This is a genomic window from Fictibacillus sp. 26RED30, from assembly GCF_015903845.1.
Classification (GTDB): domain Bacteria; phylum Bacillota; class Bacilli; order Bacillales; family Fictibacillaceae; genus Fictibacillus; species Fictibacillus phosphorivorans.
Window position 1 is genome coordinate 1 of record NZ_JACZDV010000002.1, and the last position, 57,671, is coordinate 57,671.

General features: G+C 34.7%; 46 protein-coding genes (1 of these 46 running past the window's edge). 7 read left to right on the plus strand and 39 right to left on the minus strand.

The genetic code is table 11. From position 1 onward, the window contains the following. The 13 genes from IHV11_RS21515 to IHV11_RS12880 form a co-directional block, all read right to left on the minus strand. Window positions 1-2,228 (minus strand): Ig-like domain-containing protein (locus IHV11_RS21515; protein ID WP_197195014.1); only part of this gene is annotated, 2,228 nt, incomplete at its 3' end. Window positions 2,229-2,319: 91 nt separating this feature from the next. Further along, a complete protein-coding gene (locus IHV11_RS12825) occupies window positions 2,320-3,501 on the minus strand; it encodes a flagellin (protein ID WP_197195015.1) in 1,182 nt (393 codons plus the stop codon). Between the two features lie 156 nt (window positions 3,502-3,657). After that, window positions 3,658-3,885, minus strand: a complete 228-nt coding sequence (csrA, locus tag IHV11_RS12830; RefSeq protein WP_197195016.1) for a carbon storage regulator CsrA — start codon at window positions 3,883-3,885, stop codon at window positions 3,658-3,660. A 3-nt stretch (window positions 3,886-3,888) separates the two neighbouring features. Further along, window positions 3,889-4,332: a flagellar assembly protein FliW gene (gene fliW, locus IHV11_RS12835; RefSeq protein ID WP_197195017.1), complete on the minus strand. Its 444-nt coding sequence runs from the start codon at window positions 4,330-4,332 to the stop codon at window positions 3,889-3,891. A 26-nt stretch (window positions 4,333-4,358) separates the two neighbouring features. Continuing rightward, window positions 4,359-4,913, minus strand: a complete 555-nt coding sequence (locus IHV11_RS12840; RefSeq protein WP_197195018.1) for a DUF6470 family protein — start codon at window positions 4,911-4,913, stop codon at window positions 4,359-4,361. A 64-nt stretch (window positions 4,914-4,977) separates the two neighbouring features. Beyond that, window positions 4,978-5,874 (minus strand): flagellar hook-associated protein FlgL, encoded by an 897-nt coding sequence (gene flgL, locus IHV11_RS12845; RefSeq protein WP_197195019.1) that lies wholly within the window; start codon window positions 5,872-5,874, stop codon window positions 4,978-4,980. Between the two features lie 10 nt (window positions 5,875-5,884). Continuing rightward, window positions 5,885-7,420, minus strand: a complete 1,536-nt coding sequence (gene flgK, locus IHV11_RS12850; RefSeq protein ID WP_197195020.1) for a flagellar hook-associated protein FlgK — start codon at window positions 7,418-7,420, stop codon at window positions 5,885-5,887. An 18-nt stretch (window positions 7,421-7,438) separates the two neighbouring features. Then, window positions 7,439-7,897, minus strand: a complete 459-nt coding sequence (locus IHV11_RS12855) for a flagellar protein FlgN (protein WP_197195021.1) — start codon at window positions 7,895-7,897, stop codon at window positions 7,439-7,441. Between the two features lie 10 nt (window positions 7,898-7,907). Next, window positions 7,908-8,174, minus strand: a complete 267-nt coding sequence (gene flgM, locus IHV11_RS12860) for a flagellar biosynthesis anti-sigma factor FlgM (protein ID WP_197128940.1) — start codon at window positions 8,172-8,174, stop codon at window positions 7,908-7,910. Window positions 8,175-8,260: 86 nt separating this feature from the next. Beyond that, window positions 8,261-8,656 carry a TIGR03826 family flagellar region protein gene (locus IHV11_RS12865; RefSeq protein WP_197195022.1) on the minus strand — a complete coding sequence of 132 codons (396 nt, stop codon included), beginning with the start codon at window positions 8,654-8,656 and terminating at the stop codon, window positions 8,261-8,263. Window positions 8,657-8,738: 82 nt separating this feature from the next. Continuing rightward, complete coding sequence (locus IHV11_RS12870; protein ID WP_197195023.1) at window positions 8,739-9,449, minus strand: ComF family protein; 711 nt, start codon at window positions 9,447-9,449, stop codon at window positions 8,739-8,741. Then, window positions 9,446-10,942: a DEAD/DEAH box helicase gene (locus IHV11_RS12875; RefSeq protein WP_197195024.1), complete on the minus strand. Its 1,497-nt coding sequence runs from the start codon at window positions 10,940-10,942 to the stop codon at window positions 9,446-9,448. The genes IHV11_RS12870 and IHV11_RS12875 overlap by 4 nt, the downstream gene beginning before the upstream one ends. A 49-nt stretch (window positions 10,943-10,991) precedes the next feature. After that, window positions 10,992-11,840 (minus strand): DegV family protein, encoded by an 849-nt coding sequence (locus IHV11_RS12880; RefSeq protein ID WP_197195025.1) that lies wholly within the window; start codon window positions 11,838-11,840, stop codon window positions 10,992-10,994. A gap of 475 nt (window positions 11,841-12,315) precedes the next feature. Here IHV11_RS12880 and IHV11_RS12885 point away from each other — a divergent pair, with 475 nt between their 5' ends. Further along, window positions 12,316-14,109: an ATP-binding protein gene (locus tag IHV11_RS12885; RefSeq protein ID WP_197195026.1), complete on the plus strand. Its 1,794-nt coding sequence runs from the start codon at window positions 12,316-12,318 to the stop codon at window positions 14,107-14,109. Window positions 14,110-14,426: 317 nt separating this feature from the next. Here IHV11_RS12885 and IHV11_RS12890 read toward each other — a convergent pair whose 3' ends face one another. Together IHV11_RS12890 and IHV11_RS12895 are read right to left on the minus strand one after the other, a co-directional pair. Then, entirely contained in the window at window positions 14,427-15,158 is a 732-nt protein-coding gene (locus IHV11_RS12890) for a response regulator (RefSeq protein ID WP_137792006.1), read from the minus strand. Between the two features lie 12 nt (window positions 15,159-15,170). Then, window positions 15,171-16,319 (minus strand): sensor histidine kinase, encoded by a 1,149-nt coding sequence (locus tag IHV11_RS12895; protein ID WP_197195027.1) that lies wholly within the window; start codon window positions 16,317-16,319, stop codon window positions 15,171-15,173. A 313-nt stretch (window positions 16,320-16,632) separates the two neighbouring features. On the opposite strand from IHV11_RS12895, the gene IHV11_RS12900 reads away from it, so the two are divergent. Together IHV11_RS12900 and IHV11_RS12905 are read left to right on the plus strand one after the other, a co-directional pair. Next, window positions 16,633-17,271, plus strand: a complete 639-nt coding sequence (locus tag IHV11_RS12900) for a YigZ family protein (RefSeq protein WP_197195028.1) — start codon at window positions 16,633-16,635, stop codon at window positions 17,269-17,271. 129 nt (window positions 17,272-17,400) lie between these two features. After that, window positions 17,401-18,432 carry an LCP family protein gene (locus IHV11_RS12905; protein ID WP_197195029.1) on the plus strand — a complete coding sequence of 344 codons (1,032 nt, stop codon included), beginning with the start codon at window positions 17,401-17,403 and terminating at the stop codon, window positions 18,430-18,432. Window positions 18,433-18,450: 18 nt separating this feature from the next. On the opposite strand, the gene IHV11_RS12910 is transcribed toward IHV11_RS12905, so the two are convergent. Both IHV11_RS12910 and IHV11_RS12915 read right to left on the minus strand, forming a co-directional pair. Beyond that, entirely contained in the window at window positions 18,451-19,524 is a 1,074-nt protein-coding gene (locus tag IHV11_RS12910) for a glycosyltransferase family 4 protein (protein WP_197195030.1), read from the minus strand. 130 nt (window positions 19,525-19,654) lie between these two features. Further along, a complete protein-coding gene (locus tag IHV11_RS12915) occupies window positions 19,655-20,755 on the minus strand; it encodes a glycosyltransferase family 4 protein (protein ID WP_197195031.1) in 1,101 nt (366 codons plus the stop codon). Between the two features lie 316 nt (window positions 20,756-21,071). On the opposite strand from IHV11_RS12915, the gene IHV11_RS12920 reads away from it, so the two are divergent. Next, complete coding sequence (locus IHV11_RS12920; RefSeq protein WP_197195032.1) at window positions 21,072-23,273, plus strand: SpoIID/LytB domain-containing protein; 2,202 nt, start codon at window positions 21,072-21,074, stop codon at window positions 23,271-23,273. 65 nt (window positions 23,274-23,338) lie between these two features. On the opposite strand, the gene IHV11_RS12925 is transcribed toward IHV11_RS12920, so the two are convergent. From IHV11_RS12925 to IHV11_RS12975, 11 genes are all read right to left on the minus strand, one after another. After that, window positions 23,339-24,028 carry a hypothetical protein gene (locus IHV11_RS12925; RefSeq protein ID WP_197195033.1) on the minus strand — a complete coding sequence of 230 codons (690 nt, stop codon included), beginning with the start codon at window positions 24,026-24,028 and terminating at the stop codon, window positions 23,339-23,341. Next, window positions 24,025-25,476, minus strand: a complete 1,452-nt coding sequence (locus IHV11_RS12930; protein ID WP_197195034.1) for an O-antigen ligase family protein — start codon at window positions 25,474-25,476, stop codon at window positions 24,025-24,027. Before IHV11_RS12930 ends, IHV11_RS12925 begins: the two co-directional genes overlap by 4 nt. Before the next feature lie 134 nt (window positions 25,477-25,610). Then, window positions 25,611-27,083 (minus strand): cell wall-binding repeat-containing protein, encoded by a 1,473-nt coding sequence (locus tag IHV11_RS12935; protein WP_197195035.1) that lies wholly within the window; start codon window positions 27,081-27,083, stop codon window positions 25,611-25,613. Window positions 27,084-27,257: 174 nt separating this feature from the next. Then, window positions 27,258-27,968 carry an N-acetyltransferase gene (locus tag IHV11_RS12940; protein WP_197195036.1) on the minus strand — a complete coding sequence of 237 codons (711 nt, stop codon included), beginning with the start codon at window positions 27,966-27,968 and terminating at the stop codon, window positions 27,258-27,260. A gap of 69 nt (window positions 27,969-28,037) precedes the next feature. Then, on the minus strand, window positions 28,038-29,153 hold the full coding sequence (locus tag IHV11_RS12945; protein ID WP_197195037.1) for a DegT/DnrJ/EryC1/StrS family aminotransferase: 1,116 nt from the start codon (window positions 29,151-29,153) through the stop codon (window positions 28,038-28,040). Beyond that, the gene (locus tag IHV11_RS12950; RefSeq protein WP_197195038.1) at window positions 29,134-30,384 is read right to left on the minus strand and encodes a glycosyltransferase family 4 protein; all 1,251 of its coding nucleotides are present in this window, start codon (window positions 30,382-30,384) and stop codon (window positions 29,134-29,136) included. Before IHV11_RS12950 ends, IHV11_RS12945 begins: the two co-directional genes overlap by 20 nt. A gap of 14 nt (window positions 30,385-30,398) precedes the next feature. Then, window positions 30,399-31,514, minus strand: a complete 1,116-nt coding sequence (locus tag IHV11_RS12955; protein WP_197195039.1) for a glycosyltransferase family 4 protein — start codon at window positions 31,512-31,514, stop codon at window positions 30,399-30,401. Between the two features lie 66 nt (window positions 31,515-31,580). Further along, window positions 31,581-32,918, minus strand: coding sequence for a nucleotide sugar dehydrogenase (locus tag IHV11_RS12960; protein ID WP_197195040.1), 1,338 nt, complete (start codon window positions 32,916-32,918; stop codon window positions 31,581-31,583). After that, a complete protein-coding gene (locus tag IHV11_RS12965; protein ID WP_197195041.1) occupies window positions 32,919-33,959 on the minus strand; it encodes a Gfo/Idh/MocA family protein in 1,041 nt (346 codons plus the stop codon). It lies immediately after the preceding gene. Window positions 33,960-34,165: 206 nt separating this feature from the next. After that, window positions 34,166-35,500: a flippase gene (locus IHV11_RS12970; RefSeq protein ID WP_197195042.1), complete on the minus strand. Its 1,335-nt coding sequence runs from the start codon at window positions 35,498-35,500 to the stop codon at window positions 34,166-34,168. A 16-nt stretch (window positions 35,501-35,516) separates the two neighbouring features. After that, complete coding sequence (locus IHV11_RS12975) at window positions 35,517-36,740, minus strand: glycosyltransferase (RefSeq protein WP_197195043.1); 1,224 nt, start codon at window positions 36,738-36,740, stop codon at window positions 35,517-35,519. A gap of 114 nt (window positions 36,741-36,854) precedes the next feature. Here IHV11_RS12975 and IHV11_RS12980 point away from each other — a divergent pair, with 114 nt between their 5' ends. Both IHV11_RS12980 and IHV11_RS12985 read left to right on the plus strand, forming a co-directional pair. Continuing rightward, the gene (locus IHV11_RS12980; protein WP_197195044.1) at window positions 36,855-37,271 is read left to right on the plus strand and encodes a hypothetical protein; all 417 of its coding nucleotides are present in this window, start codon (window positions 36,855-36,857) and stop codon (window positions 37,269-37,271) included. Window positions 37,272-37,421: 150 nt separating this feature from the next. Further along, window positions 37,422-39,056 (plus strand): cell wall-binding repeat-containing protein, encoded by a 1,635-nt coding sequence (locus tag IHV11_RS12985; protein WP_197195045.1) that lies wholly within the window; start codon window positions 37,422-37,424, stop codon window positions 39,054-39,056. Window positions 39,057-39,104: 48 nt separating this feature from the next. Here IHV11_RS12985 and IHV11_RS12990 read toward each other — a convergent pair whose 3' ends face one another. From IHV11_RS12990 to IHV11_RS13015, 6 genes are all read right to left on the minus strand, one after another. Continuing rightward, window positions 39,105-41,318, minus strand: a complete 2,214-nt coding sequence (locus tag IHV11_RS12990) for a N,N-dimethylformamidase beta subunit family domain-containing protein (RefSeq protein WP_197195046.1) — start codon at window positions 41,316-41,318, stop codon at window positions 39,105-39,107. A gap of 1,163 nt (window positions 41,319-42,481) precedes the next feature. After that, window positions 42,482-43,618, minus strand: a complete 1,137-nt coding sequence (locus IHV11_RS12995) for a glycosyltransferase (RefSeq protein WP_197195047.1) — start codon at window positions 43,616-43,618, stop codon at window positions 42,482-42,484. After that, window positions 43,611-44,882: an oligosaccharide flippase family protein gene (locus IHV11_RS13000; RefSeq protein WP_197195048.1), complete on the minus strand. Its 1,272-nt coding sequence runs from the start codon at window positions 44,880-44,882 to the stop codon at window positions 43,611-43,613. The genes IHV11_RS12995 and IHV11_RS13000 overlap by 8 nt, the downstream gene beginning before the upstream one ends. Further along, the gene (locus IHV11_RS13005) at window positions 44,863-46,128 is read right to left on the minus strand and encodes an O-antigen ligase family protein (protein ID WP_197195049.1); all 1,266 of its coding nucleotides are present in this window, start codon (window positions 46,126-46,128) and stop codon (window positions 44,863-44,865) included. The genes IHV11_RS13000 and IHV11_RS13005 overlap by 20 nt, the downstream gene beginning before the upstream one ends. 34 nt (window positions 46,129-46,162) lie before the next feature. Beyond that, window positions 46,163-46,825, minus strand: coding sequence for a sugar transferase (locus IHV11_RS13010; RefSeq protein WP_197195050.1), 663 nt, complete (start codon window positions 46,823-46,825; stop codon window positions 46,163-46,165). Between the two features lie 225 nt (window positions 46,826-47,050). Then, the gene (locus IHV11_RS13015) at window positions 47,051-48,148 is read right to left on the minus strand and encodes a glycosyltransferase family 4 protein (RefSeq protein ID WP_197195051.1); all 1,098 of its coding nucleotides are present in this window, start codon (window positions 48,146-48,148) and stop codon (window positions 47,051-47,053) included. A gap of 178 nt (window positions 48,149-48,326) precedes the next feature. Between IHV11_RS13015 and IHV11_RS13020 the strand changes: the two genes are divergently transcribed. Further along, a complete protein-coding gene (locus tag IHV11_RS13020; RefSeq protein ID WP_231620336.1) occupies window positions 48,327-49,283 on the plus strand; it encodes an LCP family protein in 957 nt (318 codons plus the stop codon). A gap of 156 nt (window positions 49,284-49,439) precedes the next feature. On the opposite strand, the gene IHV11_RS13025 is transcribed toward IHV11_RS13020, so the two are convergent. From IHV11_RS13025 to IHV11_RS13045, 5 genes are all read right to left on the minus strand, one after another. Further along, the gene (locus IHV11_RS13025) at window positions 49,440-51,188 is read right to left on the minus strand and encodes a cell wall-binding repeat-containing protein (RefSeq protein WP_197195052.1); all 1,749 of its coding nucleotides are present in this window, start codon (window positions 51,186-51,188) and stop codon (window positions 49,440-49,442) included. 437 nt (window positions 51,189-51,625) lie between these two features. Continuing rightward, window positions 51,626-54,289, minus strand: coding sequence for a cell wall-binding repeat-containing protein (locus tag IHV11_RS13030; RefSeq protein WP_197195053.1), 2,664 nt, complete (start codon window positions 54,287-54,289; stop codon window positions 51,626-51,628). Between the two features lie 192 nt (window positions 54,290-54,481). Then, a complete protein-coding gene (locus tag IHV11_RS13035; protein ID WP_197195054.1) occupies window positions 54,482-56,155 on the minus strand; it encodes a cell wall-binding repeat-containing protein in 1,674 nt (557 codons plus the stop codon). A 176-nt stretch (window positions 56,156-56,331) separates the two neighbouring features. After that, the gene (gene galE / locus IHV11_RS13040; protein ID WP_197195055.1) at window positions 56,332-57,348 is read right to left on the minus strand and encodes a UDP-glucose 4-epimerase GalE; all 1,017 of its coding nucleotides are present in this window, start codon (window positions 57,346-57,348) and stop codon (window positions 56,332-56,334) included. A gap of 22 nt (window positions 57,349-57,370) precedes the next feature. Continuing rightward, window positions 57,371-57,671: the end of a glycosyltransferase family 2 protein gene (locus tag IHV11_RS13045; protein ID WP_197195056.1), read on the minus strand. It continues 653 nt past the right edge of the window; only the last 301 of its 954 coding nucleotides appear in the window; the start codon falls outside the window, past its right edge; its stop codon occupies window positions 57,371-57,373.

The following is a 57,671-nucleotide window of genomic DNA, read 5'->3' on the forward strand; positions in this document are numbered from 1 at the left end:
TTACTACTGCTGTAGATTGTTCCCGTACTTCCCTCTGTAATATACTTTGTAGTTCCATCTGTTAATTTTGCTGTAACAGATAACGGATAAGTATCTCCTGGAAGCAAAGTGATTATTGACCCTGTGTTCAAAATTATCTCGTTTATTTGTGGTCCTTCGTAAACAATTATAGAAGATTTAATAGTAATATTATTGTTTGTTGCAGTAATAGTTACTGTTCCACTTTTAGCATCCTCAGGAATACTAATTAATCCATTTTCATCTACAACCGCTTTAGTGATGTCAGATGAGAAATATTTCGTTCCAGTTTCGCCATCGGTAGCATCTTTACTTGTACCATCTGACATAGTGGCTCTAACACTAAGTTGAATTGTTTCCCCTGCGTTAATTTCTGCATTCGAAGGAGTCATTAATAATGATTTTATATCCGGTGCTCCTGTAACATTTACTTTTGCCTCTCTAATAATATCCTGGTATTTAACTCGAATTATTACACTAGCTAGTTTCACATCTGGTAAAATCTGTACTACCCCATTTTTAGTTACTGTCGCAATGGATTCATTAGAACTAGTATACTCTATACCGCTAATACTTCCATTGGTTACATCCTTTGTTGTACCATCCGCCAAAAATGCTATAGAAGTGATTTGTGTGGTTTGCCCTGCAGATAAATATGTATCTATGGGACTAATTTGCAAGTAGCTTTCTTGTGATCCTCCTGAGATCTTAACTTGAACTTGTGTATGTAAACCACCATTTGATATCTGAACATAAACTGTTCCTGGATTAGCACTATCAGAGATAGTAATTAATCCGTCTTTACTTACTGTAAGTGCGGATGGGTTCGAAGAAATATAAACAGTTCCTAAATCTCCTGAGGTAATATCTGAATTTGCTCCATCTGACATATGTAAGGTAGCTTTTAATTGAAGAATATCCCCACGTTCCAAAATTAATGACTTTTCAGATGGACTAATACTAAAAGGAGTAGCTGGTGGAACTGTTATAATTCCCCTAACAGTAAAATGAAACGGACTAAAATCTTTGGTATCCTTATTATAGTAATTTTCTAAATTATCAAACACATTAATGCTATTATCTTTATTATCTCTTATAGATATAGAACGAAGCTTCCACGTTCCTAACTCATCATATTTATCAATAGGTATACTAGCTTCATATTTACCTGTATTGTAATTATTTCTAAAACTAACAAAATAGGATTTTCCACTTGGCTTAGTATAATTTGCACTTAGAGAATTCAAACCGGATAAATTATCACTAATATTTGCAGATAACTTTATTAACGCATTATTATTATCCGTTTGCTCTAATGAAATAGCTAATGTATCTAGTACAGGTCCTAATAAATCTGGAGTAGTTTTTACTACATCAAAATTCATTGAACTAAAATCCATCTTATTTGTAGCTGCTGGATATAATATGGAATCATAAATTGTTTTATAATTTCTAGCTTTATCCTTCATAGCAACAGAAGAAAGTTTCCATTCTCCTAATTCATCATACTGGTCTATACTGAAACTACCCACATATTTTCCAACAACACTATTATAGTAAAGGAAGACATTCTTAGTAGCCCTGCTTGGTTTAAGTAATGATACATTAACATATTCAACTCCTGCCCCAACATCTGTAACATCTGCTGAAATTGTTACTATGCCACCATTGGTTACTTCTTCCTCAGGCATAATATCAACATTATTTAAGGTGGGAGGAACAGTATCCTCTAAACCTTCTAAAACATTAATAGAGTAAGGACTAAAATCTCTTTTTATTTCTTCAGGATAACTACTTGTAATATTATATAGACTAATTGCATTATTTTTTATGTCCCTAAGATAAATTTGATCAAGTATCCATTCACCGGATTCATCGTATTCAGTAAAAGTAAATGTAGTTTCATATTTTTTTGTAGTTGAATTATAACTTAAACTAAGGTTTTTGCTATATAAACCACTTGGTGATTTATAGTAAGCAGCGACATAATCTACACCAGATAAATCATCTGATATTTCAGCTGATAGTTTATATGACTTTCCAACAGTTATTTCCTTCAAATGTAAACTTGATAAAGAAGGAGGGGTAATATCTGGAGTAGGATCTTTAATTACAACCTCATTAGCTGAAACAATTGCTGGCATAAGAGTTAGTATTAGAATAAGAAAATTAAGCATTAACTTACTAGTATTTCGTTTTACAACATTCACGTTTTTCTCCCCTGTTTAAAAGTAATATAAACTCCTTAAAAAAAGAGACTCATAATTTATGAGTCTCTTTTTTTAGTAAAAATTATTTAAATTAACGTAATAACTGAAGAACACCCTGTGGTTGCTGATTCGCTTGCGCAAGCATTGCTTGAGCAGCCTGAGAAAGAATGGAATTTTTAGTTTGGTTCATCATTTCTTTCGCCATATCAACATCACGGATTCTTGATTCAGCTGCAGTTAAATTTTCAGCAGAAGTTCCTAAGTTATTAATTGTATGCTCTAATCTGTTTTGAGCTGCCCCAAGTTTTGCTCGTTCAGCAGATACATTTTTAATTGCATCGTCAAGAGTTGAAATTGCGGCAGTAGCACGTTCTGATGTAGAAACATCAACATTATTTATGTGTAAGTCAGCCGTTTTCATAGAGTTAACACCCACACTTAACGTTTGGTTAGAGTTTGCACCAATTTGGAATGAAGCTTCTTTTGAAGAACCCGATAATTCTTCTTTACGTGTAACTACAGTAAACGAATCCCCAACTTTCACAGCTCCACGATCAAAATCTACTGAAATACCTGACCCTGTAATTGCTAATGTTTCTGTCCCTGCACCTGCAGCTGAAAGTGCTGTTTCAGCCCCAGTTGTTCCTGTTGCTTCGTCTGTAAGTGTATAAGAAAACGTATCATTATTTGCATCATATTTTGTTATTTTAACAACGTAAGAGTTATCAGTTAATACAACACCTGCATTAGTTGCATCACCATCAGCAAGAGTTGCACTCGTTGCTATTACTGCTGAAAAATCACCAGTTTTACTAACAACTGTAGCTGACTCTTCTTTATATGCACTTGAACTTAAGTCGCCATTCAACAATTTTTTTGTGTTGAATTCAGTGTTGTTAGCAATTCGATCAACTTCGTCTTTTAACTGTTGAACCTCTTTTTGAAGTTCTGCACGGTCATCTGAAGTGTTTGTGTCATTTGAAGATTGGACTGACAGCTCACGCATACGTTGAAGAATAGAATGTGTCTCATTTAGAGCACCTTCAGCTGTTTGGATCAAAGAAATTCCATCTTGTGAGTTACGAGAAGCTTGATCTAAACCACGAATTTGTCCACGCATCTTTTCAGAAATTGCTAGACCTGCTGCATCATCTCCAGCACGGTTAATACGAAGACCTGAAGATAGTTTTTCCATTGATTTTGATTGACCTGTAGCAGCAGTGTTCAACTGACGATACGTGTTAAGAGCCGCGATATTGTGATTAATTCTCATTTTTAATTTCCTCCTTGAATGTGTTCCGCCCACGTCCTTGTGGTTGGTTGGATGTGTTTTATTTCTTGGGAACTTACAGCCTTTTACGGCCGTTAAAAGTACTGCTTGTTCCTACATTCGTTATATCGGAGTAATTCAAAACATCTTTAATAGGTTTCACGTGTTTTTTAATTTTTTTAATGCTTGGAATGTGTCAAGTGAGGTACTTGCTGCTTGGTCGTTCTCCTGTTGGATAGAAAGAAAGACTTCCTTTCGATGAATCTCTATTTGTTTAGGGGCAGAAATTCCTAATTTTACTTGATCTCCATCTATGGATAGCACTGTCAATTCAATGTCTTCACCAATTTTAATCGCCTCTTGTAACTTTCGGGTTAATACGAGCATTCCTTAACCCTCCTGTCCGACAAAACTAGATTCTATTAATTCATGTCTTGTTCGGTATTTATTATCTGTTAGGACTACTTGCTTTGCTAAGTTTTCATTTACATTAATTACTACAGGTGCTTGAAGATTGCCTGTTGATTTTTCTAAAGGTTCTTGAATCGTTAAGATGACCTGAACCAACACATCAGATTCTTCTTTTATTTTTAATTGTTTTTGTACCGATTCTACTAATTCAAAATCATAGTTCTTAAAGAATAAAAATGGATTTGTGGTAAAAAAAGCGAGGTCTTTAGTAGATACCGATTGCAGGGTTGAAAATGGAGTCCCCTCCATAGGTAAAAGAACAAATTGTTTTTCGTCTTCAAAACCCGGTAAACCTTGTTCAAAATGTAAGATATCTTTCTCAGATATCTCTATTATTTCTTCAAATTTTGTATGAAGTATCACAGCAATCATCCTTTACTATTTGTATTCTATGTCGACCAGTTGATTGTTAAAGAAGGCATTTGTTCCATACTTACGTCTACTTTACCAGGAGTGTATTGATGCTGAGGTCTATTAATCGTAACATCAATTTCTGGTTTATGAGTCTGCCAATTAAGTTGAACTTTACTAGGTTGATAACTAATTTTCACACTGTTTGCTCTTGGAATAAAACCAATGTTAAACTCATATATCGGACTTTCACTGTTCATTTTGGCATGTTCCGCTATTGGGTTGCCGCCGTTTTCTACCCTCATCAAGTCATCGCCTTCTTGAGACATCCGAGCCAGACCAGCCAGCCAATCTTCATAACCTCTTTGTGCAAACTCTTCAATCCTGCGTGAAATGTGTTTTAAATCCATATCAGCCCATGCCTCTGTTTGATCAATGGTTAACTGACTTGGTGTTACATTCACTTCTAGTTCTGCTTTCGGCTGTTTAATTTGCAAATCAGCAGGAGCTTGTTGAATTTCTTGAACAGGCTTCTGTGTATGTAGTCCTATTCTAGCATTCGTTGATTCTAGTCTAAGTTGAGGAACATTCATTAGTGATCCCTCCAAAAAGTTTTATTGCAAGAAAAGAGCTATCACAAGGATAGCTCTCTTAGGTTTATCTTAAAAAGTCCATAAGTGTCGGTTGCATGATGCGAGATCCTACTCCTAATGCCGCACGGTGCAAACTTTCTTGCATCTTTAGATCTGTAATCACACGCTCTATATCCGCATCTTCATTATCAGAAAGTATTCGGTTAGCGATAACTTCTTGCTCGCTAACTCGAGCATCGATTAGTTCTACGCGATTGTATCTTGCTCCTAACTCAGCGCGTTCGGCAACTAAATTATTGATGTGAGAATCTAACTTATCTAGAAATCCACTAATGTCTTGTCCTGAAGTACTCTCAAGGGCTTTTTTCAGTTCATTAATATCCCCGAACAAACCGGTTTCCGGCGGGCCAGCTGTATGAGTAAATACATTTTTAGGGTTGATGTTAACTGCTACTTCAATTCCCTGAGACAATTCCAGATTAACCGCATTACCATTATCTGAAACGGAAGGTGTTTTGTTCAAATCAACTGGTTTATTCGTTGTATCATTTCCATTAAAAATGTACTTCCCCGCAACCTGTGTATTGGCGATGGAAACGAGATGTTCTTTTAATTGCTCAATCTCTTTTCCAATCATGCCTTTTTGAGACTCTTCATACGTTCCGTTACTTGCCTGAACGGTTAGCTCACGAATACGCTGCATCACGCTTGTTGCTTTATCAAGAGCAGCATCAGAATTATCCATCCAGTTATACGCTTCAGATAGATTACGCTTGTACTGCTCAACCTCTGTTAAATTTGTTCGGTATGTCATGCCTTTCATCGCAACGACTGGATCATCCGATGGACGGCTTATTTTTTTACCTGTTGTTAATTGTTCTTGTGTTTTGGCCATACTTTCGTAGCTATTGCTTATATGTCGCAGCATGTTATTAGATAACATCGATTGCGTTACGCGCATTTAGTTGCACCTACCTTCCGCCGACACCCAAGCCGTTAATGATTTTATCAAGCATCTCGTCGATTACCGTAATGTTTCGAGCAGATGCGTTATAAGCATGTTGAAACTGAATCATATTCGTCATTTCTTCATCTAGGGAGACACCACTTACAGACAAACGGCGTTGTTGAACGGAATCCGTCAATACAGCTGAGTTGTTGGTTAAACGAACCGCTTGCTGTGCATCAACTGCCATCTTACCAATTGCTCCTTCATAAAAGCTTTGTAAAGAAGACTTACTGCCTGGAAAATCTAATGGTTCATTCTTCACATCACCTAATCGTAATGCATTGCTACCGTCCCCAGCAAATTGTTCAGTAGCAGCTGCAATGTTATCCAACTCCTTCATGTCATCATGAAGTTTGAGTAATTTTGCAGCACCTTTAGGATTTATCGGGTCAGTGGCTCCTCCTAGGTCGAAGAAATTATATCCGGTGTGGGCATTTGCCTCAATCTCCGACAAACTCCATCCATTAGAATGAACTTCATTAAATTTAGTCGCAAACTGATAAACCATTTGATCCAAGTTTGTAAGCATCTCTGGATAGATGCCTTTTACAGTACCACCATCGGTATAACCGTATGATTCTATCAAACCTTGTAACTTACCGCCCGCAAACTTACTAATTTCAATCAGATTACCGCCCACTTCCACGCTGTCCGCTAATCCATTACCATCTGCTGCATCATCATATTTAATTTCAAGGTGGTTAACCTGTCCTGTTGCGGAATTTACTAATGTGAACTCAGTACCATCTTTATCTTTCATCTTAATATCATAAAGTCCAGCAGCTAGTGGATCTGGTTTGCCGCCGCTTGGCTTTGTAGTCACTTCTACATTTAGTAACGTGGATAAACGATCTACTAAACTATCTCTCTCATCGTAGAGTGTGTTTGGCAGATAGCCGTGTGGCTCAACTTCACTGATTTGCTTATTAATGCTCTGAATATCGTCAAGAAGTGCATTAATTTCTTTTGTCGTGATATTAGCTTGCGACTTTAAGTCACCTTGTATCGAAGTTAGTGAGTTTGATAGATAATTAAACGTTTCTGCTACTGCCAAACCACGCTGACGCACAACCGAACGTGCCCCAGAATCTTCAGGATTGACGGATAGATCTTGTAGTGATTGCCAAAAGCGGTCTAGGGTCTTTGCTAAACCATTGTCAGATGGCTCATTCATGATGTCTTCCATCTTCTCTAACGCTTCACTTCTCGCATCCCAATAACCGAGCTTGTTGTTCTCTCCTCGAAATTGAGTATCGAGAAATCCTTCGCGAACACGCTGTACGGATCCCGCCGCTACACCCGTTCCCATCTGTCCTGGAATCTGAGGGCGGTTCATGCTCGCTGCCGGATACGCTTCAGTTTGAACAAAGTTCACTCTTTGACGGCTATACCCTGGAGTATTCGCATTTGCTATATTGTGACCTGTCGTTTGAAGAGCTGTTTGCTGTGTAAACATTCCTCGACGGGCTGTTTCTAATCCATGAAAGGTTGAGCGCATTGTAATTCCTCCGTAGGTTTAAGCTTTCGAATCAAAAAGTGATGCTGCGTTATTGTGATAAGGATTTTTCTTCGTTTGGTTATACGTTACAGGTTCACTTTGAGGCTGCATCATACTAAGTGACATATTCACATATTGCAGTGACTGCTCAAGCAAACCCTGATTAAGTTGATTTCTTTCTTTTAAAGCATCATAAACATCAATCAGTCTGTTTTGTAGACTCAACAATCGTTCTTTTTGGGGTTCTTCTACTTGTTCTAAAACATCACCTAACATGACATTCGCAAACTTAACAAGTCTTTCTTTTTCGATTTGTTGCAGTTTCTTCACTTGAAGATCTTCTTCTTTTAACAAAACGTCTAGTGACTTCATATCTCCAGATTTAAGCACTTCTGTTTTGCGTTCTCCGAGAGTTAGAAGATCTGTATGGGATTGAAGCAAACGTTCAAGAATTGATGTCATCTGTGCCGTTTCCATGATATCCTCCTTAACCCTGCTTGTAATATTGAATAATGGAAGCTGCTGTTTTAGAAACATTGACTTGATATGTTCCGCTATCCACTTGTTGTTTAATCTCATTCACTTTATTCGTCCGGTCTTGTTCAAATTTTGAGGAAGATAAGAGTTTCTTTGCTTCATCTGAAATTTGAATCTCATCTTTTTTGTATGCAGCCTTAACATGATTATCCTTCATATGGGGCACCTGTTTTGTGTATGGGTTATTTTGAATAGAGTTAAAATGATTGATTCGCATTTTTAGTCACCTCATCTAGAGACTTTAATCTTATTTAATATATCGGCTATTTGACAAAAATCTTTAAGTGATCAAAAGAAATTAGGTTAATTGTCATCAGTATGGTAAGAAGGTAATGCTTCTTCTTGTTTTCTTCTGATTAAGTCCTCAATTGAGAGCTCTGATTTGATACGAGCTTTACACTCTTCGCATAAACGGCCATCGTTGATTGGCGCTTGGCAGCCATCACACGGATATGTGAAATTCGGATATCCTTTTACACGAATTCTTCCTTGGTGTATGAAATAGATGATTTTACTTTCAGCAACCTCGGTTGATTCACTTACTTCGACTATTGTTGCCTTTCGATTCTCGCTCTTTCTTAGAAACCGGTATACTTTATCATAATCATATTCTTCTTCTCGAAAGCACATATCACACTGTTCACGTATATACTTCACAAAAAGTTTGCCGCACTGCGGACAGTTCATTAAATTGTCCATATCGTTTCCCGCTCCTTAAACCTTCTATCTTCTGTATATATCGGATTTGAGTGAAGGAGTTTTAACAGGTCGTTCGTTTTATTTATCGTGCTAGGGTGATAGAAAAAATATTTCTGGCGCCAGCTTCAATCAGGACTTTCGCCGCATAACGTATTGTACTTCCTGTTGTGTATACATCATCGACTAGGATGACTTTCTGATCCTTCACTTTTACAGAATCTACAACCTCAAACGGATTCTCTTTTTGAGCCAAACGCTCCTCACGCGTTTTCTTACTTTGTTTCTCTTCATGTGTTCTTCTCTTCAATAGGTGTTGTACTGGCTTTTTTAATCCTCCTGCTAATAGCTCAGCTTGATTAAATCCTCTTTCATAATGTCGCTCTTCACTTAATGGAATGGGAATGAGGATTGCATCCCGGCAAATCTTTTTGAACTCCGAACTTAGCACAGGATAAAAGGCTTTAACAATTTCAGCATCACCTCGATATTTCAGCTTGGCTATCATTTCTTTCATATAATCGTTATAGACATAAAGTGACCGATTTTGCTGTAGAACGCTGGTCCACTCCTCGCTTTCCTCCCACCGAATGCAGTCAAAGCAACAATCACCTTGTCGATATTGCTCGGGAAATACTGAAAAGTCACGACCACATATTCTACATATCTCACCTTTTATCCTCACTAACCTTCCTTCACAGTCTTGGCACAATAGTGGTGACTGCTTTAAGCCAATAAATGCTTCCCACGACCAAGCCTCGGAATATGGTTCATGACAGTACAGGCAATAACTCAAAGTCCAGCCTCCTTGTTCATGTTCTTTATATGGTTGATTGCTTGTATCATGCTGAGTGATTTACCGTAATGAAACAGAACAACCTTACCTTTATAATCATCCTTACTTCTCCCTGCTCTTCCTGCTATTTGAACGAGCGCACTTTCTGTGAACACATCGTGATCGGCACCAAAAACGGCGACGTCTAAAAATGGAACGGTCACTCCACGTTCTAGTATGGTTGTAGTCACTAGTAATTGAATGTCTTCATTCCTAAAATTAGTCACTTTTTCTTTCCGTAGTGTATCTTCAGAATGAACACTTTCTACTGTTACATCGACGATCGTTCTTATAAGTTCTGTCAGCTTCTCTAAAATGGATACAGAAGGCACAAATATCATCGCTCGCCGTCCACTTTTAGCTTGGGCAATCAACCATTTAAGAAAAGGAGTAGGTAGTTTTCCCCTTTCTAACCTCTTCTTCCACTCACCACCCCAAACCATTTTTGGAACAGGTAATGGAAATCCATGAAACCGCTTTGGAATTTTCACGCATGGCAACGCTCCTTTTCTTACTGCTTTTTTCATTGTTCTAGAAGGAGTAGCAGATAAATAGAGAAGAAAGTGTTTCGGTGTAACGGCACGAGACACCGCATGCTGAAGGGTTTTATCGTAGGAATAAGGAAAGGCATCAACTTCATCGACGATCATGATGTTAAACGCTTGTTTAAATCGGTAAAGCTGATGTGTGGTTGAGATGACGAGTTGTGCTGGTGTTTCACGTTCTTCTGATCCACCATAATAACTAGCAACCATTGTGTTTGGAAAAACCGCTTTTAAACGAGGAGCTAATTCTAGTACGACATCCGTTCGAGGAGTCGCTATACATACTCGAAGTCCTAGGTTCAATGCTTTTTCAATCCCTTTAAACAAAACTTCAGTCTTACCCGCCCCACAAACAGCCCAAATTAAAAATTCACCATCATTTCCGATTCGCTCCACAAATTCTTCAGATGCTAATTGCTGTCCACTCGACAACTCACCATTCCAGTTCAGATTATTTTCAAGAAACCCATTCACTTTAGGTCCAATCCACGAAACCAAAGGAGTACATTGGCTCACTCTCCCCATCATGATGCAGTTCCGACAGTAAACACAGTTGTCATTCTTACAGCGAAAACAAGAAAACATCGCAAACAAACGATTCTTCTCGTTTCCGCATCGGCTACATAAATAACCGTTAGAAGTTTTACTAATACCAGTGGAATATTTCACATAACCATTCTCATAATGCTTTTGAATTTGATTTATCGTAAAAGATAATTCATCAAATAGAAGTTGCTTACCATAGAGGATTTGTTGTAGTTTTTTTTCAAACTGAAAAGTTGGGTTTAAAGGAGGTTGTTCTAAAGATGGAAGTTCACTAAAAGGGACTGCTTTCAAAGAGGAATCGTTCACTAGAGTTTCAGGGGCAATAGTTAAACGGTTGTTTAAAAGAAGGGAGACAAACCTCATCGTGTTGTCTCCCCCAGTGTTAGAGATTTCATTTTCATCTCTCCAATGATTATTCTTTTATCCACGTTATGCCAAGTGAGCCTTCACCTAAGTGAGTACCAATTACAGGCCCGAAGTAGCTAACCCATACATCTGCGTTTACAAACTTTTCACGTAACTCGTCAGCAATTTCAACCGCTTCATCTTCACGCTTAGCATGAATGACACTAATCTTCACTTTGTCATTGGGCTTTACGTTTTCATCCATGATGTCAAAAATACGTTTTAATGCTTTTTTCTTCGTACGCACTTTTTCGAACGGAACAATCTTTTTGTCTTCAAAGTGAAGAATCGGTTTGATCTGAAGTAGATTTCCTACGAAAAGTTGAGCTGTGTTCAAACGACCTCCGCGATGAAGATGATTTAAATCATCAACCATGAAGTAAGCTGGTACACCATTGTTCTTCATCTGCAACAAATGATTCATAATGTCATAACCGTTTGAACCTTCACTTGCTAGCTCAGCAGCTTTCAACACATAAAAGGCTTGAGGTGAACAGCTGATCTCTGAATCAAACACATGAAGCTTGATTCCTTCAACCATTTCGCCGGCAGCTACTGCACTTTGATAGGTTCCACTTATGCCACTCGATAATGTAATCATCACTGCTTCATCATAGTTTTGAGATAGCTCTTCTAATAGTTCCACAAGCTCGCCGATTGCGGGCTGGGACGTTTTAGGAAGGGCTCCTTCTTTACCAACCATGTCGTAAAAATCGTCTGCTTTTATTTCAGCTTCTTCTTTGTATGTTTCTTTGTCAAAAACCACGTTGAGCGAAATCATTACAATATTTTTTTCGTTGCGGATATGTTCAGGTATGTAGGAAGTACTGTCTGTAATGACGGCTACCTTGCTCATAATTTTAGTCCTCTCTTATGCCAAAAATCTTGTTTTTTTCTCCTCTAACAGTGTACACCATCAGAAAAAGTAATTCACTAAATTCAAATTTACTTACACTAAGTATTCTCTTTTTTCTTCAACTATCCTTTATGCGCTTTTCACCTGTTTTCAGCATAACGAGAAAGCGCCGTACATAACGGAGTGATTTTGCATAGATGAAATTCTTAATTTCGGTCTGTGAGGGATATATTTTTCAAGGTTTCTATCTATATTTTCAATGTATATGCACTATATCAATGTACCTCCTACATCAACCGCTAATACGTACTTTTTTACCAATTCTATCATCTCCAAACCGTTTTCAACACCGATGTTCATTATTAAGCACGCGAATAATTAATCTTTTTAAAAGTTTTTTTCGAATGAAGAAGGAATTTGTCGGATATGGAAGAAATTAGAATGTGAGACATGTTTTAAAGGAGGCCTAGGACCATTGGATCATAATCTATATATCGTAATACTCTCTCTATTCGTTTGCTTTCTGTTTGCCTTAATCTCACTCGATTGGGTCAATCGACGTACAGAAGAGCAAAAATCGCAGCAACAATTCTTACTAATAGGTTCTGTTACAATGGGCATCGCTGTTTGGGCAACTCACTACATGGGAATGTTATCCATCCAAAGTCCCGTTACTGTAAACTACAATTTTTTAATCGTAACCACAGCACTCGCTGCAGGTATTTTCTTCTCATATTTATCGTTCTTATATTTTACCTCTCAAAGACCAGAGAATAAACTCTTAGTACCCGTTAGTTTATTTAGCATCGGTTTAATGTCTGTTCATGTAATTGGATTGTTGTCTATGCACTTGCATATGCCGATGGAACCAAATCTCATGTTTATCTTACTTTCCATCTCTTCTGCCTATCTATTTTCCTGGCTTGGCTTTTATCTACTCACTAAAAGAAGTTTTTCTGCAAGAAAAGTTTCTGCTAGTCTTTCATTCACACTAGGCGTTAGTCTGATGCACTATATCGGTGAGATGGGATTAATGGCCGGAACGCCCACTTTTGATTGGCATAGCAGTTTTCCGATCAACAACATCAACATGACAGCTACTTTACTTGTATTTGGTGCGACAACCGTCGTATTGATTCTATACATTTTAGAACAGCGAAACCAAAAGAGACTTGTTGAGCATCAATTTCAACTGCTTGAATCCGAGCACCGATATAACTCACTGTTTGAATTGAATCCTGAAGGCGTTTTTGTAATCGGGCCAGATTTGAATTTTATAAAAGTAAATCAATCACTTGTACATATCACAGGCTATTCATTAGAAGAACTGCACGCTATGCCGTATACCCATCTTTTAAAAGAAAATGAAATTACGAATTCATTGAGTTACTTAACTAGAGTTATTGAAGGCGAGACAATCAAACATCCACTTACGATTATCCACAAAGAAGGGCACGAAATAGAGCTCGATATTACGAGCATCCCTTATTCCATAAGAAGTGATATGACCGCTGTGATCGGTATCGCAAAAGACATGACCGCCATCAATGAAGCTCAAAACTTTAAACAAAGAGCAAACACACTCGCTTATGTCGGAGAACTTGCGGCGGGTCTTGCTCATGAGATACGGAACCCTCTAACCTCTATAAAAGGGTTCGCACAATTGTTTCAATCTCAAAACACAACAGAAGAAACGCATCATTTCTTAGGCATCATGTTACGAGAAACAGATCGGATCAACTTTATCATCAGCCAGCTTATGATACTTGCTCGCCCACATATGATTTTGAAAAGCGACCACGACTTAAACGAAGTCATCAAACGCTCGCTCAAATTTATAGAAGAAGAAACAGACTTTGAAACCATTTCACTACACCTCGAGCTGCCAGAACAACCCGTTCTTTTAAAATGCGAAGAAAATCTAATAGCACAACTCATTTTAAATATCGTAAAAAATGCGTTAGAAGCGACACCTTCATGGGGAACCATTTCGCTTCAGCTTAAACAAACACAAGAAAACATCACCATCGCCATTCAAGATGATGGACCCGGCATCCCCGAGCACCTCCTATCAAAGCTCGGACAGCCGTTCTATACAACAAAAGAAGGCAACCCTGGACTTGGCCTTCTAATCTGCTACCAAATCGTCCAGAACCACGGAGGAAAGATGAGGATCGAATCAAAAGAAGGCTACGGAACAAAAGTCTCACTAGAATTCCCAATAAGCGTTCCGTCAGAAGAAAAGGTCCTCGAAATGAGCCTGAGTTGAATTGATTTTTTTGAACTCGAAGTAAATAAATGAGAAGGATTTTGTTTTAATTCCTCTCTGAACGTTGATTGGAGCGCAAGGTGCGAGACTCCTGCGGGACAGGTGGGCAGGTGAGACACTTATACGTGAAACGTACGAATGTGGCTCACCGCCTGCCCCGCGGAAAGCGAGCAACCTGGAGCGGAAATCAACCACTTTCAAGGAACCTAAAATTCACCCACAAAGATTTTCAAAATACATCCCCGCACCAACCCACACGCTCCAAAAAGACAAAACAAAAAAGACCTTCAAATCGAAGGTCTTTTCTCCTAAATAAATCAACGTACCTTTACCCAACCATTCTTGATCGCCTCAACAACAGCCTGCGTACGATCATTCACATTCATCTTCTGAAGAATATTACTCACATGGTTCTTAACCGTCTTCTCACTAATATAAAGCTCTTCCCCAATCGTACGGTTGCTTCGTCCATCCGCCAACAACTGAAGAACCTCACACTCACGACGCGTTAAGATATGAAGTGGCTTACGGTACTCCACTTCAACAAAACCAGCTTTATTTTGCTGCGTTTTATTCGATGTCGATAAACGACGGAACTCGTTTAACAGATTATACGTAATCTTCGGATGAAGATACGCGCCACCATCTGCAACGACACGAACTGCTTCGATCAATGAATCAGCATCCATCTCTTTTAGGAGGTAACCAGATGCACCTGTTTGGACCGCATGTGACACATACGTCTCATCATCGTGGATCGAAAGAATAATTACCTTCGTATCAGGAGATTTCTCAACCAAACGACGTGTTGCTTCAACTCCGTTGATGTTTGGCATATTGATGTCCATCAACACCACATCTGGATTATGATCGCGGACGATATTTTCCGCTTCAGAGCCATCATCACCTTCAGCAACAACAGAGAATTGATCTTCCATATCTAGAATACGTTTTACTCCTTCACGGAACAAACGGTGGTCATCGATAATCGCTATTCTTGTTTTCTCAGGTGCTGAGGCGTTATTTTCGTACACATTAACATTATTCATGTGTGAACCCTCCTAGTCTTGAATGGGAATTTGAATGTAAACACTTGTACCGAAGTTTATGCGGGATTTCACTTTTAGAGTTCCTTCGAGCAGTTCGACCCGCTCTCTCATCCCCATCATGCCAAAGGAATTTGATTTTGTAGGCTGTGCCATATCGAATCCTTTGCCATCATCTCGGATATATAATGAAATAAACTTTTGAGTAAACTCTAACTTTACCTCAATCAGTTTGGCTTCAGAATGCTTAACGGCATTACTTACCGACTCTTGGATTAAACGGAAAATCGCGATCTCCATCTTATTCGGAAACCGTCGAGTCTGACCAAGCGCATGAAGCTCAACCTCTATACCTGTACTTTCTTTAACATTACGTAAATATTTGTCTAATGTCGGAACGATACCAAGATCGTCTAGAGCCATCGGGCGCAAGTCGTAGATAATTCTACGTACCTCTTTTAAGGAATTTCGGACCATAACCCGTAAATCTTTTATTTCAACACGGGCTGCCTCAGTTCCTTTTTCTACAAAAATTTTCTCTAACAGTTCCGAGCGAATGAGCACATTCGCCATCAATTGAGCTGGCCCGTCATGAATTTCTCGTGAGACGCGTTTACGCTCTTCTTCTTGGGCTTCTATGATTTGAAGTCCAAACTCTTGTTTTTGCTGAGCGTTTTGAACGAGTTCGTTAATCTTTCTTAAATCACCGTTAAGATAATTTAAAACAACAGAAATCTGACCTGCCAGAGACTCCGCTTTTTGAACGGTATCGTTCAATGCGCCGATTCTCCGCTCGAGCTCATCTCTTTTTTCTCGAAGCTGTTTCTCAGTTTGCCGGATGATGGAAAGTTCAATCTGATACTTATTGGCATTCTCATACGCATCACGAATATCAGATTCGCTATACTTTTGAAAATGCTTGCTCACCTCTGCCAGTCGAGTTCGCGCCAGCTTTGCATATTCCTCGGTCCGGTCAGATTTATGTATGACCTCAATGACCTGCTGCTTTACTAGCTCAAGCTCACGGCGAAGCTGCTGAAACTCTTGGCGAGAATGCTCACTGATCTCAAAGATTTGCGATTGACTTGCCGTAACTGTATCGATGGTCTGATTTAGTATTCCGTCCAACAAATGTGGATCTATCGTTAACTTAGCTGCAGTCATGTAAATTTCCCCCAATTAAAACGATAAAGAAGTGTAACCGGAAGTTCTAGAACCATCTTGCCTAATTTATACATAGGCCTTAATACCCACTTGAGCGAATCATACCGCGAAGACATTAATCCTTCTAATATACTACATTCGCCAAGATGTGGAATTTTATGACTTTTAATGCTAAAAAATTTTTAAGAATTTGAATGCTTTTTATAATCACCTTATAATGAAGGATAACACGATACACTTGAAACATGAAGATTATTCGACAAATTTGACATGGAATTCATAATATTCACTACTCAAAGGAGTTTTCCCGCATATGCTTGCCAATTATCTTACCGTAAAAAACGAAGGACAGCACGAGATTGTTATTGAAAAATCTCGTTTTATCGCTCATATCGCACGAGCTACTACAGAAGAAGAGGCTCAAACTTTCATACAAAAAATTAAAAAAGTACATAACAGCGCCACACATAACTGTTCCGCTTACTTGATCGGTGAAACAGACAACATTCAAAAAGCGAACGATGACGGCGAACCGAGCGGTACCGCGGGTGTTCCGATGTTAGAAGTGCTAAAAAAAAGGGAATTGAAAGACACGGTTGCTGTTGTCACACGTTACTTCGGCGGAATCAAATTAGGTGCTGGAGGACTTATCCGTGCATACGGCAAATCCGTTTCAGAAGGCCTCAATCATATTGGCGTTGTAGAACGTCAACTTCAACAGATCGTACACATCACCGTAGATTATACGCTTCTCGGAAAAGTGGAGAACGAATTGCGCAACTCTGTCTACCCCATCAAAGAAATGAACTATATGGAAAAAGTGGAGATTCAGATGTATGTACCGATAAAAAAAAGAGAAACATTTAAAGATTGGATCATCGACCTTTCGAATGCTCAAAGTGAGATTGTTTTTGGTGAAGAGGAGTATTTGGAGAAAGATGTGAAATCCTAAAGTATACCCAACAAATATATTGAATAGTCGAACATACTATTAGTCACCAAATCGTTATTTGTTATGAATAATAATTTTGTGTAAAATGAAGAGGATTCAATGTGTGTCTAATTAAAGGAGATAGTATTAATGGATAATAAAAATTCTTCTCAACGTATGAGAAGGCGTAGAAGAAAGAAGAAGCCTTTTCGTAAGTTTTTAAAACTTGTTCTTATTTTATCGATTTTCCTAGGCATCGGAGCTATTAGTTACGGTGGTTTCTTAGCATATAAAGTTAAAACAGCAGCAGATGATAGCTATTCAGAACTTGAACGTGAAAAATCTGATCTGCGTGAAACAAAAGTAGAACTTGGAGAGGACCCTGTAAATATTTTAATGATGGGTGTAGAAAGTTATAAAGATTCCCCTGGACATTCAGATGCGCTCATCTTGTTGTCTGTTAATCCAAAAACGAAAGAAACAGTTATGCTAAGTATACCTAGAGATACTAGAACTTACTTGCCAATAATTGAACGGAAAGATAAAATCGGCCATTCATATGCCTACGGAAAGAAAGGTAATAAAGAAGAAGCCACTATTGAAGCAGTAGAAGAACTGCTAGACGTACCGATTGATTATTATGTTCGTACTAACTTTACTGGCTTTCAAGAAATCGTTGACGAAGTTGGAGGAATAACAGTAGATGTTCCTTTTAAGTTTAGTCAAGTATCTATTGAAAGTAAGACTATTTATTATCAAAAAGGCCCAATGAAGATGAATGGCATAGAAGCATTAACATACGCTCAGATGAGAAAAGCGGATAAACGTGGAGATTTTGGAAGACAAGAAAGACAGCAACAGGTTATACAAGCCATTGCAGATGAAGCATTATCCATAAAGTCATTTGCAAAAGCTGGTAACATTATAGAAACACTAGGTGATAACGTTCAAACCAACATCACTTTAAAAGAAATGTTTGCATTTAGAAATTTCTACAAAGAGTTAACACAAGGTAACATTGAACGTTTAAATCTCAAGGGTGAAGATGAGTATATCGACAACATATACTATTATGTCCCTTACGATGACTCTATAGAAGAAATTTCAACGGAACTAAAAAGAGTACTTGAAATTGAAGAAGATACACAATCGGGAGAAAGTAATACTAATGAAATGAATTAGATGGGGAACAGAGTCGGTTTACGGCTCTGTTTTTTTTTCTTTGTTCTTAAAAATACGGATAATACTCATGATTGGATTGAAATTTTCGTTAACCAAACCAATTAGTTCTGCTAACAATACTAAAAGAATTATCATTATTAAAAGAATGATGATCGTCCCCCATAATGGTGTATAAGCTGAAGTAATAGCAATTATACTAAAAATAACACCCATACCGTATATAAATAAAACTGCATTTTTATGACTTAAACCTTTACTCATAAGTCTATGATGCAAATGATTTTTATCTGGAGACATGATTCCAGTTTGGTTGATAGTCCTTCGTATTATCGCAAATAATGTATCAAATAAAGGAACACCTAATAATAGTAACGGCACAAACATGCTAAATAAAGTTACACTTTTATAAAGCCCCAACAAAGAAATCACAGATATGGAATAACCAATAAAAAGGGCTCCCATATCACCTAAAAAAATCTTGGCCGGGTAAAAGTTGTGAATGAGAAAACCCAATAAACTGCCTAATAAAATGATACAGAATGTAAGAATTAAGGCTTTACCATGAATAAAGGCTAATGATCCAATCGTAATTAAAATAATGGATGATACTCCTGTAGCTAAACCATCTAATCCGTCAATAAGGTTAATTGAATTGGTAATTCCAACAATCCATAATAGGGTTAATGGGTATGATAATAATCCAATTTGATAAGTACCTAATAGCGGAATATGTATGACTTCTATAAGTAATCCGCTTGAAACAACGATTAAAGCCGCTACTGTTTGAAAGATTAATTTGACTTTAGCACTTAGTGTTATTAGATCATCAATAATACCTAACAAAAGAATAACAACCCCGCCTATTGATATAGCCGTAATTGGTATGAAGTAGACACCACTTATGAAATAACCTATTACAACTCCTATAAAAATGGCTAACCCACCAATTCTAGGCATTGGTTTCATATGAACTTTTCTTTTGTTTGGTTGATCAACTGCACCAATTTTTAATGCCAACTTAATTACGAAAGGAGTAACCAATACGACACTAATAAAAGAACCTATAAAAGCTAAGAAATTTATTTTATCCATAGTTATCTCTCCATTTATTTATCATTCTTATGGTTTCCAGAAACACAGATAATAAATATTAGAATATTTACCAATAATAATAAAAAAGACAGTTATCCCATAGAAGGAATAACTGCCTCATTTTTTTCATTTAGTTTTTGTTTATTGAATTTGAACTCTTGTTTAAAAATTTTGGATCCCCTGTAACTTTTCCATATACAAACAGCAGTGGACGATACTTATAATGGACCAATCCAATTAATTCAGCAATTAATTCAAGAAGCAATAACAGACCAAAAATTATTAATATTGCTCCCCACAAAGTAGTAGTCGAGAAAACAGCTGCGGATACGCTAAACAAAATACTTAGTAAGTAAATTGTTATTACCGTTTTACGATGAGTTAAACCAATTGACAGTAGACGATGGTGCAAATGCCCTTTATCCGGTGCTGAAATTGGTTTCTTATTTACTAGCCTACGAATTATTGCAAACGTAGTGTCAAAGACGGGAACTCCTAGAATAATTAGTGGAACAACAAAACTAAACAAAGTAACACTTTTATAAACACCTAGTAAAGAAATAATCGCTATAGAATATCCTAAAAATAAAGATCCAGTATCCCCCATAAAAATTTTCGCGGGATGAAAGTTATAAAATAAGAACCCCACAGTAGACCCCAATACAACAAGGGATAAAGTAAGAATCATGACATTTCCGTTTATCCCAGCCATTATTGCTATTGTTGCAATAACTATTGAGGATACTCCAGCAGCTAAACCATCTAAACCATCGATTAGATTTATTGCATTCGTAATCGCAATAATCCATAGAACAGTTAAGGGAAAAGCTATTGGAAATGTTAGATCGAACTCTCCAACAAATGGAATATTAAGCAAATCGATAAGAAGTCCAGTTTTAGCGACGATTATTGCAGCAGTAATCTGCCCTAGAAGCTTATACTTAGCTTTTAATTGATACTTATCATCTAGTATCCCAGTAATGATAATGATTAACGCACCTATTGTAATACCAGTTAATGGTGCATTCTGTAAGTCGCTGAAATAATAACCTGTTACTACTCCGATAAAAATTGCAAGACCACCAAGTCTTGGCATAATCTTTTGATGAACTTTTCGTTTATTCGGGCTATCAACAGCACCAATTTTAAAAGCAAACTTTATAACAAAAGGTGTAACAATTAAAACTGTAACGAATGGAATAAGAAAAGTTAGAACTAATTGAAGATTCATTTTATCCCCTCTTTGTTTATCACTCTTCTGAATATTTAATTCTCTCTCTTTTACCCAGAAAAACATATATTCTAAACTTATATTTTTGCTCTCTGAGTCATTATAAGGTTTACAAGTTAAATGTTCAATAATAATTACTAAACGTAACATAATATTAATTTGTCTAAATCTCTTTTCCTTTATTGTAAAAATTTGTAGAATAATCTCCTATATTGTTAATTTTTTGATATAATTTATATTATATGGAATCAATGTAAAAATAATCTTTAATATTACATAGATTTCTAATTTTGCTATAGGGGAAGGGGAAAGAAAGTTGAAACTGAACAAAATTGCAAGTAGTTTTTTAGGTTTTTCTGTTATATGTTCGACATTGTTACCAGTTAATAATGTCCATGCTGATGGAATTTCAGTAAAACTTCAAAATTATATCGGAAATCCTACGAGTCTTAATGTTTCGATTGAAGGATCTTATCGTGTGAATCATTATAATGATAATATTCGTCTTAGTGGTGTTGATCGTTATGAGGTTGCTAGTAATGTCTCTAAGAAAGGATGGGCAACAGGTGCTAACACTGTTCTAATTGCAAATTCAAATGCTTTTGCAGATGCATTATCTTCAGCACCTTTGGCTTATAAATTAAATGCACCTATTCTTTTAAGCAGAAAAGACAATTTAACGCCTTTTACTAAGCAAGAGTTAACAAGATTAAGACCCAAAAACATCATTATTATTGGTGGTAGTGGAAGTATTAATTCTCAAGTAGAAAACGAGATTAATAGTTTGAATTTGGGTATAAGTATAAGAAGAATTAGTGGATTGGATCGTTACGAAGTTTCTCAAAACATCGCTAGTGAATTAGGAGTTAAAGGAAAAGCGGTTATCTCAAGCGGATTAACTTTTGCTGATGCATTATCAATTGCTCCTTATGCATCAAGAAATGGTCTCCCTATCTTATTAACTAGGAAAGATCAAATTCCTACTCAAACAAAAGCCGCTCTTCAAGCTAATCAAACAACTAGTACAATCATAGTAGGTGGTGAGGGCAGTGTTGGGAGCAATGTCGCTAAACAACTCCCTGGTGTATCTAGAATAGGTGGAGCAGACCGTTATGAAGTTGCTACAAATATTATTAATCAGCTAAACCTTAATTCTGAATCAGCATTTGTGGCCACAGGTTTAACCTTTGCAGATGCTCTTACAGGATCTGTTTTAGCAGCAAAAGAAAATGCACCAATATTATTAACTAGACCTACAGCTCTGCCTCCTACTACACAAAAGGTAATAAGTGATCGATATATTTCTAAATTCACCGTTCTAGGTGGAAATGCTTCTGTTTCTGAGAACCTAAAAAATTCGTTACCTAACGTTTTGCCTTTAAAATCGGGATTAAATTATAGTATTAAAAGCTCAGGTTCTTCCCTATCCTTATATGAAGGCTCCAAACTAGTAAAAGATTTTGGTTCAAATTCCTTCTTATTAACACCTGATGCTTATGGCAACTCTATTATCAAAATTAATGATGTTCCTTACATAGGTGACATGCAGTTTACGAATGAAGCTGGAACAATTCAGCCTATAAATTTAAATATACCTTTTGAAGATTATTTAAAAGGTGTTGTACCTAGAGAAATGCCTGCTTTATGGCACCAAGAAGCATTAAAGGCTCAAGCTATAGCTGCTAGAACATATGCTTATAAATATCAGAACCGAACAGATATTAACGATACTACTTCCTTTCAAGTATATGGCGGTTATCAATGGCATCCAAACTCGACAAAAGCAGTTTCAGATACCGCTGGTCAAATGTTATATGTAAACAATTCTTTAATTGATACCGCCCCCTTTACATCATCAAATGGTGGACAAACTGCATCAAGCATGGATGTATGGCCGTCTGGTGGCGGAAGATCTTTCCTAATCTCAAAAGCAGATCCATTTGATACTTTTAAATGGAATTTATCCTTTTACAAAGAGCAGATTAATACCAGTGCACTTGATTTAACTAATCCTGGTCACTGGTGGTGGAGTGTCAACGAATCAAAAGGTCCAGACTCTAGTAATCAACCTGATTTAGAAAATGTAAAAAAATGGCTAAAGGCGAACGCTCACAATAATGGTAATGTTGAATTTAAAATTCACCATATACCCTATGTACATGTATACCCTGAAACCAATAGCAGTGGCAGAAAATTAAAAGCTAAAATACGTATTGAATATTTCTTAAGAGAAAACGGTACTATGCAAATGGATAATAGTGTACCAAAACTTGCAAAAACTTTTGTTTTTGAACAAGACGTTACAATGAGCCAACTTAGAGCCATGTTTGGATCCAGCGATATTAAAGAGGCAATGATCTCTACAGTAACTGATTCAAATGGAACCATCAAGATTGATGGAAGTGGTTATGGCCATGGTGTTGGTCTTAGTCAGCATGGTGCTCAAGGAAGAGCAACCGCAGGGCAGAACTATAAAGAAATTTTAGAATTCTATTATCATGGTGCAACGGTAAAATAATAAAAAAGCTGATGTCTAGAGTTTCACAGTTTGTGAAACTTAACATCAGCTTTTGTTTTATACTGTTATTTACGTATAACTTCTGGAAATAGTAGCAATGAGATGCTAAACATAAGACCTACCAAGAAACCTAGTATAGCTTTTCTCAATGGATTATTATTAGTTTCATCCACAGATACGTCTTTGTGTAATTTTGCAGGCTTCAGCTCTTCAAGATCAGATTCTAAATTATATAAAAGATCTTCCTTTACAACTTCATTACCTGAAAATAATTTTACTTTTTCAATCCTAGCCTCTATTGAGTCTTTCTTCTCTTTAAAACTAATATTATTTTCATTATTGGTCTCATTATTGCTCTCATTTAAGAACGCATCAACCAATTCTTGAAGGATTTTTTCACTTTCTTTGTTACTTTCGGTAGTATAAGAGAGTTCAATAATTTTTCCGGGCTTAACTGTTGGATTAGTTTTACCAGAAAGCTCTAATGAATCATAACTTAAATCATACTCTCTCTTTAATTTTTCAAGGAATTTTTCACTTTTTAAGTTTTCTTGCACAGTCCCTACATCATTGAATTCTGTGTTCTTAAAGTCTCCAAGCTTTATCTCTGCTTTGGCAGTAGAACTCGTTTCCTGATTCATCCCGATGAAATAACCTAGCCCCCCAAAAATTATAGGCAACAATAACAGTATTAAAAACAATTTTTTAAATCTAGTTACAATCCTTTTAATACTCTCATTTTCAAACAAGCTCATTTTAGTTCCTCCTGATTATTCACTCTGTAATAATTAATAAACGCTATTACAAAACCATATAAAACCCAAAAATAGTTCAAGGCAATTTGTGAGCTTGGACTAACACTCGATAAAGGAAAGACGATCATTGCTAAAAGAAGGGCAACAGAGACTAACTTTAGTTGAGATTGTTCCGGGATATTCTTATTAATTACGTATAGTTCTTTTACTAAATAAAGATAGATTAAACAATATAAAGTAAATATAACCACTCCATAATTAACAAGAATTTCTACCCACCAATTGTGTACATTTACAATATTTCCTGTAGGATATACCGCGTAATTCTTCATAAAGAATTCGGAATTCCCCGTTCCTACACCAAAACCAAAAGTATTCTGAAGAAAAACCAATGAATTCTTTAATAGGTTTAATCTGATATCTGTCGACGTTTCGTCTGACCCTGATGTCACTATAAGACTTGATACCAATTGATAGATTGCATTAAATAAAGAATTTACTTTTTCAAAAAATAGAATTGAGGAAATACCAGATGCAATGGATGCCCAAAAAATAAGCTTTATTTTAAATTTTACTTCTGTTAAGAAAACAAACCAGAAACCAAGTCCTATCACAACTGCCAATATATTTGCCCGTGAAGATGTAACTTCTAGCATATAGATAGAAACAAGAATAAGGAGCAAACCTGCTGTTCGTACAAATAGATTTCTGAAATATAAGATTCCGCTTAATACAAAAAAGATACTTAATGACAGGAAACTTGCAAAATCATTTTCATTAACAAAAACTGAAGTTGGTATATAACCATAAAAAGGATTTGCACTAGAAATTCTTGAGATTGGTAAATGTATACGTAAAACATGATTGATTACACCAATTCCTAAGATTACAAGAAATGACACAATCCAAATATTAAATATGTATTGGAACTGCTTATATTTTGTTATGAGAAACACCATAAAAAATATGATACCAATACCCATCAATAAGAAAATTAAGTCCATTACTCCTTGGGTTAAACTTTTAACCCATAATAATGATAAAAGTGCATAAATCAACCAAAATACAAACAACCACAGAACTTTTTTTGTGTGAATTTGATTCCATGTAAAAACTGAATCCTTAAAATACAAGTAAAGAAAAATTACCGCCATAAATGGAAAAAGGATTCTAAATGGAAAAAGACTAAAAGGTCCAATGCTGTAATTTAATATAGCAGGGCCAAAAAAAGCACTAAATAAAAATAGGTAAAATACATTTTCCCACCATTTATTTTCTAGCATCAATGGCTTAATGAAGACAATTCCTAACAAGAAGATTGCATAAAACATAACTGCAACTGTCATTAATTTAATAGAGACATCTAGCTGATCTATCATAAGAATCCCTATACCTAACATAACTAAAAGTAGAACTACGTAATTTTTATTCTCTCGAATGAAAGACATACCAAACCTCTTTCTTCGTAAAATTGACCCACTCATTATAACATAATGGGTATCAAATAATTACTGTTCACAGTTTAGTCATAATATTTTCATAATAAACAAAAGAAGATGATTTACATCATCTTCAATTATAGTTATTTATAAAAATTGATGGTACCTTGAGCAATTGCTTCAGCAGCAAGTCTTCTATACGTTGGTGATGCCAGTTTTTTTGCGTCCTGCGAATTGGAAATGAATCCTAATTCTACTAAAACACTTGGAATCTTCACATATTTAATCACATAAAAATTATCTTCTTTAACCCCTCTATCATTCGTTTGTAGCTTTTGTATAAGTAGTTTTTGTATCTCAGTTGCTAAAGCCTTACTCTGTGTGGAATTATTAACATCATTCCAATAGGTTTCACTTCCATTAGGGCTTGTCCCTGGGTATGAATTTGCATGAATACTTATGAAGGAATCAGCACTTGACTTGTTACCTACGTTTGCTCGATTCGTCAAAGTAATAAAAGTATCCGTGGATCTAGTCATTACAATTCTGGCTCCACTATTTTTCAATAATTCTTTTGATTGTAGTCCAACATCTAGGACTACGTCTTTTTCTTTCAAACCATTGCCTATAGCACCTGGGTCTGTTCCCCCATGCCCGGGATCCAGTACAATACTTTTGCCAAATAAGGATGTAATTCCGCTTGATACTGATGCTGTGCCACCTAATATTGTTCCTTGTTTTATTATTTTGTCTTGAATAATAGCTTTAGTAGTATCAGGCAGTGATGTTGGTCTGGTTAAAATCACTGGTGCATTATGTTTAGCAGCTAAGACCGAACCAGTAAGTGCATCAGCAAATGTTGTACCTGTTGTTAAAAAGGTGTTATATGTATTTAGATTTAAATCTCTAATAACGTTCGCAGCGACTTCATACCGGTCGGATCCCCCAATTCGAGTTGGTTTTGGTAGCTGTTGAGCAACTATGGCACTCACACTGGCTTCTCCACCAGATATTATCGTCTGTTGTACACCTTTTTCGGTAATAGCTCTTTTTGTAAAATTCGGTATTGCATTATGGTTCGTTAACAGAATGGGATATTCATTTCTAGAGGCATATGGTGAGATAGCTAAAGCATCTGGAAAGTTTAAGCCATAAGCTATAATTGCTTTTCCTTTATTAGCAAGTTTCTTAGATACGTTATATGAGACCTCATAGCGATCATTACCGCTAATCCTTTCAACTGATAATCCCATATTCTTTAATTGACTCTCCACTGTTGAAGATACGCTTCCTGTACCTCCAATAATGGTTACCTTTTTACTTTTAAGTCTCTCTATTTCTATTTTTGATACTGCTGTGAGATTTTTGGGATGCGTTAATAAAATAGGTGCATTCAATTTGTATGCCAGCGGCCCTGCCGACAAAGCGTCTGCAAAAGCATTATAATTGGCTAAAACGACGTTGGATGTTCCACTCGTCCACCCCATCTTAGAAACATTAACTGCAACTTCGAACCTATCGCTACCTGAAAGTCTGGTAGATGATGCGGTAGCTTGTTCAGCTACTAATAAAAATAATGTAAAAGCCGCAACAAACGGCAAAAATAGTCTCAACACTTAAATCTCTCCCCAAGTAATTTATTAATTTTTACACGATCCTCCTTTACGACAATATGTGTCTTAATACGACATTAATAGCGAACATGTATATTATCGTAAAATACGGAAAAAAATTAATAGTACTTTTGGGAAAAAAAGACCAGAGGTTCATGAACACTCTGGTCTTTAAAACTAAATGTTATTTTTTAATAACTGATCTTCTGGTACTTCTCTTAAGACTTTTGCTGGACTACCTACAACAATCTTTTGTTGTTCCACATCCTTAGTAACAACACTGCCTGCTGCTACAGCACCATCTTCGAAAATTACTTTCCCTGGAAGTATCGTCGAATTCGCTCCTACACGACCACCATCTTTTATAGTAACACCTTTAAATTTGTCATAACGCTCTTTTGACCTTGCCATGTAGTTATCGTTAGTTGTAACAACATATGGCGCTATAAATACATAGTCACCTAACTCTGAGTATGCTGTAATATAACAATTTGTCTCAAGTTTGCATTTTATGCCAACTTTACAATCGTTTTCAACAGAGACTCCGCGTCCTACAATTGTCTTTTCACCAATTGTAACTCGCTCACGAACGGTAGCCAGGTCAGCAACAAACACATCGTCAGCTAATTCAGCATTTGCATAAATAATTGCTGATGTACCAATGGTTACACCGGAACCAATGATAGTTGGCGGTAATTTTTTCACCTCTGGAAGTATTGAGTTTTTAGCACGTGTAGGCTGCTTACCAATAACAGCATTATCTTGAATAATACAGTGTTTTCCGATTGTGACACCTTCATAAATTACAACATTATTTCCAACAATAACATTTTCACCAAAAGTTACGTTTTCCCCAATTACAACATTTTGACCTTTTTGTACTGTCATCTAAGACACCTTCCTTCTTAAGTATGTAAAACAGTGTTCACCCGTAGCGGATGAACACCATTAAAAGTATTAATTTTTGCTATAGAACTCAGCGATTTTGTCCACAACATATTTTTGTTGCTCAAGCTTTAATTCAGGGAACATCGGTAACGATAGAGCTTCTTTTGCTGCTTTTTCAGTAACTGGTAGATCTCCCTCTTTATAACCCAGCTCTTTAAATACAGGTTGCATATGCAACGGTTGTGGATAATAAATCATTGAAGCCACACCATTGTCTTTTAGGAAAGCTTGTAACTCATCACGTTTTTGAACCCGAATCGTATATTGATGGAAAATGTGATGTGAATAGTCTGCAATAAATGGTGTAACTACCTCGTTAGGCAGTTTCTCATTTAATAATTCTGTGTAATTTTGTGCGTTCTCTCTTCGCATATTGCTCCACTCATCCAAGTGAGGGAATTTAACATTTAAAATTGCAGCTTGTAGTTCATCAAGACGGCTGTTATAACCAAGAACATGATGATAGTATTTTGGTTTACTGCCATGTACGCGGATAACACGCATCTTTTCGGCTAATTCTTCATTATTTGTTACAACCATACCTCCGTCACCATAAGCACCAAGGTTTTTAGTCGGGAAGAAGCTGTAAGTGGCTGCAGTACCTAGTTCCCCTACAGACTTACCTTTATATTTAGAACCGATTGCTTGAGCAGCATCCTCAATAACAGCTAAATTATGCTCTTTTGCAATTTCAGTTATTGAATCCATGTCTGCCATTTGTCCATATAAATGTACAGGTACAATCGCTTTTGTTTTCTCTGTAATAGCTTCCTTGATCTTCAATGGGTCTATATTAAATGTCTTTTCATCACAATCAACAAAAACAGGTGTTGCGCCAGCACGAGCTACTGCACCAGCTGTTGCAAAAAAAGTAAAAGAAGGAACGATAACTTCGTCTCCAGGCCCTACACCACACGCAGTCAACGCGATGTGAATAGCGTCAGACCCGTTAGCTACTCCTATTCCATGACCAACATTGCTGTATTTCGCAACATCTTCCTCTAACTTTTTAACATCTTGACCAAGGATGAAACGCCCATTCGACATTACATCTTCAATCGCTTCTTGAATTTGTGGTTTTAATGTTTTATATTGTTGTGTTAAATCAAGCATAGGTACTTTCATGTTTATTACCCTCTTCCTTATTAGTTTGACAAGCTTCAATAAATTTCTCGGCTAATTTCTCGATGTCATGGTGGGCTGATACGTATTTAAAACTGCTTTCTTTTATCTCTTCTCTCTCATCATTTGTAAATGAGAGGAGGTTGTCCAAACCATTTTTCATAGCCTCTATATTTTCTGGTTCTACTGTAACACCTGCATTAGCCATTTCAACTATATTATTATATACATTACCCGCAAACAAAATAGGTTTGCCCGATAGTAAATAATCATTTAACTTATTTAAACTAATACCAAAGCGATACAACTTTGTATTAAGCATGGAGACAATTAATACATCTGCTTCAGCTAATGTAGCCATAACTTCTTTTTTTGCTACTGGTTCAAAGAAATAAATGTGGTTATAACCTTCAGAAGCTTTCTGAAGAATTTTCTTTTCTGGGCCATCACCTACAAAAACAAAACCTACTTGCTCTGGATCCATTTCTTTTGCCGTATCCACAACGGTATGGAGTGAATTTGCCATTCCATGAGCCCCCACATACATGGCTATCTTTTTATGTTTTTTTCTTATTTCTTCTAGTTCTGCTTTTATAGGTGTTCCATAATCTATCTCATAGCGTCTTTCTAAATCAATACCATTAGCTATGACGTAAATATTTTCTCGTTTCACTCCAAAACTTTCGATATAATCTACAGCACCAGGAAGCGTAACGATTATTCGATCAGCCTTCTTGTAGACAAACTTTTCAATAGCGCCAAACATAATAGCTGCAGGGTGTTTCTCTGACATAGCACCAAAATCTATAAGTGTTCTCGGCCAAAGATCACGAAGCTCAACGATGTAAGCAGCTTTTTTCCATCTTGCTAAAAAGTAGCCAGCAAGACAAGCAAATAAATGAACAGAAGACCCTACAACAACGTCTGGTTTTTCTTTTGAAAACAAACCTCTAAACAGGACCATAATAAAATAGCTGATCATGTTAAATACACGTTTAACACCATTGCCCTTATAAGGTAAATTCCATAACCACTCAAACCACACACCGTTGACATTCTCAGCGTAATTCTTTTTGCTAGGATCGCGCCATTTAAAATGATAGACAAGAAAACTGCTGGCAAAGATACGAATATCATGTCCTCTTTTCTTCATCCCTTGCGCCAGATCATAATGTCTTGTAATACCTGATTCATTTGGTTTTAAAGCTACAGCATTTAGTATCCAAATTTTCAAAATACCACCTCAATTCAACTCTTCATTCGGCTGTATAATGAAACAAGCTCTTTACTCTCGTGTTCCCAATTATACTTCTCAATCACTGCTTTTCTTCCGTTTTCACCCATTAATTTTGCTTCTTCAGGGTTATCAATCAGCCATTTCATAGCACTTGCGATGTCTTCAGGATTCAAAGGGTCTACACAGATTCCACATTTGTTCTTTTCAACAATTTCCTTCCACAATGGAAAGTTAGAGGCTATAGCAGGAATACCTGCAGACATGTATTCAAAAAGCTTGATAGGGTAGGAAACAACATATCTAGGTTCTGGATGGATTAAAACTAATCCGCCCGTAGCTTCTGCTAATTCCTTTTTTACTTCCGCTCTTGTTAAATACCCTTTATAGTCAGTATGTTTCCAACCTTCTTCTCTCCGCACCTCTTCATGCAAAGCAGGAGGACTAAAAGCCCCACCTAGTACAAGCTCACTTTTCTTTTCTTTGTTTAATACTCCAATAGCTTGAACCATTTCTTTGGTGCCTCGTAGTCCGGTTAATCCACCTACATAAATAAAGTTTTTAAAGGTTACATCTTTAACTTCTGGAACGTTATTTAACAACTCATTTAAAATAGGGAAATTGTGAATAGTGACTGTGTTTTTATTATATGTTTTAAAGCGATTAGAAATATGAGGAGTAGCGGTTACTACTGCATCAAAGCGACTTGAACAATAACTTTCTATTTTTGTAACGAAGAAAGAAACAATCTTTCGCAATGGTTTAGGAATCCATTGTTTAGATAAAACTTGTTCAGGAACATCTTCATGTACATCATAGACTACCTTTTTTCCTTTTTTCTTAAGCATTAGTCCAACCCAAAGAAGTTCAGGATCATGAAAATGATACACATCGGAATTTATCTCAAGTGCTTTTCTATAAACAGCTTTTGTCGCATTAATCATTCTCGATACACGACTAGGTGCTTTTACATCTAAACCTATGATTTTAACTCCATCAACCTCATAAGATCCTTTATTAGCGGTTATCAATGAAACATCATATCCAGCTGCGGCTAAAGATTTACATTCTTTAATGAATATCCTTATATCTTCAGTAGGATGGACCGATGTCAAGTGGGAGACTTTCATTTTTACCCTACTTTCAACTAGTATCATGGAAAGGCCAGACCTGGGTTGGTCTGGCATTCTTTCAACTTATAGTAAGTAATATTTTTTAACTTCAGTTTGAAGTTCTTTAAAGGCATTGCGCGTATCAAAAACAACAGGGCTGTTTTTCGCAATCATTTTATAATCGAAATCAGAATGATCTGTAGTAAGCATTACCAAATCAGCTCCTGATAATAGTTCCTGATTCATCTCAGCTGTTGGATACATTTTACCATTAAGCTTAAATTCTTTAACATGTGGATCTACCACTACCCAGTCAGCACCAGCCAATTCTAACTTTTCAAGAATTGGAAGAACTGGTGATTCACGCATATCATCAATATCCTTCTTGTAAGCTACTCCAAGTAAGACAACACGTGCTCCATTTAGTGCTTTCTTATCTTCATTTAGAATTTTCATTACTCTTTCTAATACGAAATCTGGCATAGCATTGTTGATTTCTCCAGCAGTTTCGATTAGGCGAGTGTGATAGTTATACTCTCTAGCTTTCCATGTTAAGTAGAACGGATCGATAGGAATACAATGTCCGCCCAATCCCGGACCTGGATAGAAAGCCATAAAACCATATGGCTTTGTAGCGGCAGCATCAATTACTTCCCAAACGTTAATCCCCATCTTTTCACAAAGGATGGCCATTTCATTTGCTAAACCAATGTTAATATTACGGAAAGTGTTCTCAAGAATCTTTTCCATCTCAGCTACACGCGGGCTTGAAACTTCATGAACATCACCTTCAAGAACAGAACGATACATCGATGCAGCAATTGCTGTACACTCACCTGTTAACCCACCAACTACTTTAGGTGTGTTCTTTGTATTAAAGTGCTTGTTACCTGGATCAACACGTTCAGGAGAGTACGCTAAATGAAAATCAACTCCTGCTTTTAGGCCGCTCTTTTCTAGAATCGGCTGTAGAACTTCTTCAGTTGTACCAGGATAAGTTGTGCTTTCCAGAACGATTAACATACCTTTGTGTAAGTATTTAGCAATATCAGTTGCTGAACTTTCAACATAAGAAGTATCCGGCTGCTGATATTTATCTAATGGTGTAGGAACACAAATAGCCACCGCATCTACTTCAGCAATTTTTGAATAATCGGTAGTTGCAATTAGTTTTTTTGAAGAAGTAAGTTCTGCTAACTCCTCATCAACCACATCACCGATATAATTGATACCATCGTTCACAAGTTGCGTTCTTTTTTCTTGGACATCAAAACCGATAACGTTGAACCCAGCTTTTGCTTTTTCAACAGCTAATGGTAATCCTACATATCCTAATCCCACAACACCAATTGTAGCGTTCTTGCCTTCTAATTTTGATAACAGTTCTTGAGATGAAGAACTGAAATTAAGTTCTTGAGTCATTTAAATGTCCTCTCTTTCACTTACTTCTGAGATTTTAACAGCTTTTTGTGTATCCGCTGATTTATAAAGAGCCAAAACGAGTTGAAGAGCTTTCTTACCATCTTCTCCTGTTACAATAGGCTCACGGTCTTCTTTAATAGCTTGTACCATATCTTCAATGATACATTGGTGACCCGGTTTTCCGAATGGATCTGCTTTTACTTGTTCGATGATTTGATTGACTGATTCATCATCCATACCTTCAACATCCCAATGTTGGATGTAGTTAGCTGTTTTCCCACCAATTTTTATTGTTGCCTTTTCTCCAAAAATAGCCAATGACTCTTCAAAATTTGATGGGTAAATGGTAGTTGCAGCTTCAATTACACCTAATGCGCCGTTTTTAAAACGAACAAGCCCTGTAGATACATCTTCTGCTTCAATGTTGCGCAAACGTGTAGCAGCCATACTATAAACTTCTTCTACATCACCCATTGTCCATAGTAATAGATCTAAATTGTGTATGGCCTGGTTCATTAATACTCCACCATCTAGAGATTTAGTTCCTCTCCATGGAGCTTGATCATAATATTCTTGATTTCTATTCCATCTTACAGTTGCATTGGCGTGGCTTACTGTACCTGTCTTTCCTTCTGTTAATACTTTGTTAAGCTCCATAATAGCTGGACGGAATCTATTAGGATGCACCACAGAAAGCTTCACATTATTACGTTTACACGCTTCAATAATAGCTTCTGTATCTTCAATTGTTAACGCGATGGGCTTTTCAACAACTACATGCTTTTTTGCATTTGCAGCTGCTATAGCTATATTTGCGTGATAACCGCTTGGTGTACAAATATTGATAACATCTAAATCATCTTGTTCTAAAAGAGTCGTTAAGCTCTGATAGCCCTCTACTCCATATTTTTCAATGTAGTATTCCATATTTTCAGGAATAGTGTCACACACTGCCATTAACTCAGCACCCTCTGCTTTATCAATTGCTTCAGCATGCTTTTTAGCAATGTGGCCACAGCCTACAATAGCGAATTTTGTCATGGAAACATACTCCTTCTATTAACCTGTGTTTTACTATCACAATGTATATTTTAAACAATTGTTTAAGAATAGCAACTTTTATTGTTACTCTTTTCACACATACACGTTTCGTATTAGTTACTTTCTTTTCGACTATAAAAGGAAAGAGGAAACTTTTCTCAGTATCCTCCATAATTATTCCCTATTTTTTTCATTTAAATCGACAATTATGTTCTACTCAACTTGCCTTTTAATTTCCTAAATGTATTCATATAAAAATCAAAATCTGATCTTTTCAAGATCAAAAAGTTCGAATAAGCTTGGCCGCTTACATATTTAAAAATCATTATCTTCACTAAAAAGCTCACTGTATATGTAATAGTGGTTGCATATGCAGCTCCTATTACTCCGTATTTCGGAATTAAAATAATATTGATAATGATGTTGAAAAAAACATTAAATATTGACAGATACATATTTAATTCCGGCTTACCCCGACCGGCAATATCGTTGGAAAGAACCTTTTCAACCGCCAAAAGGGCGATTCCTGGAAGTATTACTTGAAGAAGTAATACACTATCCGAGAAGTCTGATCCCAGCAAAGATATGATTAAAGGCGCAACCGGTATTCCAACCAACGCTACTAAAATGGTTACTGCCATTATGTTTCGGCTAACAATACTCGTAATACGATTTCGTCCACCTTCATCTGCTGTAGAGGCAATCTTTGGATATAAAACGCTAGAGATTGAAACTGCAAAGATTGATAACCTTTCCCCTATATTCATTGCCGCAACATATCTACCCACATCATCATCCACTAAATAATACCCCAGGATAAAAATAACTGCTCTGTAATTCAGAAAACTGGCAGCATTACTGATATTCGCTTTTATTCCATATTTTACAGATGATTTAAGATATTCAGTCGAAAAATCTTTTAAAGATAATCTTAGGTGATATTCTTTTCGAAGCTGATAATTCATATAAAGAAAACTAAATAAGCTTCCTAAAAGAAACGCAGATACTGCTCCAGCTAATCCTACCTTAAATACGATCACTAATAGGACAACAAAACCAAGTATTGCCGCCTGATGGATAACCATTGCAGAATTGTATTTTTTAAAATCTTGTAGTCCTTGAAAAACCGTTTGGAAATACTCTCTTAAGAATAAGGGAGGAAGCGAGAACAAACCTAAAAACAATAAATAATAAGGGATGTCGGCAAAAAAATTATCTTTAAATAATAATACAAAAATCCCACCGAGTATTACTCCCGTTATACTTAACACAATTCCTGTAATAATGTTGTTATTATACACCGTCTGAAGCTTAACCTCATCCCTGCTGACATAATAAATAGTAGAGGTGTTGATGCCAAGCGTTAAGAATATCATGATGACTGTGGGAACTAGTGTAATTAAGGCGTATTGCCCCTGGCCAGTTGGGCCTAAAAATCTTGCCAGTACAATGATTAACAGGAATCCGACTACGATATTGGTAACCTGTCTTGTAAAGGTGAAAATACTATTCTTAATAAAGCTATGTTTGGATTGTGTCATTCTTTATCCTTCCTTTTTACTCTGAAAGCTCTCTAGCAAATGAAGTAAAGTTTCTTTCTGCATTGTAATATTCTTTCCATATTTTTAGCGCGTTTTTTCCTAATTCAATCTTTTCATCTTTACTCATTTGAGCAATCTCGTCTATTACTGTTGCTAACTCTTTAGCATCAATATTTTTAGGCAATAACCTTCCTGTATCAGGATTCACTAGTTCTCTAGTCCCTCCTACATCCGTAGCAAGGGCAGGAATTCCAAAACTAAATACTTCCATTATAGATACGGGTAAGCCCTCAGTCGAACTTACATTAATGAACGCATCTACTTTATTAGCTGCATAGTATTCGTAAATCTCATGATTTTTTTTGTTACCAAGAAAATTGACAGAAACATTTGGAGGAAGTTCTTTAGCTAGAAGCTTTATCTGTTCGAAAAGTGGTCCGTCGCCTATATGCTTCCATTCAATTTTTTGTTTGCAAAGCTTTAACGCTTCTATTAATAATTCTAACCTTTTTACTGGAACAACGTAAGAACAGGAAACAATACGAAATACTTCATCTGTAGAATGTTCACTTAAAATTTCAGGATCTCTTGTACCTAATTTACGAACACTTAAGTGCTCTGTTACGTTTGGGTATTTTTTGGACAAATAGTCCTTTCCATCCTCCGATATTAGATACAACTGATCTAATCCTTCTATTACTTCAGCTTGCAATGGAAGATATGCGGGATTATGACGTTCAGCATAAACATCTCCACCATGAGCTCGACTCACTGTCTTATAACCATATTGTTTTTTTAGCATCACAGCAGCAAGAGCACCAGGACTTTGCCAATATGAATAAATCACTGTATCATCTACAGACATTTTTTCCTTTTCAACAGCCATTATCAAGTTTTTTTTAACTTGAACAGCGATTGATACCCAATTCAAAAGCTTTAACCATTTTTTAGGATGTATTAAAACCTGCCCAAACCCTTTACTCACCCAATCTAAACCTTCTTTACTTTTAAAAAGCTGATTTAACAAATAGGTTTTGCTATGTCTGTGTTCGAAAGCATGAAAGACTTTAACGGTAGGATTTAATTCCCTTTTATTTTCTTTTTTTATTTGTGCGTTTGTAGTTACTATATAAATATGTTCAAATTCATTCTTCAAATAAGGAAACTCTGTGTGTAGAAATTCCTCACCGGGTAGAAAAGGATAACGATTTGTAATTAATAATAGATTCTTTTTCTTCAATAAAATCACCTTATTCATTCACTAATTGTGTTTTTAATTTTTAACTTTATCTTTACCAACTATACCATTAAGATTAATATAATTAATATCAATTCGTTGAATGGAGCGTTTACTTTGGGGGAATTCATAAAATTAACAGCTGAAATCGTCAACATGGTACATGATATCATTCAAATATTTACTGAAAAAATGGGATGGGATCTAACGGATAAGGATTTGCATTTTTGGCTAATTGGATTTATAGGGGTTATTTTCTTTTTAAGTATTCACCCTATTTTGAAGGCTCTAGCTTCATTAAGTTTTACAATTGTTTCCTTTATTTATACCTTCACAATCCTTATAGTCATTGTATTTGCACTTGAGATACAGCAAAAGATTACTGGTAGAGGACAAATGGAGTTTGAAGATGCAATAGTTGGTCTATGGGGATTTATTACTATGTTTGCAGGATTGATGGCACTAAAATTAATCTATATTACTTTAATGCGTTCTAATACAAAGAACAAAAGTGAAGAAGATCAATCTCAATGAGATCGATCTTTTTTTATTGACTGAAACCAATCATAACCTTGCTAAAAAAATACATATATTAGTAAGTTGTTCCTATTGTGTAAATTTATTATTTGGGTAATATTAATTTGCATGCCTTATGGTATAGCTTAAATAAAGGGGAAAGATTTCATGAAATATAAAAAAGTAGTATTGGGAGCTGCTTCCTTATCATTAATAACTTCTTTACTATTCACATCTGGTGTAAGTGCAAATACCTTTGAAACCAATCAGTATACAACGAACCGAGACATTCAGAAAAGTACTACATCCAGTCTGCAATCTGTCATTCAAACAGAAGTAACATATAAACAAAACATAGATATTAATAACATTCATGAATATTATTTTATGTATGCTGGGGGGCAGTTTACAATCTCTAAGCAACATAGTGATACAGAAGAAATCTATGAAACAATAACTAATGTAAACACTGGAGATGTAATCGAGTATGAGTACTCGAAGCCATTTAACCTTCCTGGTGGCCATTATATTATTGAAGTACAAGGAGTTAATGAAAATCCTCAAGGCTATGAATACAAGATTTCAGGTACATTTACAGAGCAACCTTCAAATCAACTACCATCTCTATCATTGTCAAAACCTGCATCCCATGATGTAAGACTAACAAAAGGAAGTACACGTTTAGATATAACCGGGACCACAAATGCGGACGAACTTGATTTGTACTTAAACTTTGACGACCCTATTAGTATGGGAGCCTCTTTTAATAGATCACTCACTGTACAGCCAGGTTATAATGCTATTGCGCTAAATGCATTAAGTTCTGATACTCAAAATGCAATTTGGTCTTTTTACAATGTTCTAGCACCCGGTGTTAAACGTATTGGAGGGAAAGACCGATACGAAGTTTCTACTGGAATAAGCAACGAGTTGGAAAAACAGAGTGGTTCTACTGATACAATTATTATCACCCGTGGTGATTTATACACTGATGCATTATCAGGGGGACCGTTAGCTGCATTAGAAGGTGCTCCAGTGTTGTTAACAGGTACAAATTCGTTGCCAAATACAACATTATATGAAATTATCCGACGTAGTCCTGAAAGAGCTATCATACTAGGTGGTACTGGATCTGTTTCAATAAATGTTGAAAACCAATTACGTTCTAATGGAATTGAGACGATACAAAGAATAGGCGGTAAAGATCGTTATGCTGTTTCTGCTGCAGTAGCAGAGCAGATTGCAGATTATTCCGATACTGCCATTATTGCAAGTGGATTGAATTTCCCAGATGCCTTGTCTGCGTCTGGAATGGCAGGCTATACTGGTATGCCTATTTTATTAGTTGGTACAAACACAGTACCAGATTCGATTCAGACGTTTATAACGAATCATCCAGAAATCGAAAACTTCATTATTGTAGGTGGACCTGCTACCGTTTCTGATTCAGTTAAAACTAAGATCATGCAATTACGCAGTGGAGCAGCTGTTGATCGCATTGGTGGTTTGAACCGTTACCAAGTATCTATAAACGCCGCAAACTATGGAATTGAAAACTACGGAATGGACTTAAGTACACTTGTTTTTGCAAGAGGTGATGTTTTTGCGGATGCACTATCTGGAAGCCCGCTTGCTTCATTTATGGGAGCTCCTATTCTTTTAACTACTTCTGCAAAATTAGAGGGAAATGTCTATAACTACCTACAACAAAACCGTGGAAAAACAGATTTTATGTATATCCTTGGTGGAACAAGTTCTATTACTACGACAACAGAACAACAGCTATTTAATATCATTAAATAAAGAAGAAAAAAGCATCAACTTAAACACTTGTTTAAGTTGATGCTTTTTTTATTTTAACAGTTCGTCCATTGCATTTAATGTAATTCTTTCTATTTGTTTGTTATAACTTGCATTAGCTTCTTTTCCGTAAGGATCTAGGAACCAATTCCAATAAAAGGTTCCTGTAGCAAATACCTTTCCACCTTGTGGTTTTTGGTACCAAATCGCATGTGAAACTGAATCTTTACCATATAACTTAATAGGTGATGCAGCAATCACCTCTACATTTGGAATTTCTTCATCATAACGGTCAATTTCCCCACCAACAACTCCAGATATTTTATCTCCATTCTTCAGCCCTGTACCCTTATAAAGCCAATGAGTTGCATCTGTAATAACTAAAGGCATTGTTCTTTCAGGAATACCCCGATACATCATTCCGAAAACTTGATTTTCTGGACGGTTTACTGGAGCTGATCTAAAGGTAGTAGTTACTTGAGATGGATCAATTTTTTGATATGGATCCTCACTTGCTCTAGCTTTATAACCAACCATTATACGGTTATTATTCTCCATACGAACTTGCCAGTAACCAACATTCGAACTGAACAACCCAATATTCATTCTATCTTTTGCTTTTTCCTCTATACTGTCTCTCATCTCTTTAGACCAATACTCATCATGACCAGCTATAATAAGAGATTTAGCGTTCAAGGTATTTAATGCTCCTTTATGAACATCATCATCTGTTAAATAAGTTAAATTATAATTTTGTTTTTCAAGCCATCTGATTAGATTATATTCAAATTTGAAAAATTCACCTGCACCGTTCCCATCTGTATATGGACGATTGAATGACAACTTTATTGCAGGAACTTTATTTGTACTATTATATCCATACATACTTTTGCCCCCCCAATTATTATAGGCTTGGTAAGTATTTGTTGAAATTAGTACAGCTGCATCCACATTTGCAAAGGGGTTAGGATTTGAAACTACGAAAGGCATATAAGATTGTTCATTATCAGAATTAGTAATTTTCGCTAAATAAAAACCACTTTTCCATTCTGAAGGAATAGTTAATGAAGTCGTTGGCCTCCAGCCTGCATCCATGTTTTCAGTATTATAAGATTTAGGTTGAATATGGGCATTATAGCCTTTCATACTTCTAACTAAAGTTCCGCCCTCACCTTTGAAATGACCCATTCTAAATATTTGTAACTCAAAAGGTTTTGTACTGTTAATATAAAAAGTTTGCAATTCTCCTGATTTGACTGATGTTTTAGATGAATATCCCTGAAGGACCTTCCCTCCAGATTTAGTTACTTCCCAATTATGGAAAATCGAAAATGACTGATCCTCTACAGAAGCTGGTCCACCTAGAATAGTAAAGTTAGTGATACTCTTATCCCCTATAATATTAATAGTTTCAGTGGGAATAGATTTAGGATAAGTTAGCAATAACGGCGATGATTCTTTTGCAGCAAGAACGGAACCTGTAAGAGCATCTGCAAATGTTAAACCTGTAGCCATATATACTTTTTCTGTAGAAAGTCCTAGCTGTTTAATAATGTTTGCTGCAACTTCATATCGATTTGCTCCTCCGATACGAGTCGGCTGTGGAAGCAGATCGGAAACAGCTTTGGAAACACTTCCTTCCCCACCGATAATATACGTTTGTTTAACATTCATTTCAGTTAATGCTTTTTTAGTAAAATCAGGTAATTCATCCTTATGAGTTAGTAGAATAGGGTACCCGTACTTTGCTGCATAAGGTGCAATGGCAAGAGCATCAGAAAAATTAAGTCCGTATGTAACAATAGCCTTGCCCGTTGGATTTAATTCTTTAGATATTTTATAGGCTACTTCAAAACGGTCTTTACCATCATATCTTACAGTTGGAATATTCATTGCTTCTAATTCGGATGCTACTGAAGGTTGAATGCTTCCAGTTCCTCCGATGATAATGACTTGTTTTGCTTTTAATCTCTTAATCTCACTCTTTGTCATCTCAGTTAATTGATCAGGTCGTGAGAGTAAGATGGGGGCATCATATTTTGTAGCTAAAGGTGAAGCCGCTAAGGCATCAGCAAATGCCATGTAATTTGAAATGATAACAGTATTTGAAGAAGCCCATCCCTTCTTTGAAACATTAACAGCTACTTCAAAACGGTCTTTTCCGGATAATCTTTCTTTCTCAAAATAAGCGGCATCTGCTCTAGATATATCGCCAAACAACAAAACAAAAGTAAAAATCAAAAACAATAATATATGTTTTTTCATTACCTATCTCCTTTTAACTATTATAATTTTACTTTTTTAGTATAAATTAACTTTTATGTATAATAAATACTTTTAAAAAATAAAAACATTTTAAAAAACAAACTCACGCCACATCTAATAAGTGACCCAAGAGCTAAGTCTCCTATAACCTCAAGCTTAGTATGGATCATGCTTTCCCTTAGTTTTTCTTTATTTCTTCAGTTTGATTTGTTTTAATTAATCTATTAATTCGTTCAGTGTGATAACCTACTTCTTTTGTCTTAATCCTAAATAACGAATAAATAATAAAATAGTCTACATAAACTGAATCGTATGTCCTGAGGTACATGTAAATAACCCATAGCTTATAACAGCAGCAGTTGTAACAATACTATTCCATTGATTTAATAATACTGGTGAATAAACGGCCAGCACTTTACGATGAGACTCTTTCTCATCTTTTTAGTAGAATCAGCTCGTTTCTACTTTTACTTACTGCTAGAAATAGAGCTGATAAAAACGTACAAATGATCAACTAGGGCGTTAACGGTACCCCAATAATAAAGCCACCACCAACTGCTCTTAAAACAAAACCAGCAGCAATGAACATGAAGTCTAAAATCACAACATTGTTACAAGATAAAAGGTAAAAGGTAAAGAATAACCTATTTTAATTATAAAATAGATGGTCTCTTTAAAAAAAAGCTGGAGCTACGGAGATAAAAAACAAAGTAACTCCGAATGATATAGAAAGAGAATGAATTAATAGACCTGAAGCCGTTGGCCTATGTTTTTTACAGGATTCATTCGGTCTGCTTCCTTATCCACAAAATCGTTTAGAATTTACACTCATCCGGAAAAAAAATGAACCCCAAATAGAAAAATAAAACATACTTATTGTTGCCTCTTTAATCTTAAAAAAAGCAGCAAATATAAGTAGGTTTTTTGTCCATTGTTTAGGCCTCATCTTTTGGAGTTATTCAATTTTTTTTGTATTGATAATATACATAGCTTTATACATTTTTTTCAATAAAATTATAAATCCAACTACTATTTAATACTATCAGCTTATTATCCCTCAATTTTTGATAGATTTTTACCACAGTTTTTATTCTACAAATAAATCACTAAATATATTACTAAAAAAGTATAGCTAGAATCCTCAGCTATACTAAGTAGTTTCATTATTTTTTAAAATAAATTTCTTCTAGTGACTTTATTACATCCAAAATATCATATCCTGAATTTTTCATAATATATTTTCTATCTTCCCATGACATTTTTTCTTTTTCGAGAGCTTTTAAAATTCCATCGACCCATGAATTAATACTTGCTTCTTCAATAGGTAAAAATTCAATAAGTCCCATATTCAAATCTATTTCTTTAGTTATATTCTCCGATATAATACTCTTTAAACCCGCTGCTTGAGACTCTACTAATACTACTGGTAAACCTTCATAAACAGAAGGGAAAATTTGTAAATCGATTTGTTTCATTAAATTTGGTATGTCATTCCTTAACCCTAGAAAGTGAACTTTCTCCCCAAATCCTTTAGTACTTACAATTTCTTTAATTTCATTTTCTAATTCGCCCTTACCTATTAATATCAGTTCTGCACTAGGTAATTTAATTAGTAATTTTTCAAAGATTTTTATTAAGTATTTATGATTTTTCGGAAAACTAAACCTTCCAACATGACCAATTAATACACTATCTAATGGTAAATTTAATTCTTCTTTTAAAGGAGTAGATATTTCACTATTAAATAAATTTAATTCTATACCATTATTAATTAATTTAACTCTCTTGTCTTTATTATTTTTTTCTCCATATAAAGCTTCTAAAGCTGGTCCAGAACACCCTATCATATCTGTTGAAAATTTAGTTATTAAACTTCGAGTAATATTTCTGTAGATTTTTCTTTTATACGACTCTCTATACCCATCACTTGTACTATGACTGTGAGAAATTCTAACAGGAACTTTATGCATGTTAGCCAATAATAGAACAAGTCCACTAAAATGATGTACGTGGCTATGAATTACCTTAAATGTATTTCCACTCAGAGTTTCATTAAATTTCTTGCTGAATTTAATTAATCCTTCATGAGTAGGATTAGGATGGTGGAAAATCCTTCCTCCGAGTTCTTTAATCTCTTTATCAAAATAACATTCTTCCTCAGTACTTACCGCAAAGTCAAATTGTATTAATTCTCTATTTATTTTTCTATAAATATTCATGATAAATGTTTCGGCTCCACCACGATCCATTGCACCTACAACATGGAGAACTCTAATAGGATAATTACTATTTTTAGACAACTTCTTCATTCCTTACTTTAAACTTTGGATTATTAATAACTCGAATTAAAATTAAAATGCTCCCTACAAGCTGAAAAACAGAAGAAATTATTAATGCATAAGCTGCGCCTTTCAATCCAAAGTGTGGGATAAAGCTCCAGCAACACACAATATTTACAAGGGCAACAATCGCAAAAAGTATCGGTTGTATTTTAAAAAATCTTGCTGACGTTATTCCATATCCTAAAAATGCATTAATAAAATCAATTCCTGACCCAAGCATTAAGAGTATGAATAAACTAGTAAACGTCGAATAGGATTTATCATATAATAATGTAAGTATTTGATCACCTAACAATGAAATTATTAAAACTCCTATTGCCCCTAAAATTACACCTACTAAACTCATTTTCTTTAACAAATTAATAAAATCGAGTTTTGAGGTATTATAATACTTAGCAAGTCTCGGGCTTGCTGACTGACCCAATGCACTCACAATTGTATTTCCGGCCACCATAACGTATGCAAGAGCAGAAAAATACCCTAGTTGTTTTACACCTAACAAATTCTCAATAAAATATCTTGGAATATTCACATTAAGTGACAATATTAGCATAACAATTCCAAGAGGTAAGCAGATTTTCATAATAGATTTTATATCTTTGACAGTAAATTTATATTTCCATATATTAACTTTATGAATTTCATTTACTTTAGGCAAATCATAAAATATTAGTACTATTAGAAAACTAAGTGTATATGCCACTAATGCAATTAATAAGCTATCCGTTAGAATAAAGGTACAACCAAAAAACAAGGCTGATAGAATACCTTTTAATATTAATGACATTGAGAGTTTTCGCATTTGTTCAGTTTTTTGAAAAATACCATAAAGTATATCACTTATTGATTCGAAACTTTTATATAGGGCAATTAATACTATAATTAATGCTATATTTCGTGAATAATTTAAAAGTAAAAAAACAGCTAAAAAAACAAATACTAAAGTGGTTGAAAAAAGTCTAAATTGAAGAAACTTTTCAAAAGGACTGTCATTATCAGCTCCTGTAACTATTATAGTTCTTAATTGCATATTGCTAAACAGGTAGATAGGAGCTGTCAAAGCTAACCCTAGTGCAAATTGCCCCACCATTTCCACGTTCCCAAATTTAGCTAATATAGTGATGATCCCCCACTGGGAAGCAGCGTAGATTATATTTGCTAATAAAGTCCATGAAAAATTCAGTTTTAATGATGGTAAAGTATTATTTATATAAGTTTTCATTTTTCCCCTTAATGTTTCCCACATTACTTTCCAGTGCATACGAAAGGATTAATCCAAATAAGATTGGCCAAGAATAATTACCAAACAAATTTACTCCAATACCAAATATAAAGATATACAATGTTATTAGTAGGGGCTCATACTGTTGCTCATTAATAAAGAATTTATAAGATATTTTTGTTATCCAAACTAAAAAAATTATAAAAAACAAGAAACCAATTACTCCTACTTGCAGCAGCCAATCAATATATATATTATGACTACTAAAATAAGGAATACCTTGGTCATTTATAATTGCCCCCTCAAATAATGAACCAATAGCTCTATCAGAAGCACCAAAGCCAACCCCTATTATTGCAGTAAAGAAATTTTGAAATATTATCTTTAAAGAGATAGCCCAAATTATTAAACGATCATCTTCCCCCAATAGACTAAATCTATTTAAGATATATTCCAATTTTTTTATATTTAAAAACAACAGAAATATTAACGAGAAAATAAATGAAATAATTAAAGTCTTCCCTACGGTTTTTCTATAAATAAAAATAAACTTTGAATAGATAAATCGTTTTTTTAAGATAAATAGTATTAATATTAATATAGAAAAAGATAATATAGCAGTACGCGAAGCTGTCAAAAAAAGGAAATATAATAAAATTGAAAAAGGAATTATTTTATAATAATATTTTTTATTTGTTATATTTACACCAAAGTAAATTACTCCCAATCCTATCCAAAGTGCTAAAAAATTCGGATCTGTAGAAAAATCCCCTTCAATGTATCCAAATCTATTACCATCAAAATTATATGTGTTGAGATTTGATGTTAATATTCCACTTTGAAAAAGCATACAAAATACTAATATACTATAAGAGAAAACCTTCAAACTCTTGGTGAATCCGATTGTGGAATTTATTAAATATGCCATTAATATGGCTAATAACATTAAATATATATTTACAGTTCCCCTTATTATTTCTTGTGACCATAATAGTGAAAAGGTAGCGATTACCACCAAAAATATATAAGGAGAAAAGCCAAGAATCGATTTTTTATTTCTCAATAGGCTAATGGCGCCAAAAATTGAAATAGAAAGATAAAACAGCCCTATAATTATAGGACTTTTTATGTTTGTAGTATTTTCAATTAAAGGTAAATAAGCGTATATATAAGGAAAAAAAACAAATGTCATAATTACTGCATAATAATTAAGTTGATTTTTTAACAACATTAAAATATCTTTCAAAATAAAACATTCCTAACCATATTTATGTAAGTTTTTATCTTGCACCATTTCCGTTAAATATTGTTTTTATTGTTTTAATAACAATTTCCAGTTCCAAAAGAAAACTCCAATTCCTTATGTAAAACATATCATATTCTAATTTTTGCTTGGCAGATAAATCATATCCTCCATTTATTTGAGCCCATCCAGTAATACCCGGTTTTACCATTAGTCTATCTTCAAATCCCAAAATTTCTTTAGAAAATTGTTTTGTGAAAAAAGGTACTTCAGGGCGTGGGCCTATTAAACTCATTTCTCCCGTTAACACATTGATAAATTGAGGAAATTCATCAATTCTTGTTTTTCTAATAAACTTTCCTATACCAGTAATTCTAACATCATTTTTTTGAGCCCATGATTGCCCGCCGATTTCTGCATTAACTCTCATCGATCTTAGTTTAATAATATTAAAAACTTTTCCATTTAAACCGACTCTTTCTTGAAGAAAAAAAACAGGTCCCGGAGAATCTAGTTTTATTAAAATTGAAAAAAATAATATTATGGGAAAAGTAAGTATTATCCCAGCACACGCTCCAATTATGTCAATGAACCTTTTAAGATACCAATTTAGTACACTACTATTATTTAATACTGAATATTCTCTTTCTGAAATACTCGTATCATTATGAAAGTTTAAATCCAACTTTTTAATCCCCATTTATATCCTCCTAAAAATTATATCCTAAAATCATTTAAATGTAATTGAGAATTTTAGATAATTGATGTTACGACTACTTATATTACCATTCATACTAAAAGAAGGAAATAGATTTTTGTATTATTTTGTAACTTTTTCGTATTTTTTTGTAAAATTTAAACCAATTATTGTATTTAAGCAAAAAAAATAAAACTCAATGAGTTCTATTTTCTAAAAATATTATCTTTATATTGCTTTATATTCTTTCTCAATATCCCTTACCATGTTGTAAACTGAATACTTTCCACTTGTTACTAAAGCATTCTTTCTCATAATAGAAAGAGTTTCTAAGTCTAATTCTAAAGTTTTTTCTAATACATTTGTAATCACAACTGGATTTTTGGGCTCAATTAAATAGCCATTATACTGATCTTGTAGTGCCTCAGGAATTCCACCAACTTTTGTTGCGATTACCATTAACCCGGCTGCAAATGCTTCAACCAAGGTATATGGAAATCCCTCTTGTAAGGAAGGCATTAAAAAACAGTCATATTTAGTTAAGGTTTTATGAACTTTATCAGGATTTAAAAATCCTTTTAACTTTACGTTGTATAAGTTATTTTTCTCAATCTCCATCTTTACTTCTTCGAAAAGTGGTCCAGAACCATACATATCAAGTATATATTTTTGGTCATATTTTTTATCTAACTTTTTAAGCCCTTCAATAAGATATTTAATCCCTTTTTCATCAATAAATCTCCCAAGAAATATAAATTTTATCTTCTTACTTTCATCATTCTTTATTAATTCCGAAGTTTTGTTAACATCTGGAATATGAATACCATTATATATTACTTTTATTTTCTTTGGATCTATACCTGTTTTAATTAAAGATTCTTTAACATTATTTGAAACTGCTAATATTTTATTGCTATCTTTTATAGTACTAACAAATAGAACCTCAAAGAGTTTTTTTAATGTTAATCTGTCAGGTATCCACCCATGTGCAGTCGTAATAGTGTTTTTGTTTAGCCTAAATAATTTAATAGTTAACATTCCTATAAATGTAGCTCTAGGACTATGCATATGAACAATATCAAAGTTTTGTCTTTTTAAAATGTTTTTCAGATTAAAAATAACTGATATATCTCTTTTTAATTCTATAATTTTTATCGGTTTATTTATCTCTTTTAATGTCACTGATAACTTTGATTCTAATGGCGCGACAACAGTAAGATTAAAATGAGTGTAATTTAAATTATTTGCAATATCTACTATATGTTTTTCAGTTCCTCCATACGAAGAATTTAAAACTACTATTAATATACTTTTTTGCTTATTCATTCTATCACCTATTATTTATTAGTTTAACTTTAATAATGTACCTCATATATGTTATGAAAACTAGACCTAATCTGTTATTTTATGTTAAAAAAATTTTAAAGATACACATATTGTCATTTATTGTTATTAAAGATATAATTATGTCGTATAAACCAGAGAAAGTTTGAGGAGTTTTTTTATGAGTGAAGGCAGAATTGCAATTAAGAAGAAAAAAAAGAAAAAAAGAAAAATAATTAGATATAGTTTACTAATGTTTGTCATTTTTTTATCCATTGGTTCTATATATGCCTTAAAAATATACAACGATATAAAAGCTACTGCGGATCAAATGCATGATAAAAACAGTTGGATCGGCGATGGTAATCAAGAACAAAAGATAGAGGATATAAAACCAATATCTATCCTTCTTATGGGAGTTGACGAAAGAAAAGGTGATATTGGACGTGCAGATACTCTGATTTTACTAACATTAAATCCCAAGAAAAATTCTATGAATATGTTAAGTATTCCACGAGATACTAGAACTGAAATTGTTGGAAGGAATAAACTGGACAAAATAAATCATGCTTATGCTTTCGGAAAAACAAAGATGACTGTAGCAACTGTCCAAAATTTCACCGGTGTTCCTATTGACTATTACTACAAGGTAAATATGGAAGCTTTAAGCGACATTGTGGATGCATTAGGTGGAATAAAAGTTACAAATTCATTAACATGGACTGATGATGGCGCATATAAAGCTGGCTATGTTTATAATAAAGGTGAAATCCATTTAAATGGTCCAAAGACGGTAGGTTATGTACGTATGAGGCACTTTGATCCAAAAGGAGATTTTGGCCGTCAAGAACGCCAAAAACAGGTAATAAATGAGATTATAAATAAAGGGGCAAGTGCAAGTTCTATAACTAAATTTGATGATATTTTAAATGTAATGGGTACTCATGTACAAACAAATATGTCTTTTAATGAAATGAAAGAAATACAGAAAAACTACGGTTCCTCAAGAAATAATGTTCAGTCTACAGTAATACAAGGTAAGGGAACAAAAATTGATGGAGTATACTATTTCCAGGTTTCGGATGAGGAAAGAAAAAAGTTAACAAATCAATTAAAAGCACAGCTTGAAATTTTATAATAATCATAGAACAAGGCTAACCGCTCTGGTTTAGTCCTTTTTCTTTAACGAAGAAACATCTATCAAAAATATTATATTTATTAATACTTGAATTACGAAAGAGGTTGAAACAATAGTAACTAAAAGTACTATTGTTTCAACCTCTTTTATTTAGTATTAACGATGATAATGCGTATACATGAACTTTTCCAAAGCATCAAATTGCGTAGGAACTGAGTGATAGCCGTTAGCATATATTCCTTGAGATGGAATAAAGTCTTTATATTCTTTAACACCTTTTTTTATATACACGGCGTCTGATGATTTTGTTAGATTCACTTTATATTTTTTATATGGAATTTTAATATTCGAGAATCGATCTGTATACATTGAAACGAAATAAAATGTGTTTAAAGGGGAAACAATCCCTTTATTCTCAAGTCCTTCTAATGTTTTCCCCAGTAGGGCGTGTTGGTTATGTCCATCGTATTTTGACATTGTTTTAAAATCAGCATTTGGGAATTTAGTAATGTGATTTACCATTATTTTTTCTATATTAGTGGAATTAAAATTCGGATTTCTTAATGCATTTGAAATAATATTTGCCTTAGGGACACCCATTGCCTCAGTTGCTCGGTAAAAATCTTTAATCCTTACATCTGCAAATTCATCCATTGATATATGGCCGTGCATGTACTTCTCAACTACTGGATTATGGTATTTTCCATGCCACCAACAGTAATGCTTCACTCCATTTTTAAGAGGATTAATAAATTCATGATCAAATTTACCATTCTGAACATTTCTTGCTGAAGAATCTTCACCTGTTGAGGTCAATACTAAGTAAACAGGTCTTCCCATGGCCATCATATTTCGAATATCAACGGAGTATGATAATACTTCATCGTCTGCATGAGGTACAAAATAAACAACAGGATTTTTATTATCGATCACCCTGTTGTAGAGCTGGTGTAGTACAGGTTCATCTACTGATCCTTCCCCACCTAAAACTATGAAACTATTGGTATTATATTCACGTATTGGTTGCAAAGTCTCTGAGGGCAAAGTAGAATCCCTTGTTAAAAGAATAGGGGTATTTTCTTTAGCGGCTGGAACAGATCCCGTCAGTGCATCCGCAAAAGTTAATCCAGTTGCAATATAAGCTTTATCTTTAGCTAAATCTAATTCTTTAAAAATATTAGCTGCAACTTCATACCGGTCTTTTCCACCTATTCTTCTGGGTAAAGGTAACTCGTTTTGTACAGCAGCTCCTACACTGCCTTCTCCGCCAACAATAATTGTGTTTTGTACTTGTTTATTTTGAAGAATGTTTTTTGTTGGTTCTGGAAGCGAATCCTTTTGAGTTAATAGGATAGGAATTCCATTTTTTGATGCGTATGGAGAGATGGAAAGTGCATCAGGGAAGTTCATCCCAAAGGCTATTACAGCTGATTTTACATTTTCAAACTCCTGTGCAACATTTGCAGCAACCTCGTATCGATTAATCCCACCTATTCTCTTAACTTCTTTTACTGTTGAAGAAAGTTCATTCTCAATCTCGGAAGAAACACTGGCGGGTCCACCTACAATTATGATCTTGTTAGGATTTAATCTTTGAATTTCTGCTTTTGTAGATGGAGTAAGCACATTGGCTTGCGTTAATAAAACAGGAGCATTATTTTTGTATGCTAATGGCCCTGCTGCTAATGCATCTGCATAAGCATTGCTATTAGTTAAGACCACTACATTAGTTGATTGTGGCCAACTTTTTTTTGATAGATTGATAGCTACTTCGTATCTGTTTAAGCCGCCGATGCGTTCATATGTAAAATCATTAGCATTGACTTCATGAGAATTATTAAACATTGCTATACCAGTTATTAATATAGATGACACTAAAGCAACTTTTTTAAATTTTCGGATCATTATTTAACTCCTTATAATCTTTTTGATGATTTTCTATACTTTAAAAATTGACCAAGAAAAGAGTTGATTTTAAATATGAATACTGACACAACTTAAGGCAGCAACTATAGATATAGGTTTTTATGTTTTGTTTTTTTAGTATAAGTAATCTAAAATATGTTATATCTATAAGCTACTTTGTTACCAGTGGTCTTTCATGTCAATTTAACTATGTATAGGTAATATTTAGTTTAATATTCCAACCACATACCTATATTACATTATTATTCCAGCGAAAAGAACATTTAATTTCTAATTTTGTAACATTTTTCTATATAATAGTCATTTATACCTACTATTAAATCATTAGTTTTATATAATATTAATTTGCAATTCCAACCAATTTAAATACAAAAAATGACTAATAACATTCATTACAAATGTTATCAGTCATTAAGTTAAGGTTTATATGGTAATTTTATCTCTATAGAATCACTAACTGATCCCTTCCCACCATAAATTTGAAATCCCCTTACAGCATTGTTATTGATTAGCTTTTCTGTAGGTAGTGGTAATGCATTACTTCTCGTTAATAATAAAGGCATACCATATTTCGCAGCATACACAGAGCCTGTTAATGCATCAGCAAATGTTAATCCTGTAGTTATAGCTATTCGATCTTTATTAAGTCCTAATTGATAAACTACATTTGCAGCAACCTCGTAACGATCTTTTCCACCTATACGTACTGGTTGAGGTAAGTGATTTAGAACACTTTGTGAAACGCTTGCATCTCCACCAACAACAATAGCTGAAGAGATGCCTTTATCTTTTATCTGATCCTTAACATTCTTTGGTATTTCCTTAGGTCTTGTTAAAAAGATTGGAAATTCATTTCTAGAAGCATAAGGGGAGATAGCTAACGCATCAGGGAAATTCAAGCCATTAGCAATAATAGCTTTCCCATTATTAGATAGTTTTTTAGCTATATTTACAGAAACTTCAAAACGATCTTTTCCGCCGATTCTCTCAACTGTTAACCCCCTCTGTTTCAATTGATTAACCACATTCTCACTAATACTGCCAGCTCCACCCACAACATACACTTTCGCTGCTTTTAATCGACTAATTTCAGTTTTAGTTGATTCTGTTAATTGTTTTGGATGTGTTAATAAAATTGGTGCATTTTGTTTATAAGCAAACGGACTGGCGGTAAGTGCATCAGCATAGGCATGGTAGTTAGAAAGAATGATAGAATTAGATCCACTTTTCCAACCCGCTTTTGATACATTAATAGCTACTTCAAATCTATCTTTCCCATCTATTCTATCTACATGTTTTATTACGTTCGTTGTAACAGAAGGGCTATCTACTCCCCAACTGTCAGTTGAATAGATGTTTAAAATTGTCCCGGCTGCAAACTTTGGGGTTTTAACACTAAATGTCCCATCAGGTCCAACAGTTGCTGAATAAGTATTAGATCCGTTTTCCACATATATAATTGATTCAGGTGCTGCCTTGCCCTGTACCTTAGTATCTTTATCGTTTATCCAGCCAACTCTAGGTAACATTGAAGTTCTTATTTGATAGTTACTCTCTGACCAATGCCCATTATTATCATACACCGCAAAAGTGTACTTCCCAGGTGTAACGGGGATAATCACTGATTCGTTATCCCCTAAATTGCCGTCATCTATTGTTTTAGAAATAATATCTCCTTTTTCACTTTGATACCAAAGAGATAAGTCTAAGTTTTGTACTCCTTTTAGATCTATATTCATTTGTCCTGCAAAAGGTACATTTACTGAATAATAATCAACATCATGTGGAAGTAATAGTTTTTCTTCTTTTATTTCACCAATACCTAAATGAACAGATTGACTTATTTCATTTGCAACATCTGAAGAATTGTCTGGTATTGAAACGTTTAATGAACCCTCTGCACTAATCCTTCCATAACCATAACTTGAATTCCACCTTTGCTGATGTTCGTGAGGAATAAAGGCGCTTTTTTCCATCATATATTCAATTTGTTGTGGGGAAAGGTCTTTATTTTTTAGTTTAATTAATGATGCCAGAGAAGAAACCAATGGTGCTGAATAAGAAGTGCCATCTCCTGTAACAATTTCCGTAGAATTCGCATATGAAGCCGAAATAATTTCTTCACCTGGTGCTGACAGGTCTACTGAATTGTTAAAAGTAGAAAAAGAGGCAATACCATCTTTTATATTGGTAGCGCCAACGCTTATTACTTCAGGATAACTGGCAGGATATAAAAATTCTTCATTACCGCTATTTCCGGAAGAAGCAACAATTACTATACCATGTTGATAATAAGCATCAAGTATGGCTGCATACTCAGCATTACTTGGAGATGTAGATCCAAAGCTCATATTAATAACATCTGCTCCTAATTCAATAGCTTTATATATTCCTTGAATTGAAGAACTTATTGGAATATAACCATTCTTGTCTGTTACTTTAATCGGTAATAATGTTGTATTTTCTTTTTTACCACTTAAAGAAATTAATCCCGAAACAAATGTGCCATGTCCATCTATATCTGTTATATTATTCCCTAATGTCTCTACGTTATATCCATGAATCCCCTTTAGCCCACTAAACAGATCATGCATATTTAACCCAGAATCCAACACAGCTACCTTCACTTCATTGGTGGTTGAGAATGAATTTGCGCCATTTAAGCTAGTATTTTTTAAAGCGTACTGATTATGTGGATTAATAGTTTTAGATAATGAGTGTGTAACATAATTTGGTTCAGCTAAAAGGACACTTTTATTATTTTTTAATTTTGATATTACTTCATCTATGTTTCTATCTCTATTAACTTTTGTAACTATAAATCCTCTTTTCTTCATATATGTCGGTGTATATACACTTGTTAATTCATACTCTTTTAAATTTACTTGCTGGGTTGCTTTAATAATTATCTCATTATTATATATGGTTCTTTTAGTTTTTATTAGTTTATTTAATCTTGTTTTTTTATGTATTGATTCAACGGTTTTAACCGGATTTTCAGCTAAGACTACTGAATCAACATAAATTATATTTATTAATATAAAAAATATTATTGAAACTATTATCGGTTTATTTGTCATATTTACCTCCGTTGACTAGAAAGTTTTATTTCTAGTTCCTTTATTATATAGTCCCTATATTTACATCGGTAATCACTAGATATTTTGTAACATAGAGAAAAATACAAGAAATATCCTGTTTTTAGATTATTTCTGGATAAAAAAGAAGAACAGGCTTAAACTAACCCATTCTTCACTAGTTTTCTAGAAATTTCATCTGTAAAAACTTTCAATTGCTCTTGCTAACGATAAACTTCTAGCATTTCTTACACTATGCTGAGATAAAAGAGAGATTTCTTTAGTATTAGAGATAAAACCCAATTCAATTAATAATGATGGCATTGTAGTCCATCTCGTTACATATAGGTTATGATCTTTTACATAACCAGTTGCAATGCCGCTATATTTAATCGCCTCTGACGCTATTGGAGCTAATTGAGAACTTTTAATCGCCGCATTGGAAGGAGAAATTGTATCATATGCAACGATGGAACCTTGATAGCTCATACTCTTTATCGTATTTCCGTCTTTGTAATAAAACAACTCGTTAGGAGTATCTTCTCTTACAAAAGGATATGTTTTTCCAGCATATTTAACGTAAACATCATTAGTTTCAATACCAGGTCTAAAACTGCTATAATGAATACTTTGACCTGCAGCAGAAGCATCTACTGAAGAATCATGATGAATACTAATAAATAAATCAGCATTTTGATTATTGGCAAAGCTTGCTCTGTCTTCTAATGATATATATGTATCATTTGAAGGATCACGAGTATAAATTACATTTGCTCCTAATCCGTTTAAATGACCTGCGAGAAGTTTAGTAAATTCTTTATTTAACTCCTTCTCAGAGTAGCCATTTCTTACTGCCCCAGGATCTGATCCCCCATGACCAGCATCAAGTACAATTTTTTTACCCGCTAGAGGAAGATTGTTCTTTAATTGATTAATTACTGAATTACTAACAGATCCTGTTCCCCCAAAAACGATAAAACTATAAATCTTTCTTTCATCAATTAATCGTTTTGTTACATCTGGAATACTATTACTTCTTGTCAATAATAATGGGATATTCTCTTTTGAAGCAAGGACTGAACCAGTTAGAGCATCCGCAAAAGTCAGACCATTAGAAATAGCTGCTTTTTCGGTTGATAAATCAAATGTTTTAGCAATATTTACAGCAACTTCATACCGATCAATCCCACCAATTCTAAAAGGATTCGGAGTTAATTGCTCAACTTTCGTAGCCACACTACCAACTCCACCAACTATAACTGTCTGTTGTGGATTTTTCTCAGTTATGGCCTGTTGAGTATAAGAAGGCAAGCTATCTTTTCTAGTTAATAAAATCGGGTATTCATGCTTAGAGGCATATGGAGAAATGCTTAAAGCGTCTGCAAATGTCATCCCGTTCGTTACAATGACTTTCCCTTTAGCGTCTAAACGTTTAGATACTTGATACGCAACTTCAAAACGATCAATACCTCCAATTCTTTCAACTGGAATATTTAATTGAGATAGCCTTACTTCAATGGCTTGATTAATACTTCCTGCACCACCTACAATAACTACTTTTTTTGCTTGTAATCTTTTAATCTCATCTTCAGTTTTTAAAGAAAGCTGATTAGGATGAGTTAATAAAATAGGTGCATTTTCTTTTACTGCTAGTGGCGAAGCTGCTAATGCATCAGCATATGCCATGTAATTCACAAGTATTACAGTTTGGCTACCTGTCGCCCATCCCTTTTTAGAAACATTAATCGCAACATCAAACCTGTCATTTCCATCTAGACGTTCTACTGATACTGGTTCCTCAGCACTTACAACAGAACCACAAACTACTAACACAATAAGAAGCAATAATAGATTAAGCTTTTTCTTCATACTTCCCCCTAAGATAATTTAAAGTCATTTGTTAATTATAACAATTTCATTCAAATATTTGTAAGCTTTATTGTAGAATTTTAGCGAAATTTGATAAAAAATTGAAATTTAAATCATTTTAATTAATAAAAAAACACCCATTTTTTGGGTGTTTTCAACATTTCCAAGCATAGATTTTAGTTTCCTTTAAATCCATCTTTACTTTTTTCTTGCCAATTCCAAGAGTCGCGAAGCATGTCTTCAAGAGTAAGTTCAGCTTTCCAACCTAATTCTTCTCTAGCTTTTGTAGGATCTGCATAACTTACAGCAATATCCCCAGGACGACGGTCTGAAACTTCATATGGTATAGCAATGCCTGTAACACTTTCAAATGTTTTAACCATATCTAAAACACTATATCCTTTACCAGTACCTAAATTATATGCTTCCACAGCTGAATTAGTTAAAACTTTATCAAGCGCTTTTAAATGACCTTTTGCTAAATCCACTACGTGTATGTAATCACGTACACCTGTACCATCATGCGTATCATAATCATTCCCAAACACTCGTAATTTCTCAAGTTTACCTACAGCCACTTGTGTAATAAAAGGGGTCAAATTATTCGGAATACCACTTGGATCTTCCCCGATCAGACCACTTTCATGAGCTCCTACCGGATTAAAATAACGCAGTAAAGCAATACTCCATTCGTTATCTGAGACAAATAGATCTTTATAAATTTGTTCAAGCATCAGCTTGGTCCAACCATAAGGATTCGTAGCTCCTAATGGAGTGTCTTCTTCAAGAGGAACTGTTTCAGCCGTCCCATATACTGTAGCAGAAGAACTGAAAACCATCTTTTTTACGCCAAAATCCTTCATAACTTCAGCTAAGATCAGACTACCTGCTATATTATTGTGATAATAATATAGCGGTTTCTCTACAGACTCTCCTACCGCTTTCAGCCCCGCAAAATGAATAACGGCATCAATCTTATTTTCAGAGAATATTTGTGTAACTCTTTCTTTATCTAAAAGATTAGCATTGTATGATTTTAACTCTTTTCCAGTAATCGACTGAATTCTATTTATAACGTCTGGGTCACTATTTACAAAACTATCAACAACTACAACTTCATATCCAGTGTTTAAAAGCTCTACTACAGTATGACTTCCAATATAACCTGCTCCACCTGTAACAAGTATTGCCATATAAAAACCCCCAATAACTTAATTAACTTCTAACTTTTAGTTCTTCTTGCACATTAACCGTCTCTCTTACAATATATATCGGTCGATTTTTGCTTTCATCATAAATTCTTGCGATATATTGTCCAACAATTCCAATACTTAAAAGTTGTATGCCACTAAAAAAAGTGATCGCAACCATGATCGATGCCCAACCTGCTTGTACCTCTTTTCCAAATAATTTTACTATAATAGTGTAAAAAAGAACAAATATTGAGATAAAAACTGAGATAAAACCAAGAGTCATCACAAATCTTAAAGGCTTAGTAGAAAATGCAATAATACCA

Bases quoted from the DNA above. Each gene is read 5' to 3' on its own strand.
- IHV11_RS13020 (WP_231620336.1), top strand. From the start codon at position 48,327: ATGAGTGAAGGCAGAATTGCAATTAAGAAGAAAAAAAAGAAAAAAAGA.
- csrA (WP_197195016.1), bottom strand. From the start codon at position 3,885: ATGCTCGTATTAACCCGAAAGTTACAAGAGGCGATTAAAATTGGTGAA.
- IHV11_RS13000 (WP_197195048.1), bottom strand. From the start codon at position 44,882: ATGAAAACTTATATAAATAATACTTTACCATCATTAAAACTGAATTTT.
- IHV11_RS13035 (WP_197195054.1), bottom strand. From the start codon at position 56,155: ATGAAGAAAAAGCTTAATCTATTATTGCTTCTTATTGTGTTAGTAGTT.
- IHV11_RS12925 (WP_197195033.1), bottom strand. From the start codon at position 24,028: ATGAGCTTGTTTGAAAATGAGAGTATTAAAAGGATTGTAACTAGATTT.
- IHV11_RS12930 (WP_197195034.1), bottom strand. From the start codon at position 25,476: ATGTCTTTCATTCGAGAGAATAAAAATTACGTAGTTCTACTTTTAGTT.
- IHV11_RS12880 (WP_197195025.1), bottom strand. From the start codon at position 11,840: ATGAGCAAGGTAGCCGTCATTACAGACAGTACTTCCTACATACCTGAA.
- IHV11_RS12965 (WP_197195041.1), bottom strand. From the start codon at position 33,959: ATGACAAAATTCGCTATTGTAGGCTGTGGCCACATTGCTAAAAAGCAT.
- IHV11_RS12840 (WP_197195018.1), bottom strand. From the start codon at position 4,913: ATGAATGTTCCTCAACTTAGACTAGAATCAACGAATGCTAGAATAGGA.
- IHV11_RS13025 (WP_197195052.1), bottom strand. From the start codon at position 51,188: ATGATCCGAAAATTTAAAAAAGTTGCTTTAGTGTCATCTATATTAATA.
- IHV11_RS13010 (WP_197195050.1), bottom strand. From the start codon at position 46,825: ATGGGGATTAAAAAGTTGGATTTAAACTTTCATAATGATACGAGTATT.
- IHV11_RS12945 (WP_197195037.1), bottom strand. From the start codon at position 29,153: ATGAAAGTACCTATGCTTGATTTAACACAACAATATAAAACATTAAAA.
- IHV11_RS12890 (WP_137792006.1), bottom strand. From the start codon at position 15,158: ATGAATAATGTTAATGTGTACGAAAATAACGCCTCAGCACCTGAGAAA.
- flgM (WP_197128940.1), bottom strand. From the start codon at position 8,174: ATGCGAATCAATCATTTTAACTCTATTCAAAATAACCCATACACAAAA.
- IHV11_RS12825 (WP_197195015.1), bottom strand. From the start codon at position 3,501: ATGAGAATTAATCACAATATCGCGGCTCTTAACACGTATCGTCAGTTG.
- IHV11_RS12940 (WP_197195036.1), bottom strand. From the start codon at position 27,968: ATGACAGTACAAAAAGGTCAAAATGTTGTAATTGGGGAAAACGTAACT.
- IHV11_RS12855 (WP_197195021.1), bottom strand. From the start codon at position 7,897: ATGGAAACGGCACAGATGACATCAATTCTTGAACGTTTGCTTCAATCC.
- IHV11_RS12955 (WP_197195039.1), bottom strand. From the start codon at position 31,514: ATGAAAGTCTCCCACTTGACATCGGTCCATCCTACTGAAGATATAAGG.
- flgL (WP_197195019.1), bottom strand. From the start codon at position 5,874: ATGCGCGTAACGCAATCGATGTTATCTAATAACATGCTGCGACATATA.
- galE (WP_197195055.1), bottom strand. From the start codon at position 57,348: ATGGCAATACTTGTTACAGGTGGAGCAGGTTATATTGGAAGTCATACT.
- IHV11_RS12910 (WP_197195030.1), bottom strand. From the start codon at position 19,524: ATGGATAAAATAAATTTCTTAGCTTTTATAGGTTCTTTTATTAGTGTC.
- IHV11_RS12895 (WP_197195027.1), bottom strand. From the start codon at position 16,319: ATGACTGCAGCTAAGTTAACGATAGATCCACATTTGTTGGACGGAATA.
- IHV11_RS12905 (WP_197195029.1), top strand. From the start codon at position 17,401: ATGGATAATAAAAATTCTTCTCAACGTATGAGAAGGCGTAGAAGAAAG.
- IHV11_RS12985 (WP_197195045.1), top strand. From the start codon at position 37,422: ATGAAATATAAAAAAGTAGTATTGGGAGCTGCTTCCTTATCATTAATA.
- IHV11_RS13015 (WP_197195051.1), bottom strand. From the start codon at position 48,148: ATGAATAAGCAAAAAAGTATATTAATAGTAGTTTTAAATTCTTCGTAT.
- IHV11_RS12875 (WP_197195024.1), bottom strand. From the start codon at position 10,942: ATGAGGTTTGTCTCCCTTCTTTTAAACAACCGTTTAACTATTGCCCCT.
- IHV11_RS12970 (WP_197195042.1), bottom strand. From the start codon at position 35,500: ATGACACAATCCAAACATAGCTTTATTAAGAATAGTATTTTCACCTTT.
- flgK (WP_197195020.1), bottom strand. From the start codon at position 7,420: ATGCGCTCAACCTTTCATGGATTAGAAACAGCCCGTCGAGGAATGTTT.
- IHV11_RS12960 (WP_197195040.1), bottom strand. From the start codon at position 32,918: ATGACTCAAGAACTTAATTTCAGTTCTTCATCTCAAGAACTGTTATCA.
- IHV11_RS12865 (WP_197195022.1), bottom strand. From the start codon at position 8,656: ATGGACAATTTAATGAACTGTCCGCAGTGCGGCAAACTTTTTGTGAAG.
- IHV11_RS13030 (WP_197195053.1), bottom strand. From the start codon at position 54,289: ATGACAAATAAACCGATAATAGTTTCAATAATATTTTTTATATTAATA.
- IHV11_RS12915 (WP_197195031.1), bottom strand. From the start codon at position 20,755: ATGAATCTTCAATTAGTTCTAACTTTTCTTATTCCATTCGTTACAGTT.
- IHV11_RS12900 (WP_197195028.1), top strand. From the start codon at position 16,633: ATGCTTGCCAATTATCTTACCGTAAAAAACGAAGGACAGCACGAGATT.
- IHV11_RS12990 (WP_197195046.1), bottom strand. From the start codon at position 41,318: ATGAAAAAACATATATTATTGTTTTTGATTTTTACTTTTGTTTTGTTG.